The sequence below is a fragment of the Methanobrevibacter sp. genome (genome assembly GCF_015062935.1).
Lineage (GTDB): Archaea > Methanobacteriota > Methanobacteria > Methanobacteriales > Methanobacteriaceae > Methanocatella.
Map to the genome: position 1 here is coordinate 1 of NZ_SUTM01000009.1, position 57,671 is coordinate 57,671.

Annotated in this window: 64 protein-coding genes and 1 tRNA gene (1 of these 65 running past the window's edge); 23 read left to right on the forward strand and 42 right to left on the reverse strand. The window is 33.2% G+C overall.

Going from position 1 to position 57,671, the window contains the following annotated elements; translation table 11 throughout:
• Positions 1-94: 94 nt before the first annotated feature.
• Together E7Z81_RS05435 and E7Z81_RS05440 are read right to left on the reverse strand one after the other, a co-directional pair.
• Positions 95-454, reverse strand: a complete 360-nt coding sequence (locus tag E7Z81_RS05435; protein ID WP_292745115.1) for a hypothetical protein — start codon at positions 452-454, stop codon at positions 95-97.
• Positions 455-463: 9 nt separating this feature from the next.
• A complete protein-coding gene (locus E7Z81_RS05440; protein ID WP_292745116.1) occupies positions 464-1,273 on the reverse strand; it encodes a sulfite exporter TauE/SafE family protein in 810 nt (269 codons plus the stop codon).
• A gap of 40 nt (positions 1,274-1,313) precedes the next feature.
• On the opposite strand from E7Z81_RS05440, the gene E7Z81_RS05445 reads away from it, so the two are divergent.
• From E7Z81_RS05445 to E7Z81_RS05460, 4 genes are all read left to right on the forward strand, one after another.
• Positions 1,314-2,402: a hypothetical protein gene (locus E7Z81_RS05445; protein WP_292745117.1), complete on the forward strand. Its 1,089-nt coding sequence runs from the start codon at positions 1,314-1,316 to the stop codon at positions 2,400-2,402.
• Complete coding sequence (locus tag E7Z81_RS05450) at positions 2,399-3,274, forward strand: DMT family transporter (RefSeq protein WP_292745118.1); 876 nt, start codon at positions 2,399-2,401, stop codon at positions 3,272-3,274. Before E7Z81_RS05445 ends, E7Z81_RS05450 begins: the two co-directional genes overlap by 4 nt.
• A 3-nt stretch (positions 3,275-3,277) precedes the next feature.
• Positions 3,278-3,481 (forward strand): hypothetical protein, encoded by a 204-nt coding sequence (locus E7Z81_RS05455; RefSeq protein ID WP_292745119.1) that lies wholly within the window; start codon positions 3,278-3,280, stop codon positions 3,479-3,481.
• Between the two features lie 259 nt (positions 3,482-3,740).
• Entirely contained in the window at positions 3,741-5,642 is a 1,902-nt protein-coding gene (locus E7Z81_RS05460) for an MJ1255/VC2487 family glycosyltransferase (protein WP_292745120.1), read from the forward strand.
• Between the two features lie 22 nt (positions 5,643-5,664).
• Here the strand turns inward: E7Z81_RS05460 and E7Z81_RS05465 are convergent, their stop codons facing one another.
• From E7Z81_RS05465 to E7Z81_RS05475, 3 genes are all read right to left on the reverse strand, one after another.
• Positions 5,665-6,531 carry a transcription initiation factor IIB gene (locus tag E7Z81_RS05465; protein WP_231483690.1) on the reverse strand — a complete coding sequence of 289 codons (867 nt, stop codon included), beginning with the start codon at positions 6,529-6,531 and terminating at the stop codon, positions 5,665-5,667.
• Positions 6,532-6,641: 110 nt separating this feature from the next.
• Positions 6,642-6,929, reverse strand: a complete 288-nt coding sequence (locus E7Z81_RS05470) for a Gar1/Naf1 family protein (RefSeq protein WP_292745122.1) — start codon at positions 6,927-6,929, stop codon at positions 6,642-6,644.
• A gap of 110 nt (positions 6,930-7,039) precedes the next feature.
• Positions 7,040-7,777: an RraA family protein gene (locus E7Z81_RS05475; protein WP_292745124.1), complete on the reverse strand. Its 738-nt coding sequence runs from the start codon at positions 7,775-7,777 to the stop codon at positions 7,040-7,042.
• A 454-nt stretch (positions 7,778-8,231) separates the two neighbouring features.
• Here E7Z81_RS05475 and dnaG point away from each other — a divergent pair, with 454 nt between their 5' ends.
• From dnaG to E7Z81_RS05500, 5 genes are all read left to right on the forward strand, one after another.
• On the forward strand, positions 8,232-9,461 hold the full coding sequence (dnaG, locus tag E7Z81_RS05480) for a DNA primase DnaG (RefSeq protein WP_292745126.1): 1,230 nt from the start codon (positions 8,232-8,234) through the stop codon (positions 9,459-9,461).
• A gap of 86 nt (positions 9,462-9,547) precedes the next feature.
• Positions 9,548-10,150, forward strand: a complete 603-nt coding sequence (locus E7Z81_RS05485) for a biotin transporter BioY (RefSeq protein ID WP_292745327.1) — start codon at positions 9,548-9,550, stop codon at positions 10,148-10,150.
• Positions 10,151-10,195: 45 nt separating this feature from the next.
• Positions 10,196-10,582, forward strand: coding sequence for a DUF1284 domain-containing protein (locus tag E7Z81_RS05490; protein ID WP_292745128.1), 387 nt, complete (start codon positions 10,196-10,198; stop codon positions 10,580-10,582).
• A gap of 67 nt (positions 10,583-10,649) precedes the next feature.
• A tRNA-Gln gene (locus E7Z81_RS05495) sits at positions 10,650-10,721 on the forward strand.
• A gap of 31 nt (positions 10,722-10,752) precedes the next feature.
• Entirely contained in the window at positions 10,753-11,934 is a 1,182-nt protein-coding gene (locus E7Z81_RS05500; RefSeq protein WP_292745130.1) for an ATP-grasp domain-containing protein, read from the forward strand.
• Positions 11,935-12,205: 271 nt separating this feature from the next.
• Here E7Z81_RS05500 and E7Z81_RS05505 read toward each other — a convergent pair whose 3' ends face one another.
• The 10 genes from E7Z81_RS05505 to E7Z81_RS05550 all read right to left on the reverse strand — a co-directional run bounded on the left by E7Z81_RS05505 (position 12,206) and on the right by E7Z81_RS05550 (position 21,560).
• Positions 12,206-12,892: a V-type ATP synthase subunit D gene (locus tag E7Z81_RS05505; RefSeq protein ID WP_292745133.1), complete on the reverse strand. Its 687-nt coding sequence runs from the start codon at positions 12,890-12,892 to the stop codon at positions 12,206-12,208.
• A 27-nt stretch (positions 12,893-12,919) separates the two neighbouring features.
• Entirely contained in the window at positions 12,920-14,311 is a 1,392-nt protein-coding gene (locus E7Z81_RS05510) for a V-type ATP synthase subunit B (protein WP_292745135.1), read from the reverse strand.
• Between the two features lie 2 nt (positions 14,312-14,313).
• Positions 14,314-16,056, reverse strand: a complete 1,743-nt coding sequence (locus E7Z81_RS05515) for an ATP synthase subunit A (RefSeq protein ID WP_292745137.1) — start codon at positions 16,054-16,056, stop codon at positions 14,314-14,316.
• Positions 16,053-16,370 carry a V-type ATP synthase subunit F gene (locus E7Z81_RS05520; protein ID WP_292745139.1) on the reverse strand — a complete coding sequence of 106 codons (318 nt, stop codon included), beginning with the start codon at positions 16,368-16,370 and terminating at the stop codon, positions 16,053-16,055. Before E7Z81_RS05520 ends, E7Z81_RS05515 begins: the two co-directional genes overlap by 4 nt.
• Complete coding sequence (locus E7Z81_RS05525; protein ID WP_292745141.1) at positions 16,367-17,521, reverse strand: V-type ATP synthase subunit C; 1,155 nt, start codon at positions 17,519-17,521, stop codon at positions 16,367-16,369. The genes E7Z81_RS05520 and E7Z81_RS05525 overlap by 4 nt, the downstream gene beginning before the upstream one ends.
• A gap of 16 nt (positions 17,522-17,537) precedes the next feature.
• A complete protein-coding gene (locus E7Z81_RS05530; protein WP_292745143.1) occupies positions 17,538-18,149 on the reverse strand; it encodes a V-type ATP synthase subunit E in 612 nt (203 codons plus the stop codon).
• 13 nt (positions 18,150-18,162) lie between these two features.
• Positions 18,163-18,651, reverse strand: a complete 489-nt coding sequence (locus E7Z81_RS05535) for a V-type ATP synthase subunit K (RefSeq protein ID WP_292745145.1) — start codon at positions 18,649-18,651, stop codon at positions 18,163-18,165.
• A 63-nt stretch (positions 18,652-18,714) separates the two neighbouring features.
• The gene (locus tag E7Z81_RS05540; protein ID WP_292745147.1) at positions 18,715-20,718 is read right to left on the reverse strand and encodes a V-type ATP synthase subunit I; all 2,004 of its coding nucleotides are present in this window, start codon (positions 20,716-20,718) and stop codon (positions 18,715-18,717) included.
• A gap of 11 nt (positions 20,719-20,729) precedes the next feature.
• A complete protein-coding gene (locus E7Z81_RS05545; RefSeq protein ID WP_292745149.1) occupies positions 20,730-21,044 on the reverse strand; it encodes a V-type ATP synthase subunit H in 315 nt (104 codons plus the stop codon).
• Between the two features lie 165 nt (positions 21,045-21,209).
• Entirely contained in the window at positions 21,210-21,560 is a 351-nt protein-coding gene (locus tag E7Z81_RS05550; protein ID WP_292745151.1) for a hypothetical protein, read from the reverse strand.
• Positions 21,561-21,623: 63 nt separating this feature from the next.
• Between E7Z81_RS05550 and E7Z81_RS05555 the strand changes: the two genes are divergently transcribed.
• Positions 21,624-21,953 (forward strand): hypothetical protein, encoded by a 330-nt coding sequence (locus E7Z81_RS05555; RefSeq protein WP_292745153.1) that lies wholly within the window; start codon positions 21,624-21,626, stop codon positions 21,951-21,953.
• On the opposite strand, the gene E7Z81_RS05560 is transcribed toward E7Z81_RS05555, so the two are convergent.
• From E7Z81_RS05560 to E7Z81_RS05610, 11 genes are all read right to left on the reverse strand, one after another.
• Positions 21,943-22,281, reverse strand: coding sequence for a hypothetical protein (locus E7Z81_RS05560; RefSeq protein WP_292745155.1), 339 nt, complete (start codon positions 22,279-22,281; stop codon positions 21,943-21,945). The two genes, E7Z81_RS05555 and E7Z81_RS05560, sit on opposite strands and share 11 nt — an antisense overlap.
• A gap of 1 nt (position 22,282) precedes the next feature.
• Positions 22,283-22,792, reverse strand: a complete 510-nt coding sequence (locus tag E7Z81_RS05565; protein ID WP_292745157.1) for a nitroreductase family protein — start codon at positions 22,790-22,792, stop codon at positions 22,283-22,285.
• A gap of 1 nt (position 22,793) precedes the next feature.
• The gene (locus tag E7Z81_RS05570) at positions 22,794-23,594 is read right to left on the reverse strand and encodes a citryl-CoA lyase (protein ID WP_292745159.1); all 801 of its coding nucleotides are present in this window, start codon (positions 23,592-23,594) and stop codon (positions 22,794-22,796) included.
• Between the two features lie 42 nt (positions 23,595-23,636).
• Positions 23,637-24,509 (reverse strand): fumarate hydratase, encoded by an 873-nt coding sequence (locus E7Z81_RS05575; RefSeq protein ID WP_292745161.1) that lies wholly within the window; start codon positions 24,507-24,509, stop codon positions 23,637-23,639.
• 5 nt (positions 24,510-24,514) lie between these two features.
• A complete protein-coding gene (locus E7Z81_RS05580; RefSeq protein WP_292745164.1) occupies positions 24,515-25,417 on the reverse strand; it encodes a peptidase in 903 nt (300 codons plus the stop codon).
• A 5-nt stretch (positions 25,418-25,422) separates the two neighbouring features.
• Positions 25,423-26,829, reverse strand: coding sequence for an MmgE/PrpD family protein (locus E7Z81_RS05585; RefSeq protein ID WP_292745166.1), 1,407 nt, complete (start codon positions 26,827-26,829; stop codon positions 25,423-25,425).
• Positions 26,830-26,902: 73 nt separating this feature from the next.
• The gene (locus E7Z81_RS05590) at positions 26,903-27,394 is read right to left on the reverse strand and encodes a hypothetical protein (protein ID WP_292745168.1); all 492 of its coding nucleotides are present in this window, start codon (positions 27,392-27,394) and stop codon (positions 26,903-26,905) included.
• Positions 27,394-28,290: a DUF3100 domain-containing protein gene (locus E7Z81_RS05595; protein WP_367263009.1), complete on the reverse strand. Its 897-nt coding sequence runs from the start codon at positions 28,288-28,290 to the stop codon at positions 27,394-27,396. The genes E7Z81_RS05590 and E7Z81_RS05595 overlap by 1 nt, the downstream gene beginning before the upstream one ends.
• 158 nt (positions 28,291-28,448) lie before the next feature.
• Positions 28,449-28,940, reverse strand: a complete 492-nt coding sequence (locus E7Z81_RS05600; RefSeq protein WP_292745172.1) for a hypothetical protein — start codon at positions 28,938-28,940, stop codon at positions 28,449-28,451.
• Positions 28,940-29,857 carry a DUF3100 domain-containing protein gene (locus E7Z81_RS05605; protein WP_292745174.1) on the reverse strand — a complete coding sequence of 306 codons (918 nt, stop codon included), beginning with the start codon at positions 29,855-29,857 and terminating at the stop codon, positions 28,940-28,942. Before E7Z81_RS05605 ends, E7Z81_RS05600 begins: the two co-directional genes overlap by 1 nt.
• Positions 29,858-30,065: 208 nt before the next feature.
• Entirely contained in the window at positions 30,066-31,268 is a 1,203-nt protein-coding gene (locus E7Z81_RS05610; protein ID WP_292745176.1) for a tRNA(Ile)(2)-agmatinylcytidine synthase, read from the reverse strand.
• A gap of 118 nt (positions 31,269-31,386) precedes the next feature.
• Here E7Z81_RS05610 and E7Z81_RS05615 point away from each other — a divergent pair, with 118 nt between their 5' ends.
• Positions 31,387-32,319: a transcriptional regulator gene (locus E7Z81_RS05615; protein ID WP_292745178.1), complete on the forward strand. Its 933-nt coding sequence runs from the start codon at positions 31,387-31,389 to the stop codon at positions 32,317-32,319.
• A 10-nt stretch (positions 32,320-32,329) separates the two neighbouring features.
• Positions 32,330-32,716 carry a hypothetical protein gene (locus E7Z81_RS05620; RefSeq protein ID WP_292745180.1) on the forward strand — a complete coding sequence of 129 codons (387 nt, stop codon included), beginning with the start codon at positions 32,330-32,332 and terminating at the stop codon, positions 32,714-32,716.
• Here the strand turns inward: E7Z81_RS05620 and E7Z81_RS05625 are convergent.
• On the reverse strand, positions 32,713-33,438 hold the full coding sequence (locus E7Z81_RS05625; protein WP_292745182.1) for a hypothetical protein: 726 nt from the start codon (positions 33,436-33,438) through the stop codon (positions 32,713-32,715). The genes E7Z81_RS05620 and E7Z81_RS05625 overlap by 4 nt on opposite strands.
• A gap of 78 nt (positions 33,439-33,516) precedes the next feature.
• Positions 33,517-33,855, reverse strand: a complete 339-nt coding sequence (locus E7Z81_RS05630; RefSeq protein WP_292745184.1) for a heavy metal-binding domain-containing protein — start codon at positions 33,853-33,855, stop codon at positions 33,517-33,519.
• Between the two features lie 195 nt (positions 33,856-34,050).
• On the opposite strand from E7Z81_RS05630, the gene serA reads away from it, so the two are divergent.
• Positions 34,051-35,622 carry a phosphoglycerate dehydrogenase gene (serA, locus tag E7Z81_RS05635; RefSeq protein WP_292745186.1) on the forward strand — a complete coding sequence of 524 codons (1,572 nt, stop codon included), beginning with the start codon at positions 34,051-34,053 and terminating at the stop codon, positions 35,620-35,622.
• Positions 35,623-35,680: 58 nt separating this feature from the next.
• Here the strand turns inward: serA and E7Z81_RS05640 are convergent, their stop codons facing one another.
• The 4 genes from E7Z81_RS05640 to E7Z81_RS05655 form a co-directional block, all read right to left on the reverse strand.
• A complete protein-coding gene (locus E7Z81_RS05640; protein ID WP_292745188.1) occupies positions 35,681-36,379 on the reverse strand; it encodes a Mov34/MPN/PAD-1 family protein in 699 nt (232 codons plus the stop codon).
• A complete protein-coding gene (locus E7Z81_RS05645; protein ID WP_292745190.1) occupies positions 36,380-37,096 on the reverse strand; it encodes a tRNA(His) guanylyltransferase Thg1 family protein in 717 nt (238 codons plus the stop codon). It lies immediately after the preceding gene.
• Positions 37,097-37,098: 2 nt separating this feature from the next.
• Positions 37,099-37,863 (reverse strand): aspartate dehydrogenase, encoded by a 765-nt coding sequence (locus E7Z81_RS05650; RefSeq protein ID WP_292745192.1) that lies wholly within the window; start codon positions 37,861-37,863, stop codon positions 37,099-37,101.
• A 74-nt stretch (positions 37,864-37,937) separates the two neighbouring features.
• On the reverse strand, positions 37,938-38,330 hold the full coding sequence (locus E7Z81_RS05655) for a PRC-barrel domain-containing protein (protein ID WP_292745194.1): 393 nt from the start codon (positions 38,328-38,330) through the stop codon (positions 37,938-37,940).
• A gap of 157 nt (positions 38,331-38,487) precedes the next feature.
• Here E7Z81_RS05655 and E7Z81_RS05660 point away from each other — a divergent pair, with 157 nt between their 5' ends.
• On the forward strand, positions 38,488-39,210 hold the full coding sequence (locus E7Z81_RS05660; protein ID WP_292745196.1) for a tRNA-binding protein: 723 nt from the start codon (positions 38,488-38,490) through the stop codon (positions 39,208-39,210).
• A gap of 67 nt (positions 39,211-39,277) precedes the next feature.
• On the opposite strand, the gene E7Z81_RS05665 is transcribed toward E7Z81_RS05660, so the two are convergent.
• Positions 39,278-40,690, reverse strand: coding sequence for a lactaldehyde dehydrogenase (locus E7Z81_RS05665; protein WP_292745198.1), 1,413 nt, complete (start codon positions 40,688-40,690; stop codon positions 39,278-39,280).
• 49 nt (positions 40,691-40,739) lie between these two features.
• Between E7Z81_RS05665 and E7Z81_RS05670 the strand changes: the two genes are divergently transcribed.
• Together E7Z81_RS05670 and E7Z81_RS05675 are read left to right on the forward strand one after the other, a co-directional pair.
• Entirely contained in the window at positions 40,740-41,321 is a 582-nt protein-coding gene (locus E7Z81_RS05670) for a TMEM175 family protein (protein ID WP_292745200.1), read from the forward strand.
• Positions 41,311-41,874 (forward strand): TMEM175 family protein, encoded by a 564-nt coding sequence (locus E7Z81_RS05675; RefSeq protein WP_292745202.1) that lies wholly within the window; start codon positions 41,311-41,313, stop codon positions 41,872-41,874. The genes E7Z81_RS05670 and E7Z81_RS05675 overlap by 11 nt, the downstream gene beginning before the upstream one ends.
• A gap of 90 nt (positions 41,875-41,964) precedes the next feature.
• Here E7Z81_RS05675 and E7Z81_RS05680 read toward each other — a convergent pair whose 3' ends face one another.
• The 6 genes from E7Z81_RS05680 to E7Z81_RS05705 form a co-directional block, all read right to left on the reverse strand.
• Complete coding sequence (locus E7Z81_RS05680) at positions 41,965-42,144, reverse strand: class III signal peptide-containing protein (protein WP_292745204.1); 180 nt, start codon at positions 42,142-42,144, stop codon at positions 41,965-41,967.
• Complete coding sequence (locus tag E7Z81_RS05685) at positions 42,144-43,070, reverse strand: type II secretion system F family protein (protein WP_292745205.1); 927 nt, start codon at positions 43,068-43,070, stop codon at positions 42,144-42,146. Before E7Z81_RS05685 ends, E7Z81_RS05680 begins: the two co-directional genes overlap by 1 nt.
• Positions 43,071-43,207: 137 nt before the next feature.
• Entirely contained in the window at positions 43,208-44,641 is a 1,434-nt protein-coding gene (locus tag E7Z81_RS05690) for a TrkH family potassium uptake protein (protein WP_292745207.1), read from the reverse strand.
• A gap of 214 nt (positions 44,642-44,855) precedes the next feature.
• Positions 44,856-45,266 carry a hypothetical protein gene (locus E7Z81_RS05695; protein ID WP_292745209.1) on the reverse strand — a complete coding sequence of 137 codons (411 nt, stop codon included), beginning with the start codon at positions 45,264-45,266 and terminating at the stop codon, positions 44,856-44,858.
• A gap of 109 nt (positions 45,267-45,375) precedes the next feature.
• On the reverse strand, positions 45,376-46,779 hold the full coding sequence (gene pyk / locus E7Z81_RS05700; protein WP_292745211.1) for a pyruvate kinase: 1,404 nt from the start codon (positions 46,777-46,779) through the stop codon (positions 45,376-45,378).
• Between the two features lie 240 nt (positions 46,780-47,019).
• Positions 47,020-47,733 (reverse strand): DUF4013 domain-containing protein, encoded by a 714-nt coding sequence (locus E7Z81_RS05705; RefSeq protein WP_292745213.1) that lies wholly within the window; start codon positions 47,731-47,733, stop codon positions 47,020-47,022.
• A 443-nt stretch (positions 47,734-48,176) separates the two neighbouring features.
• On the opposite strand from E7Z81_RS05705, the gene E7Z81_RS05710 reads away from it, so the two are divergent.
• The 4 genes from E7Z81_RS05710 (at position 48,177) to E7Z81_RS05725 (ending at position 52,943) form a co-directional block, all read left to right on the forward strand.
• Entirely contained in the window at positions 48,177-48,476 is a 300-nt protein-coding gene (locus tag E7Z81_RS05710; RefSeq protein WP_292745215.1) for an STAS domain-containing protein, read from the forward strand.
• Positions 48,473-48,847: an ATP-binding protein gene (locus tag E7Z81_RS05715; RefSeq protein ID WP_292745217.1), complete on the forward strand. Its 375-nt coding sequence runs from the start codon at positions 48,473-48,475 to the stop codon at positions 48,845-48,847. The genes E7Z81_RS05710 and E7Z81_RS05715 overlap by 4 nt, the downstream gene beginning before the upstream one ends.
• A 405-nt stretch (positions 48,848-49,252) precedes the next feature.
• The gene (locus E7Z81_RS05720) at positions 49,253-51,088 is read left to right on the forward strand and encodes a PP2C family protein-serine/threonine phosphatase (RefSeq protein ID WP_292745219.1); all 1,836 of its coding nucleotides are present in this window, start codon (positions 49,253-49,255) and stop codon (positions 51,086-51,088) included.
• Positions 51,081-52,943 (forward strand): SpoIIE family protein phosphatase, encoded by a 1,863-nt coding sequence (locus E7Z81_RS05725; RefSeq protein ID WP_292745221.1) that lies wholly within the window; start codon positions 51,081-51,083, stop codon positions 52,941-52,943. The genes E7Z81_RS05720 and E7Z81_RS05725 overlap by 8 nt, the downstream gene beginning before the upstream one ends.
• Here E7Z81_RS05725 and E7Z81_RS05730 read toward each other — a convergent pair whose 3' ends face one another.
• Positions 52,944-53,960, reverse strand: a complete 1,017-nt coding sequence (locus E7Z81_RS05730; protein ID WP_292745223.1) for an aminopeptidase P family protein — start codon at positions 53,958-53,960, stop codon at positions 52,944-52,946.
• A 262-nt stretch (positions 53,961-54,222) separates the two neighbouring features.
• Here E7Z81_RS05730 and E7Z81_RS05735 point away from each other — a divergent pair, with 262 nt between their 5' ends.
• The 3 genes from E7Z81_RS05735 to E7Z81_RS05745 are packed head-to-tail and all read left to right on the forward strand — an operon-like array spanning position 54,223 to position 56,719.
• The gene (locus E7Z81_RS05735; RefSeq protein ID WP_292745232.1) at positions 54,223-54,864 is read left to right on the forward strand and encodes a site-2 protease family protein; all 642 of its coding nucleotides are present in this window, start codon (positions 54,223-54,225) and stop codon (positions 54,862-54,864) included.
• A gap of 2 nt (positions 54,865-54,866) precedes the next feature.
• Entirely contained in the window at positions 54,867-56,060 is a 1,194-nt protein-coding gene (locus tag E7Z81_RS05740; RefSeq protein ID WP_292745234.1) for a YcaO-related McrA-glycine thioamidation protein, read from the forward strand.
• A gap of 5 nt (positions 56,061-56,065) precedes the next feature.
• Positions 56,066-56,719 carry a TfuA-related McrA-glycine thioamidation protein gene (locus E7Z81_RS05745; RefSeq protein ID WP_292745235.1) on the forward strand — a complete coding sequence of 218 codons (654 nt, stop codon included), beginning with the start codon at positions 56,066-56,068 and terminating at the stop codon, positions 56,717-56,719.
• A 319-nt stretch (positions 56,720-57,038) separates the two neighbouring features.
• Here E7Z81_RS05745 and E7Z81_RS05750 read toward each other — a convergent pair whose 3' ends face one another.
• Entirely contained in the window at positions 57,039-57,497 is a 459-nt protein-coding gene (locus E7Z81_RS05750) for a hypothetical protein (RefSeq protein WP_292745237.1), read from the reverse strand.
• A gap of 10 nt (positions 57,498-57,507) precedes the next feature.
• Positions 57,508-57,671 carry the 3' portion of a CBS domain-containing protein gene (locus E7Z81_RS05755; protein WP_292745239.1) on the reverse strand. The gene runs 676 nt beyond the window's last position, so 164 of the gene's 840 nt are visible here — the last part of the coding sequence; its start codon lies off the right edge, out of view — the gene reads right to left on this strand; it ends in the stop codon at positions 57,508-57,510.

Genomic DNA, 57,671 nt, shown 5'->3' on the forward strand with positions numbered 1-57,671 from the left:
CGGCTCGAAAGTATTAACATTCCACTCAACAAAGAGTATGTTAAAAAATCGAGAATCCCCAACTTCTTAAAAGTTGGCGGAAGTTCAATTTTAACTAACTTAGTTCATTTAATCTCTTTTTAAACTCATCATTTCTTGAACAGTTACTTATAGCCTTTTTTAATAAGTCTTTTTCACTTTCAACATCACCTTGTTTTTGATAAATGCCTGCAAGAGCTTCATAAGCCTTTTGAGAATCAGGCAATGTGAAAATTACCTGTTTATACAATTCAATGGCTTTGTCCAAATTCCCCTTGTTTTCTTCATATTTGGCTTCGCTCATGAAATCTGTTATCTTTTTAAATTTACCGTCCTTTTTGGGTTTGGTTTTTCCTTCAACATTTTTTAACTTGTCAAAGATATCTGCTGCTGTTTTTTCGTCAAAATTTTCTCCGATTTTTCTTTCGTCTGCCATATAATCACCTTAAGGTAAAACTCCAAGCATCTTTAATGCCATGTATAATACCAATATTGAAAATACAATTTTCAGTTTCTTTTGAGGCACCTTATGAGCATATTTTGCACCAATTGACGCTAATGGGACTGAAAAACATGCTATTAATGCAAAGTTAATAATGCTCACATACCCTATCGAATATGGAAATGTGGAAACTCCCCATCCTGAAACGATGTAGGACAAGAATCCTCCGATTGCTGTTAAGCTTATGAATATGGAAGATGTTCCAATAGCTTCTATCATTGAAAAACCTAGAAGTGCGGTTAAAATGGCTATTAAGAATACGCCTCCACCAACGCCCAAAAGTCCTGATGAAAATCCCACTACCAGACCAATTATGCCTATTGAAATCATGTTGAAGGGAATTTTTGCATCTTCCCTTTCTTTATTGATATTGACTATATTGTTAACTGTTATAAACAGCAATAGGCATCCGAATATTATTTCCAAAATTCTTGACGGCAGCATTGATGCAACAAATCCTCCTAAAGCACTTCCAATTATTCCAAAAACTCCTAAACGAATTCCGGGTTGTATAATGTTATCCAATTTACGGGTGTGCCTGTAGGCTCCGCTAAGGGATGTTGGAATGATAATGGCCAAACTGGTACCCAATGAAATTAACATTGCCAAATCCGGTTCAACACCTATGTACTTTAATAAAAAGTATTGAAGTGGAACTATTAAAAATCCGCCTCCAACGCCTAAAAGTCCTGATGCGAACCCTGCACATATACCAATTAAGATTAATCCTATGAAATATTCTATTGGAAACATGACATCACTTATTTAAAGTATTAATATTAAAATATTGTTTATGAAAGTTAATAAAACTATCATAGTTGGATTAATATTTATTTTATTTGGAGGAATAATATTCCTAACCGATATTTTTAATCCAATTATTAGACCTTTAACATACACATTTTTAATGGGATCATCCAAAGGAAAAGACATCATGTTTTTTGGCCTTTTAGGATTGTTTTTAATACTTTCCCAATTATTTAAAAAGGATATCGATACCACAAAATACTTGAAAATATCAGTAGGTGTGGGTTCAGTTTTATTAATTTTGGGGATAGCTCTGGAAGTGATTTTTAGATTGCAAATGGGCATAAAGCTCAACACTGTTTTTTGCTCTATGACTAGCACAATGAGTTCCACAAGCATTTTACATACGCACCTGTTAAAGTCCATTTTAGGCGAAGCTTTAACTCAAATTATAGGACCTTTTATTCAAAGTGACATTAACACAGGTGTTGGCCTATATGCTTATGTTCCAAGTTTTGCATTTCTAATAATTTTGCTGATTCCGATATTGTTTATAACCATTGTTCTAGCTTCACAAAAACGCCCATGGCCAACAAACTTTTTGCTTGCATTCTTTTCAAGCTGTTTGATTATCGGAGCCATTGACGGAGGATTGTTTGGAACTCCTGCCATAGTTGGAATCCTGGGACTTTATTTGATTTACAGAGACGGTTATTATATTAACAATATAATCGGGAAACTCCTAAACGATGAAAATCTTTTAAAAGAAAATGAGCTAATACAACCTGTTTACAGAAACCGAGGATTTTCACAAAAAAGATTCCTATTCAATAGAGTTCTTATTGGGATTTTAATTTTTGCAGTAATATTTTTACGTCTCACCATAGCGTTTGCCGGTGCAGAACCTGATTATTACACAGTCAATGTCGCAAATCCTTCACAGGAAATTGATTTAGGAAACATCAACTCAGAAATAATCAAAATTGAAAACAGCACAGACAAGATTACTTATCACATTAACACTAGCTATAACGAAATGCAACTCATAAATGACTTGAAGGGTCCTCTGAATAACTCCTGCAAATATTACACAGTTTCATGGAATATTTACTCATATTTAGGGTTGTTTAAATGAAAAAGATATATCTAATTTTACCAATTCTTGCAGGACTGATGTTTGGATCAGGAGGAGTCTTTGTCAGAACATTGACACAAAACGGAATAGATTCATCCACACTTCTGTTTTTAAGATTTTCCATTGCAATCATTCCGCTTCTTCTGGCAATAATATTTACCGACAAGAAACTGTTTAAAATCCAATTAAAAGATATTCCATTGATTCTGGTATGTGCCATGTGTATTGTGGGACTTAACCTATGTTACAATGAATCAATGAATACAATTTCACTTTCACTTGCTGCAGTTCTACTATCCCTTGCACCGATTTATGTTTTGATTTTTGCATATGTTCTGTTTAGGGAAAAAATTACATCAAAAAAGATAATCTGCATTATATTTGCAATATTCGGATGTTTATTAATGACAGGAGTTCTGGAAAATGACATATCAAATATTCCTATACACGGCATTCTTTACGGTATTGGAGCCGGATTATTCTGGGCGGTTTATTTAATGGCCTCTAAAAAATCAATAGAACAAGGAAATCATACTTTCACAATACTGTTATACGCAATCATATTTATTTCAATAGCTTTAATACCATTCACACATTTTAACCAGATTTCAGGTTTCATATCCATTAATCCTACATTAACAATCATATTTTTAATTGTACATTCAACATTTTCATTTGCACTCCCATACATACTCTCAACAGTTAGCCTGAACTATTTGGATTCAGGAACATCCTCCATATTCATGTCAGGCTCAGAACCACTTGCGGCACTGATTTTTGGATTATTGATTTACAGTGAAATTCCAACAGTAATGATGTTATGCGGATTTGTTTTAACATTAATTGCAATGACCATCCTAAGCAAAAATTAAATCATGAAGTTGAAAGAGAGGTGCATTTCAACTGTAAACGGTTGTAAAATCAATATATTTGAAATAACCCCCAATAATAACTATTTATATGATTTAAAAATCCATACTTCTTCAATTAAAAAAATAAAAATTATAATGCAAATACTCAAAAAAACTGATAAAAATATTGAGTTACTCGGAAATACTTTTCATACAATAAATAACTAATATTGCTTAAAAATATAAAATGTAACTGATTATCAACATTTTATGAATAAACAATACATGATAATGCAAATATATGAAAATTATCAAAAATCCATTTGTCAAATAATTAAAAAAACATTTTTTAAAAAATCCAAAATTATATGAAAAATTTATTATTCTAGAAAAAAATTTTTTTCTAAACACTACCCCATTGAACTTAAAATTGAAAAAATAGCTTTTTTTACAAAAATTTATTACTTTAAAAAATAAATTTTAAAATATGATTATAAGCATTATCATACCTACCTACAATGAAGAGGAATACCTCCCTGTTTTATTGAACAGTATTGAAAAGCAAGATTTCACAGACTATGAAGTAATTGTAGCTGATGCCAACTCAACAGACAGAACCCGGGAGATTGCAAAAGAACACGGGTGCGTAGTCGTGGATGGAGGCCTTCCGGCAGTGGGTAGGAATAATGGTGCAAAGGTTGCAAAAGGGGACTATCTAATCTTCCTGGATTCCGATTTGGAACTCACTGAGGATTATTTAAGAGATGTTCTCTATGAATTCCGGATGGAAAGGCTTGGAATAGCAATTACACAGATGATTCCAATGTCAAATAAGATACAAGACAAAATATTTCACGATTTTGCCAATTATTTCATGATTAGCGTTGAAAAAATAAAACCTCATGGTGCAGGATGTTATGGAATCATTGCAAGAAAAGAATTACATGACAAATGCGGAGGTTTTGATGAATCTTTAACATTCGGTGAAGATACCGATTATATCGAAAGACTGGCCAAAGAGGAAAGGTTTAAAGTTTTAAGGAATGCTAAAATTGGAGTTTCAACCAGAAGACTTGAAGAAGAAGGAATCATGACATTAGCCAAACAATATGGAAAAAGTACTGTCAATGACTTTTTGGGAAAGAGAACTGATGCGGAAGATTTGAATTATAATTTCGGCCACAACCAGGAACAACTCACCACAACAGGATTCGAGAACCTTGAAAAACGTATGGATCAAGTAAATCAAATCAAAACAAGTTATGATAACTCCGTTGCAGCGTACAATAATACTAAAACCCGAATTAAATCAATGCATCGCAGAAGAACTAAAAAAGTTGTGTTTTACTGTGTCTGCGGTGAAGGAATGGGGCATGCAATAAGAACCGGAGTCATTGTTGACAGAATTAAAGACAAATATGACGTTTATCTATTTTCAAGTGACAGGGCTTATGAATATTTGAAATCAAAATTTGACAATGTTTATGAAATAGGCGGATTCAATACAGTTTACAGAAACAATAAGGTCAATAACCTTAAAACACTTTCAAATGCTTTGAAAAGAAACCCGACAAACATAAAAGTCGGATATGAAACTTTATATAAAAAAGCGGCACAGCTAAAACCTGATGTTATTGTAACTGATTTTGAAATATACGCAACAATGGTTTCAAAACTGAGAAACATTCCATTAATCAGCCTGGACAACATTCATATGATTACTCAAACCCAAATCGACTATCCCAAACATAAACTTGGTGAAATGCTTAAGGCAAAAGGAGTTATTAAAACTTATGTTGTTCGCCCAAAAATTCATATCCTGACCAGTTTCTTTTATCCAAAAGTAAGACCCGGAAAGAACGCCGTGATTTATCCTCCAATCATACGTGAAGATATCTTAAAATTAGAACCTAAAAACGGCGACCACATTATTGTATATCAAACAAGCAGAGAAAGTGAAAAATTGGTTAAACGACTTAAAAAGCTTAAAGATGAAAAATTTATTGTTTACGGATTTAACAGAAATGAAACTGATGGAAATTTAACTTTCAAACAGTTCAATGAAGATGAGTTCTATGATGATTTAGCATCTTCAAAAGCGGTTATATGTAACGGAGGATTTACTTTCATTTCCGAAGCAATACATCTTAAAAAACCTATTTATTCCGTTCCTGCAATTGGAAACTTTGAACAGATATTGAACGGATTTTATGTTCAAAAATTAGGTTATGGAGAATATCATGAAGTTATGAATGCTAAAAGAGTAGCTAACTTCTTAAAAAGACTTCCAGAATATGAAAAAAGGCTTGCAAAAGTTAAAAAGACAAACAATGATGGAATTGTTAATGAATTGATTTATAGAATTGAAAAATACTCAAAATTAAATTAAAAAAAGAAAATAAAAAGAGTGTTTATAAAGTTACACCCATTTCTAATTGTTCAGTTAATTCTTTGTATCTGTTACGAATAGTTACTTCAGTTACACCTGCAATATCTGCAACATCTCTTTGTGTTTTTCTCTCACCGAGTAAAACTGATGCAATGTATAATGCCGCTGCAGCAACACCAGTAGGACCTCTACCTGAAGTCAATCCTTTTTCCATTGCTTTTTCAATGATTTCAATAGCTTTAGATTGAGCTTCACCTGAAAGACCTAGTTCAGAAGCAAATCTTGGAACATAATCCACTGGTGAAGTTGGAGGTAATTTAATATTCAATTCACGAGTTAAGAATCTGTAAGTACGACCTACCTCTTTTTTAGTAACTCTTGACACTTCAGCGATTTCATCTAAAGTACGTGGCACATTACAACGTCTACATGCTGCATACAGTGATGCTGCAACTACTCCTTCAATACTTCTTCCTCTGATTAATTTATTATCAACTGCACTTCTGTAAACTACAGATGCAGCTTCCCTAACACTTCTTGGAAGACCTAATCTTGAGGAGTCACGGTCAAGTTCACTTAATGCAAACGCTAAGTTTCTTTCAGTTGCGCCGGAAATCCTGATTTTTCTTTGCCATTTCCTTAATCTGTACCATTGAGCCCTGTTTCTTGCAGGAATATCACGACCATAGATATCTTTATTTCTCCAATCAATCATTGTGGATAAACCTTTATCGTGAATGGTGTATGTAATTGGAGCTCCTACCCTTGTACGTTTATCTCTTTGTTCATGGTCAAATGCTCTCCATTCAGGACCCATATCAACAAGATTTTCATCAATAACTAATCCGCATCTTGCACATACTACTTCTGCCCTTTCATAGTCACCAATTAATTCAGTAGAACCACATTCAGGACATACGGTTTGTTTGTCTTGAGCATATTTATCATCTTGTGCATCAGCTGTTCTTGTTCTTCTGCGTCCTCTTTTTGGTATTTCATCTACTTTTTGTGTCGTGGTCTCATCCTCCTTTTTCTAGATTTTTTGGATTTTGGTTTCGATACAAATAGCTTTTCGCCACTATTCTTATTCAGTTCATTTCTATTTACTGATTTAAATAAGCGAATAGAAATATAGGGCTTTTTTGTTGGCCCGAATACATAGCCGACCTTACCAATTTTATTCTTTTTACTATCATAAACAATGGCACCTGGTGAAGGTGTTTTATCAGATCGTGCTATTAATTTTCCAGAGTTTGCCACGTGCAAACTATTTCCTAAAAATTTCATAAAATCAAACTTAAATTCAAATCTGTATCATTTATATAATTAGAAATAGGTTATATATAAACCTATCGATATATTTATATATAAATTTTAATATCTATATAAAGCTTTTTCTATTTGAGTCCAACGATTTCGGCTAATGTTTTACCACGATTTATATCCTCGATAATACCAGTTTCCTTAATTTTAACAAGCAGTACCTGAGCCATGACCTTTGAAAATAGTTCCTTTGGAATAATCACAATACCTGACTCATCACCGAAGAAAAAATCTCCGGGATTGATTTTTACGCCTTCAACATCAATTGGTTCATTTAAAGACCCCAAACCTAAAGCTGACCCTGCATTAGGACAGAAATTACTTGCAAAAATCGGATAATCCATATATAATAGAGCATCCAAATCCCTAGCAGATCCATAAATGACTGTAGCTTTAATTCCATTATCCCTAGCACAGCTGGATGCCAATTCTCCCCAAATAGCTTTTTCTTCACTATCTACTTTAAAAAATAAGATATCTCCATCTTGAGCGGAATCAATAGCTAATGCTGAAGTTCCCCAATCATCACATGCAGTCTCTGCAGTGAATATTTTTCCCCAAACCTTCTGATTGTTTATCGGTTTGATTTTTTGAATGGTACCTGGCCTTCTGTAGATGGCATTATATGCATCAGAAATCTGGCATGCAGATATATTTTCAAGTAATGACTGTAAATTTATAAATTCATCATAATTTTTTCCATTAAATTTTAAATCATCAATAGTCACATTTTCCAAGTTAATTTTTTCTACTTCAACACGTTTGTTTAAATTTTTATTTTTATTCAATATATCTTTTGGACTTATTGACATGAACTCACCAAATTTTTTCTAAATTGTATACTATTTTTAAACCTATAAATCATAGATAGATTTTCAATACAACATATTTTATATATTAGTTTATTCTAATTATTAATTGTAGTATTGAAAAATATACTTAAATTATTATATACTCATAGAGTTTATTACATACATCATTATTATAATTATCTATTAATTTAATCAAAAGACAGGAGAAAATCAATTATTAAGGCAAAATCAAGTTAAAAAATTTATAAATAAATATATAATACAATTAAATCGAAAAATTAGAAACCTTAATAGTAACACTCTCTTATGTATGAACTCTTTTTTAGTGTATAAAAGGTCTTAGACCAGTTGAACAAATTTATCGTATAATTTATGCAATTTTATTGCTAAAAATCATATTAATTTTTAGAAATACATAAATTATCCCGATTGAATTAAGCTTGGAGGCTTAAAAATGGGAAAAGGTGAAGAATTAACAACAACAAAATATTTAATCCATGCTCAAATTACAGCTAATGGAATTGTTGAAAAACCTGATGTTGTTGGTGCAGTATTCGGACAAACTGAAGGTTTGCTCAGCAATGATTTAGATTTAAGAGAGCTTCAACGTACTGGAAGAATTGGTAGAATTCAAGTTAATATCCATTCCAATAGTGGAAGAGCAAAAGGTGAAATTGTAATTCCATCCAGTTTAGATAGAGTTGAAACCGCCATTCTCGCAGCATCTTTAGAAACCATCAATCGTGTTGGACCTTGTGAAGCTGAAATCCAAACCTTAAAGGTTGAGGATGTAAGAGCTGTCAAAAGAGAACAAGTTGTCAACCGTGCAAAAGAAATTTACAAAAATATGGTTGAAAGCGTTGGTCCTGCAAGTATGAAAATGATTGAGGAAGTAAGAGAAGCAATGCGCGTTCATGAAATTTCTGAATATGGAGATGATCGCTTACCAGCAGGCCCTAGCATCCACACATCAGATGCAATCATTGTAGTAGAAGGCCGTAGCGATGTATTAAACTTACTCAAATACGGAATTAAAAATACTGTAGCTGTTGAAGGAGTTAGTGTGCCTCAATCCATTGGAGAACTAAGTAAAAAAAGAACAACCACCGCATTTGTTGACGGAGACAGAGGTGGAGAACTCATCTTAAAAGAACTTTTACAGATTGGAGAAGTTGATTACATCACAAGAGCTCCAAAAGGAAAAGAAGTTGAAGACCTGGAAAAAGATGAAGTTTTAGTTGCTCTAAGAGATAAAGTTCCAACAGCACAATTTTTAGCAAATCACAATATCCTTAACGAAAACAACAAAAGAGATAACAGAAGACAAGACAGACGCAACAAAAAACATCAGAAATATTCCCGCCAACAGCCACCTGTCGAAGAGCCTGTCATTGAAGATGATGAAATCACATTAATGAAAGACATGCTAAAAGAATTCGAAGGTACAGGAAGCGGAGCAATATTAGATGAAGCATTGAATATGACTAAAGAAGTTGAAGTAGAAGAAATCTATGAAGAAATCAAAAACATAGAAGGAAATGCTGATACTGTAATTTTTGATGGTGTAATCAGCCAAAGATTAGTGGACGTTGCATCACAAAAAGGAATTAAAAAATTAGTCGCATTTAACTCTGTCAACATTGTTAAAAAACCACAAAACATTCAACTAATTACTATTGATTAACTGAACTGTTTAGGTATAACAAAAAACTAAATAGTATTACGAACAAAGGAAAAATAGGATTCGGAAATTGGAGGTAGAAAATGAATATCAATATGGAAAATTATTACAGTACTAGAAAAAATGTATTTGAAAGAATACAGGATGCAAGTACTGCAACTAAATTACTCATGTCATTGATGATGGCATGTTTCACAGGTTTAATGGCTCAAATCATTATACCGCTCCCATGGACTCCAGTTCCTATAACTGCTCAAACATTTGCAGTATTATGTTCTGGTTTATTCTTAGGTAAAAAATACGGATGTTTAAGTCAAATCTTATATGTCGTTTTAGGTATTGCATTTGTTCCTTGGTTTGGAGGAATGACCGGAGGACTTGAAGTATTCTTAGGATCCACCGGAGGATTCCTTATAGGATTCATAATTGCATCATACTTTATAGGATATATAACTGAAAGATATGCAAAAGCACGTAACTTTACAAGAATGGCTGTTGTTATTGGAATTGCAAACTTTGCTCTCATCTACATACCAGGATTAGCTGGTCTCGCATTATGGATGAGCTACCAAGGCATGGCATTTAGTGTATTTGACCTATTGATGATGGGTCTTGTTCCATTCATTGTAGGGGACATTGTAAAAATATTAGGTGCTGCATCAGTATCTAAAGTATTTTTACCAAAAGACTAAAAAAAGGTTTTTTTAACCTTTTCTTTTTTTTATTTTTAGATTTTTATGAAACTTGTTTTAAGAGGACATCACCTGTTATGCCTCAAGGGCTTTCAAGGATACGGATACAGTGAAGATTTTGTTAAAAACATGATTGAAGTCAATGCTAAAAGAAAATCTGAAAACACAATTATATCCCTTACAGATTCACCTGATGACATCTGCAAAGCCTGTCCTAATTTGAATAACGATCTTTGCGAAAACCAAACCCAAAATAAACGAATTGTTGAAATGGACAGAAAAGTGTTAAAAAAATTAAACTCATCAGAAGATTTTAATGCTCTGGAATTATTTGAAAAAATTGACACTATTTTTAATACGAAAGAAAGCGTTTCTAAAATCTGTTTTAATTGTTCATGGCATGATAAATGCTTATTTTATCAAAATTTATGATTTAACCGATAGCTTTAAATACTATATAATTAATACATTATATTGTTGTATATCTACAACAAAATATAGTCCCGTAGGGTAGTGGTAATCCTTCTAGGCTTTGGACCCGGAGACGGCGGTTCGACTCCGCTCGGGACTATTTTTAAATTAACTATTTTTACTGATTTTTTATGGAAAAGCTTTTACTTATTGGTATTGATACAAGAAGTATGCTTAACAGTGCATTACAATTAAATTATGATGTTTATTCAAGCAGCTATTTTTCAACTTCAGACACACCACAAATCAAAAATCAAAAGATTATTCTTAATGAAAGTGAAAATGAAAGTTGTGGAAATTTCGATGATCAGTTTGACGGAAAAACATTAATTGACATCTCAAGAGATTTTATTGATGAAGTGGATTATATCATACCTATATCAGGAGTTTCACCCAGTGATTTCAAAAAGTCAGATTCCAGAAAGATTTTAGGAAACCGTGATGTTAAAGACATCGAAAACAAGTTCCGGTTTTATGAAAAAATTAAAGATGATTTTTTAACTCCTAAGACTTTTAGTATAAATGATATAGATGAAGCTATTGAAATAAGTAAAAATTATGATGAAAGTCGATTTATTTTAAAACCCGCACAAGGAAGTGGAGGGTATGACATAAATCTTTTAAATAATAATACTGATATTCAAATAAACAAAGGCGAATTTATTTTACAGGAATACGTTGAAGGAATAAGTCTAAGTTCATCAGTACTTTCAACAAATATGAACGTGAAAACAGCAGTCAACACAAGATTACTGACTGAAAACGATTTTGGAATAAAAAACAGTTTCATATATATTGGAAACATCCTGCCATTGACTTGCAAGTCCATAATGGCTGACGTTAATGACGTGGACAGTATAAACAATACAATGAACAAAACTTCCGAAAATCTGATACGTAAATTCAATTTAATAGGATCCAATGGTGTTGACTATATTCATAATGAAAACGGGTTATATGTAATTGAAATCAACCCAAGACTGCAGGGCACTTTTGAATGTGTTGAAATGTCACTTGGAATAAACATGCTATATGCACACATCAGGGCATGTCAGGGCGAACTTATTGAAATTCCAGAGCCTAAATTATATTCATATAAAAAAATTATTTATTCCCCAACACGAATGAAATATCAAAAAATAGATTTGGACAACATATATGACCTTCCCCACATAGGATCAATTACCGAAAAATCAGAACCATTGCTTACAATAATTGACTGTGATGAAGATTTTGAAAAATTATATGAAAAAGTAGAATCATCCAGTAAAAAAGTAAATAGAGAGTCTATAAGATACCAACTAGATGCATAATAAACAATATTACTCCAATTGTTATCATAATAGTAGTTAAAATCATTGCACGAGTAATCCAGATAAATACTTTCGCCTTATTATCAGGGTCTTTCATATATTGGTCAATTGGATTTCTTTTCATTTTTACACCATTTTCTGTAAATTTCTAGAAAATAAAATTTTTACAGTAACTCAATATTAAAAACTTTTTTTAAAAATAAACACTTAAAAATTTCTTGATTAAAAAAATAATAAAAAATAGAAGAAAATGAGAAGAATTAAGAAAAATTTAAGCTTCATCATTTTCAGCTGCAGCAGCAGCCGCAGCAGCTTTTTCATTTTTCTCAATAGTAGATCTAATCATTTTCAATCTAACGAAGTTTTCCCTTTCCATTTCTTGGAGTCTCATATCAATATACTTTTCAGTATTTTGGAATCTTGGAATCATAATATGTTCCAAAGCATTTACTCTACGTTTAGTAGCTTCGATTTCTTCAGCGAGGAGGAAAATAGTTTTTTCCACTTCACCCAGTTCGATTAAGTACTTAATAGATTCCTCATATTTCTTTGCAGCTTCGTCTAATTGAATGGTAGTGTCAGCGAAACCGTAACCCCTATCAATAATGGATCTTTTTTCCATTTTGACATCAGTTACAGGTACTGCTACTCCCATAACACTTCTTGAAGTAATATCAACATCAATGGATTCTTTAACAGATAATGCTGCTTTTCTAACAGCCAAATCACCCATTGCGATTTGAGCTTCAATTAATGCATCGTTTGCTTCTTTTAGACTTTTTTCTGCGTTTTCACGAATACCTTTGACACGATCCAAGATATCAAAAAACTCTTTAATTAATGCATCCCTTTTTTCTTTGAGTAAACCATGCCCTTTTACAGCAAGTTTAGTCCTGTTTTTAAGGGATAATAATTCCATACGAGTTGGATTAATTCCATCTATAATATCTTGTGCCATTTAATCACCTACATTACTGTAATGAGATTAGTCATCTTTTGGAAGGTATTGTTCAACAAATTCTTCTTTAACCCTTTTGAGTTCGGATTTAGGTAAGATTTTAAGTAAACTCCAACCAAGGTCTAATGTTTCGAAGATTGTTCTGTCTTCATCTTTACTTTGGGTAATGAATTGGTCTTCAAATGCTTGAGCAAATTCTAAGAATTTTTGATCCCTTTCAGTAAGTGCTTCTTCCCCTACAACCGCAACGAGGTCTCTTAATTCACGACCTTCAGCATATGCGGAATAAAGCTGGTCAGATACACCACTGTGGTCATCCCTAGTTTTGTCTCCACCGATACCACCACTCATCAAACGAGAAAGTGAAGGAAGTACGTCTACAGGAGGGTAAATACCTTTACGGGAAATTTCCCTACTTAATACAATTTGTCCTTCAGTAATATAACCGGTTAAGTCCGGAATTGGGTGAGTAATATCGTCTTGAGGCATAACTAAGATAGGCATTTGAGTAATAGAACCTTCTTTACCGTCGATACGTCCTGCTCTTTCATAGATACCTGCAAGGTCAGTGTACATGTAACCAGGGTAACCTCTTCTTCCAGGTACTTCTTCTCTTGCTGCGGAAATTTCCCTTAAAGCTTCACAGTAGTTAGTCATATCTGTTAAGATAACTAATACTTGCATACCTAAGGTAAATGCATAATATTCAGCAGTAGTCAAAGCCATTTTTGGAGTTAAGATTCTTTCAATAGCAGGGTCATCTGCTAAGTTCATGAATACTGTTAATTTTTCTAATGCTCCAGTACGTTCGAAGTCTCTCATAAAGAAGTTTGCTTCTTCGTTGGTAATACCCATAGCTGCGAAAATTACTGCGAACTCGTCGTCAGCACCCAATACTTTAGCTTGTCTTGCAATTTGTACAGCTAAATCGTTGTGAGGTAAACCTGATCCTGAGAAAATAGGAAGTTTTTGTCCTCTTACTAATGTGTTCATTCCGTCAATGGTAGAGATACCAGTTTGAATAAATTCTTCTGGGAATTCACGGGATGCAGGGTTCATTGGTGCCCCGTTAATATCTAATTCTTCATCAGGAATAATTTCAGGTCCGCCGTCAATAGGTTTACCGATACCGTTAAAGATACGTCCCATCATGTCTCTGGATACACCGATTTTTGCGGTTTGACCAGTGAATCTGGTTTTTGTATCTTTAGTGTTTAAATCATTAGTTCCTTCGAAAACTTGAATAACAGCAACATCTTTAGTTACTTCTAGAACTTGTCCACTTCTTTTTTCACCAGTAGGTGTTTCAATATCTACAATTTCATTGTAACCAACGCCTTCTACTCCTTCAACAACCATTAAAGGACCTGAGACTTCAGATACAGTAGTATATTCTCTAGTTTTAATATTTGTATTCATTTTTAAGCCTCACTGCATTGTTTAGTAATTGCTGCTTGAATATCTGCAATTTTTGCATCAAATTCTTCTTGTGGTATGTATTTCATTTTACCGATTTCTTCTTTAACAGGTAATGCTACAATGTTTGCAATTGGAGCTCCTCTGTTAACAGCTGCAAGAGATTCTTTGTAGAATAATAAAATGGTTTTTAACATTTTGTACTGTTTATCAGGTGCACAGTATGTATCTACATCGTCAAATGCATTTTGTTGTAAGAAATCTTCTCTTAACATACGAGTAGTTTCTAAAGTAGCTTGGTCAGTTTCAGGTAATGCATCAGGACCAACTAATTGTACAATTTCTTGTAACTCAGATTCTTTTTGTAATAAACTCATAGCTTGGTCACGAGTTGCTCTCCAATCTGCTGCTACGTTTTCAGCCCACCAGCCTTCAATACTGTCTACGTATAAGGAATAACTTTGTAACCAGTCAATTGAAGGGAAGTGACGTTTATCCGCAAGGGATGCATCTAATGCCCAGAACACTTTACAGATACGTAATGTGTTTTGAGTAACAGGTTCGGACAAGTCCCCACCAGGAGGGGATACTGCACCAACTACAGAAATGGATGCAATGTGTGGTTCTGAACCAATAGTTTCTACTCTTCCTGCTCTTTCATAGAATTGAGCTAATCTGGATGCTAAGTATGCTGGGTAACCTTCTTCCCCAGGCATTTCTTCTAATCTTCCAGAAATTTCCCTCATAGCTTCAGCCCATCTTGAGGTTGAATCTGCCATAAGTGCAACGTCGTAACCTTGGTCACGGTAATATTCTGCAATAGTAATTCCAGTATATACACATGCTTCACGAGCCGCTACCGGCATGTTTGAGGTGTTTGCAATAAGAACTGTCCTGTCCATCAATGGGTTACCAGTTTTAGGGTCGTCAAGGAATGGGAATTCAGTAAGTACTTCAGTCATTTCGTTACCACGTTCTCCACATCCAATATATACAACGATGTCTGCGTCTGCCCATTTAGCTAATTGTTGTTGTGTAACAGTTTTACCTGATCCGAATGGTCCAGGGATAGCTGCTGCCCCACCTTTAGCTACAGAGAAGAAAGTATCTTGTGCTCTTTGACCAGTTACTAAAGGTACATCAGGGTCTAATTTTCTAACATAAGGACGGCTTCTTTTTACAGGCCATTTTTGGAGCATTTGAACTTTTTCGCCACCAACAGTAGCAATGTCTTCTAATACAGTGTAATCTCCTTCAGCTGCAATTTCGGTAACTTCACCTTCAAGAGCTGGAGGAACCATAATTTTGTGTAAAACTGCGGTAGTTTCTTGTACTTCACCAAGTACGTCTCCACCTTTTAAAACATCACCGACTTTAGCTACAGGTTTGAAAGTCCATTTTTTCTCTTTGTTAACTGAGTCTACATCAATACCTCTTGCAATGAAATCACCAGATTCTTCTCTGATGATTCTTAAAGGTCTTTGAATACCGTCAAAAATAGAACTCATTACACCAGGACCGAGTTCTACGGATAATGCTCCACCAGTACATTCAACTACTTCACCCGGTTGGATACCGGCTGTTTCTTCATATACTTGGATAGTTGCGGTGTCACCTTCAAGCTCAATGATTTCCCCGATAAGCTTCTCGTCACCTACCCTAACCATCTCAAGCATCTGAGCCCCTCTCATACCATCTGCGACAATAACAGGCCCAGCAATCTTAATAATATTTCCTTCAATAATCATTTAACCATCTCTACCCCGATAACTCTTTTAATAAGGTCATTTATTTGATCAGAGGATCCTTCAGAGGAGCCATCTTTATCAGGTATTTCAATTATCATAGGTAAAACATCAGAACCAATTTTTCTGTTCATATATTCCCTAATTTCATTTGCCATTACTTGAGTAATAATGATAATTGAAACTTCGTCTTGTAAAAATTTATCAAAAGCTGCAATAGCTTCTTCAGAAGTGTTAGCAACTTCTGCTTTTTTGACACCACCTAACCTAAATCCTGAAACAGTGTCAATATCACCAATAACTGCTACTGAACTCATATTAACATCTCCATGATTTTATCATTAGGGAAGTCAGCTTCTCTTTTAGCTCTTGCAATAATTTTTAAATTTTTAATTTCATTTTCTTTTTGACTTAAATAACCAATAATTGGACCAATTCCTAATGGTTTTTTAGATGCTAAAGATTTTGAATAATCTGAAGTGTACATGTCCAATGCTTTTTCAAATACAGCAACTGAACCAGTTTCATTGTAAACTGGCATTACTTCAGTTAATGCACCAGCATATTTTGTTCCTTCAAGTCCAGACACTACATTTGTAACATCAGGAGATTCCATTAAATCTTTAAGTTTCCATTCACGTAATTGGTATCCTTCTTCTAATATATAAGGAGAGATTGCGTCATAATCAAGGCCATCTTCTTTTGCCCTTATAATTAGTTTAAGATTAGCTACATCAACTTGAGTTCCAACATAAGAATATAAAATTTGTTTATTTTCATCAGAAGGAACATCTGTAGAACGTAATAATTTGCCCAAATAATATTTATCTAACGCAGATTCTAAAGGAAGAATCATGTTAGTAGATTCATACTGTGGAAGAGCATCTTCTAAAGCTGCAGCATATTCAGTGCCGTCTAAACTTGTGATTACATCAGTTACACTACCAGCATCAGCTAAAGATTCTAAATCTCCATATAATGATCCGCAAGGAATTAATAATTCTTTTGTTTCCTCTGCTGAGAGGCCAACTTCTTTAGCGGTTAAAAGACTTTTAATGTTGTCGATGTCTGCTTTTTTAGACATTACAACAAATGGATCTTTGATATCTTTAGGAGCTAATCTTGCAACGAAGTCATAAGTGTTAGCACGTTCTACGTCTAATGCTTTATCAAGTGGATAGTCATCCAAAACATCAGCGTATTCAGGCATACCTTTAAGATAATTTTCAACTTCTTCAACATTGTTGGTTTCAACAAGTTCAGAAATTTGTTTATCATTAAATAATCTTCCTTTTCTAGCTCTTACTCTTGCACTTGGGTTAAGATAAGGATAAATGTCCAAAATTGGTCTGGATGTAATGATTACAACTACTGCACCAACAACAAGTATTGCGATTACACAGAATACCAAAAAGGTTTCTGTTGTAAGGCCTAATGAACTTATTACGGTAGCAATTCCATCTGCCATATATTTATCCTCCTAATTATTTAAATAAAACTTCAGCAACTTCACTACGTAAGATACTTTTAAATCTTTCTAATCTAGCTTCTATAGTATTGTTAACTTCGATATCTCCATTACTGGTTTTTAAAATTGCACCACCAATAGCTTTGATAGGTTCACCTAAAGTGAATTTTATACCATCTAATTCAAAACTATCAGATGAAGATAAATCTTGTTTAAACTTGTTTGTATCGGCTTCGTTTAAATGGATAATTAAATCATTTGTTCCAATTTCATCAGCAGCTTCTTTAATCATTTTTGATAATGCAATTTCATAATTGTCATCACCAGAAGCAGCAATAGCTTTTAATTCTCCAGTTGCTTGATTGAAAGCCGCATCAATTACTTCTTCTTTAGCGCCTAATTTTGCTCTACGAGCATTCATCTTAGCTTCAGAGATAATTTGCTGATATCTCATATCAGATTGTTTTTTACCATTTTCTAAAATTTTAACTTTTTCTGCTTCAGCAGTTTTTGCAGCTTTTTCGCTAATAGCTGAAGCGTCAGCGTTTGCATCTTGAATGATTACATCAGCTTTCTCTTGGGCTTCAGACATAATGCTTGAAACAATTTTATCTGTGCCTGAGCTCATATAAATTGCCTCCTTAACCTAAGATTCCACCGAATACCATAAGTAAAATAGCAATCAAGAAACCGTAAATAGCTTGTGTCTCTGGTAATGCAGAGAAAATAATACCACGTGCAAACATATCATTATCTTCTACAATTGCACCAACAGATGATGCTGCAGCCATACCTTGACCCATACCGGAACCTAAACCAGCGAAACCAATGGATGCACCTACACCTATTGCAACAATACCTGCTTCAAGGGTTAATTTAGTTGCGTCTCCACCTAATAATCCTGAAAATACAAGTAATAAAATTGCAACCAAGAAACCGTAAATAGCCTGAGTTTCTGGTAATGCAGAGAAAATAATACCTCTTGCAAACATGTCATTGTCTTCTGCAACTGCTCCTACAGAACCAGCAGCTGCCATACCTTGACCTAAACCGGAACCTAATCCAGCAAAACCGATTGCTACTCCAGCACCAATTGCGGCTAAAGCAGCTCCTAAACCCATTTCTACCATATTTATTCACCTTTGAAATAATATTGATTTTTAAATTTAATTTAAGATATAAATGAAAAATTTTTAATTTTTAATTTTAGTAAATGTTCTTTTTGCTTTGAAAGCCTCGAATTTACCTCTACCTTCCATGAAGAATTGAGAGAAGAATTCTACATAGTTAAGACGTAAAGCGTTAATAAATGCACCTAATACTTGGAAGAGGAAGTTTGCAATATGACCAAATATGAATATGAATATAGCAAGCACTATACCTACAAATGGAACCATTTGATCAATCATTTGAGCTAAAATGTTAACTGTCATAGCGATACCACCAGTAGCTAAACATAATGCTAAAAGACGAGCGTAGGATAAAACATCTCCCATGTAACCGAAAATATCCATTACACCGTATGCACCATTAGCCCATACTAACATTCCAATAGTAGCAATTATTAATATTCCACCTAAAACCATGCCTATCATACCGATTGCAGGCATGATAACTCCTAAAGCAAGTAAGATAATACCCGCTTCAAATACAAACCAACAAATTTGAGAACCTATAGCATCTTTTTTATTTCCATATCTAAGGTTGTTAATAGCTCCTAATATGAATCCGATATTGGTGTAAACAAGACCAACTGCGATAGCTATAATCAAAATAGTGTCTGGATGTACAAATGCTTCAACTGAAGAAACTACAGTTGGAAGACGGAAACCAACAATCCTTTCCGGGAAGTCTCCCAGGAAACCATTGGTAATCAGACCCAGTATAATGGCCCACAGACCAGACCAGATTAAAATCCAACCAAAGGAATGCATAGATTTTTTAACTTTACCCATTCCTTTTAATAATACTACACCAATAAGAGATACAAATAAACCATAAACTGCATCGGTTAAACAGAAACCGAAGAAGAATGGAAATGTGATTGCAACAAAAATAGTTGGATCCATTGCATTGTAACGTACTGGAGAGTACATATCAACAAGGTATTCGAAAGGTTTTGCATACCATCCATTTTGTTGTAGGATAGGAACATTTTCATCATCTGTACCTTCAACCTCTATTGTTTCAAAGGCACAATGTCCATCAGAACTTTTTTCAACCAATTGTTCTACTTTTTCAGTGTCTTTAACAGGCACCCATGCTTCAAGGATATAAGCATCTTTAGTTTGAACAAATGAAGAAAGGATTTCGTTCTTTTCTTTTTCATTTTCTATTTGTTCTTTGAGAGATAATATCTCATCATCCCATTGTTCTGCAACGGCCCTTAATTCTGATTTAACAGAAGCACGTTCAGATTCAATGGTTAATAATCTGGAATCAGCATTTGAAATAATATGTTGAGGAGTTCCTTCAACGTCACCTATTTCAATTCTCTCAAAGTCGAATTTACGAAGTGTTGAATAAACATCATCACTAAATTCTTTTAATGTTACTACAGTGATAATTTCTCCTTCTTTATCATCCATAGGAACAGTAAATACTTCTAATTCGTCTGTCAATTTACTTAATTCATTTTTGATTTCTGAAGCAGACCCAGCATTAATCCTACCAACAGTAGTAGAAGTGTACTTTGAATCTTTTAAAAGAGCTAAATCCATGTCAAAATTAGATAAGCGATTAGCCATGCTTTTATTAGACTTTAGTTCACTTGTTTCAGCGTCGAGTGCGGACAGTTTCCCTTCAATAACACTGGTTTTTGACTCTACCTGAGCCAATGTTTCTTCCGCTTTTTTAATGAAAGCTTCAGTATCCAATTTTTCAACTTCTTTTTGAACTGGCATGTCTGGACTAATAAAAGACATTAAAGTGTCTTTTAACCCATGGCCTTCTGATAAAGAATTTCCTAATAGTTCAGATATACCATTTGTTTTCATAAGAAGAGAAGATAATTTACCAGTGTACGGAGTTACTTTTGCAGGAGTAACCAATTCCGCTAATTCAGGATCTTGCTGAATGCTTTCAGAAATATCACTGACTTGTACTAGCCCTGATTCGTGGAGAGCGTCCACTGTAGGAGCTACATACTTTTCCAGTGTAACAATTCTAATTTTTCGCATTCTAGCTGTCTTGAACATATAATCTCACACTACAAAATATTTTTGACAATAATTGAAGCAGCTTCATCAACATTTGCCATAGCTTTGTCTTTTAAGGCTTTGACGTCCCCTGCGGACTGCTCAGCAATTGTTTGTGCTTCTTTTTTAGCCTTATCTTCTGCATCAAAAACAGTATTTTTCGCTTCTTCTTCTGCTGCAATTTTAGCTTCTGAAATAATTTCTTCAGCTTTTAATCTTGATTCAGCAATCAAATCTTTTGATTGAGACTCTGAATCAACAATAAGTTGTTCAGCATCAGATTCAGCTTTTTTTATCATTGCGATTGCGTCTGATATCTCTGCCATAATTAATCACCATGGTGTATTTATTTTTATTGTGCAATATATATATCTTTTACTATTTAATATTGATAAGAATTCGTAAAATTTAAAATAAATTAAAAAAAAGTATTTAAAAAATAATTATTGCATGAAAAAAATCAGTAAAAAAAGAAATAAAAAATAAATAAGTTATCTATAAAACCATTTCAATATACCCGGAGGTAATTTCCGTAAATAAGCTAAAATTGCTATAATTATAATAATTAAACCCACTACAGCGAATTCAATATTATACGGATAACCCAGTAACATGTAACCGCTTACACCAATGACAATACCTTCAAAAAAGAAAACTGCCTTTGTCCAACCAGGGTTAAACAGTATAATGAAATATGCAATAGCAATTAAAATCAGTATTATTGCAGTGGCCATGACATCATTTGTTATAGGCTGGTGTCTTATAAATGGAGCTACGGCCCAAACAATTAACATTACCGCCAACATTACCCCTAATAATTTAAACATTTTTACATTTGCCATAATAACACTTACTTTTCTATTATAACTTTATAATATTTATATCATTATAGTTAATGAATATATATGGAAAGGGCAGTATGGATAATACTTAACAAGAATTTTTCAATAACATTGGACAGTGAAATAAAAGACAATAAAATTACCGATAAAAAATTTTCACCGGGTCAAGACATCTGGACAAATGAACTTCCCCGTTTAGGATTTAGTGATGAAACAGTTCAGAGAGATTATGATGATTTTTTAACAGACATCATGACCTTATTTACAGAACCTAGTGTCGATGAAGTATTCATTGAAGCAAAATTAGGTGAAGAATCAGAATATCTGAATTGCAAAAACCCTTTGATAATTAGAAAAATAGAAGAATATAGTGTAGATGAAATTATAGAATAGCATTAGCCTTGTTTAACACGTCATCCATACTATTAAATTCCAATGGCTCACCTTCATCCGAAACATTTTCCGTTGTTATCAAAACAGTGGGTGACGCCCATATATATGAATACATGAAATAAACCACATTAACAAAAATAAGTATTGAAAAAACAGACAATGCCAAAATTAAACATATTACATGTATCAATGGGTTACCGAATCTCTTTCGCCTCATCAAGATAAAGTTAGACTCTTTCTCAACAAGCTTGAATTTTTTTTGAGACAACTCTTCGGAAATTTTTTCCATTTCTTTTGAATCATCTGCCTTAAGTATTAATAACTTCATTTTAATCTATATAAACTACAAATTCATCTAATTCTTTTCTAGGAGTTTCACGAGGTTCTGCATTGCCGTATCCTAATGGAGTGAACAATACAGGTTCTTCATTTTCATCCAAGTTTAAGAATTTATGAGCTTCATATTTTTTAAATGCGCCAATGTAACATGTTCCGAGACCTACATCCTGTGCTGCCAGAATCATATGATCCATCACAATTGTCGCATCAATATCTGCAATGTTTTTTTGATCCCATGGTCTGGTCCAAGCTTTATTCCTTATTGCCACAACGCACAGTACATAAGGTGCTTCAACGAACCATTTTGCGCCGTAAATCTTGGATAATGCTTCCTTATGTTTTTTGGTATCAATAACATAAACTTTAAAAGGCTGAGCATTAACACCTGTCGGAGCTATGGTGGCTGCCTTAAGAACATATTCAAGTTTTTCGTCTTCAACTTCTTTATCCAAGTATCCTCTTACACTATATCTTTGATTTATTACATCTATGAATTCCATTTTATCTACCTGCCTCATATATTATATCATCAAGGTCACAAAAACGTCTAAATTCTTCCTCATCCATATTTTCCTCATGAATATGTGCTATAATGCCCGGAATTCTTCCAATAATGAAAACTCCAAGACCCAAGTCCGGAGTAAAACCCAAATCAGATAGAATTGCGGCATTTGCGCCGTCAACATTAAGTCTAATTTTCTTTTTTTCATACACCAAATCTTCAAGTGCCAAAGCCAGTTTAATATGAGGTCCCACAAAACCCTGCTTAATGACAATATTCATCAGTTCATCGGCTCTTGGATCAATATTATGATATCTGTGGCCAAAGCCAGGTATTTTTTTCCCTTTCAGGATATAGTCACTATATATTTCAATGGCAGAACTTGCAATTTGCTTATTGTCAATGCCTGAATCCCCGGTGGCATAGGTTGAACCTATTTTTGATTGATATAACTCCATTGTTTTTTCAATAGCTCCTGCGTGCTTATGTCCGAAAGACAATAATGCACCTGCAACAGCTGAGTTTAACGGTGAACCTGATGAAGCTACAAGCCTGGCAGTTTGGGTACTTGGCGGAGTAGCTCCGTGGTCACAAAATGAAACCAGAACATGATTGAAAATCTTTCCTTCCTGAAGGGAAGGCAATCTCCCCCTTAAAAGCAGGAAAACCATGTCACTATATCTAATTTTATCAATTAAATCTCTTTGATTATATCCCCGAGTTACAATCTTATCAGTTTCTACACGGGATATGGCGGTTTTTAATGAATGAGGATTAACCCTAAAATTATTTTCTTGCATTTTCATGTACCTTTAAATTTGTTAATATTAAGTTTATTTTAATTATAATTTTAATGTTGCTACTCTCGGCTCAACAAAACAAGATGGTCGGACTGCAACAATTCTCACACCACTCGCCCTTTGATTACCTATATTAACATATGAACCTAAAACAGTAGCATTTCCTCCAAAACCCATTGGACCAATGCCAGTTTTATTCAACTCGCAAGCAACATACTTTTCAACATCACTCTGGTTGTCCAAATTTCCATATGCAATTGACTTTAAAAGCAGTGCATTTGCTTCATAATGTGTTCTTCCAATACCAATTGAAGGAATGGAAGGTGTGCAACCAAGCATTTTCAACGATTCTTTTAACCATTCCACAGCAGTATCTATAACATTGGAAAATGATCTCTTGTGATATACCCTGTATGTCTTTGCCCGGATTTCAGGACCTCCCCCTTCAAGAATAAAATGAATATTTAATGTATCCGGGGAAACATCCCTTTTGTAAGTGGATTCATCATTAACTGTATCAATTAAAATGGAAGATGGCTTTAACATTCCCGGTTGTTCATATAATCCTTTACTTTGTTCAATTCTTTCAATCTCACTGCCTTTAACCGCCATAGGTCTGGCAGGAAGATTATTCAATCCCAAAGCAATTCCCTCATGTATCTGGTTCAGCAATTCACCGGAAATCTCTCTTTGAGATCCCACTTCGATAATGACATGAGGAATTCCAGTATCGTCACACAAGGGAAACCTGGTTTTTTGTGCAACTTTATAGTTTTCTAAAATCTGTGATAACGCCCATTTGGCATTTTTATTTTCTTCATTTTCAATTGCATTATTCAATGCTTTTAATTTATCATCGCTAAGTGTGGTTGATGCATCGATGATTGAATTTGAAATAGCTTCAACTATATCCATGAAAATCACTCTGGAACTGACAGGTCATCTGATTTAGACGGAGAAACTATTGCTTGAGGACAATAATTATCAATAACTCTTTTAACCAGCATTACCTGTTTTATGCGCGCAACAGCTTCTTTTTCAGTGGTATCCCAGTTATGGTTGGCTGCAACTGAACCTCCTGTTTTTAAATAGACTGGAGATGCAACATCAATGAATTTAGGAACTTCATAATGCCTAATAAAGCCTCCGGTGGATTTGGGATTTTCAGTGTGCAAATCAATCGCAATATCGCATGCGTTTCTAATTGCTGCAATCATTGGAATCTGTAAGTCACGAACCGGATTCAATGAATCAAGTCCATTTTCCTGAAGCAATTTTGCAGATGCGGGATTGGAGTGGCCTGCATGTGCGGACAATTTAAAATGAACATTTTCAGGTATTTCACCTTCTTTTCTCATTTTGTTTAAAACCCAAAGAAGTCCTTCATCATATAACAATATACCTCTTACACCTAATTTGCAGGCTCTTTTTACATCTTCAATTGCATAAACCAGATTATCATAACCTCTGAGCCTGTAACCAATTCGGCTACCCTCTTTGGTGTGGACAGTGGCTGAAGTATCATATGTTGCTCTAGGACCCACTGATAAAAACAGTTCACATCCATAATCTTTAGCCAAATCAACCATTTTTAAGATTTCATCATCACTTAAAAGCATTATTCCTTTTGTTTGAGTAACCCTATGGATAAAAATATCCTTATTAAGGGATTCTTGTAGTAATGCCTCCATAGTATTTGGGGATTGAATGCCCGGAACTTCAAAACGATATTGTCCTCCATCATTAAACCTTTTGTATGATTTAAATTCATCAAAAGTTTCTTTAATACCTATTTTTTTTAAGAATTCCTTTGTTTCATCCATATTATCTACTCATTTAATTTTTGAACAACATATTTCATAGAATATTCTTCGAGTGAGTCAATAACCGTGAGATTGCGTACATCATAAAGTGGATTGTTAGCTTTGAATTTGTCAATCAGCTCAGTTAATTGATATGGATTTTCAAAATCCCCTTTTGGAAGTAAAGTAATATTTTGGAATACACCATTCCTAAATGCCTTATCCAATTTGATAATTACATTTGACGGCCTCTTATCAGGGTATAGTTCATTAAGTTGGTCATCTGAAAGGATAATCATTCTGCTTACAAGATTTTTAATACTGTTTACAGTATCAACAGTAGAATAATTATCTAAAAGTCCATATTCAATTAATTGATCTATGTCGTCAACAGTTACCTCACCAACTACCAGAGATATTGCAACAGCATACGGAAGTGATTGTTTTAGCTCTTCCGCATTTTTAGGATTGAAATTATCATGTTCTGCAGCTACAGAATATGTTTTAACTGCAACATTTTGAATATGGTCATATTCATCACCAATACTTGCCTTTAACTTTAATGCAGTGTCAATTGATGAGTGGATATGTCTACAGAAAGGATATTTTTTAAAGTAGATATCCCTGATTCTCACCTTGCCTATATCTTTTAGAACACTTTCCAGTGAGAAATTTTCAGCGGAGTAATCATCACCATAAACCATTGTTTTTAAAAATCCTTCATTACCTTCAAAAATAGTTCCACTACCTGTAAAACCATTCCTTGCAAGAATAGCAGATAAAATTCCGTTATAAACTGCCTTACCTGCATGTAACGATTTACCCATTGACCCACCATGATCTGATTCCAAAAGTCCGGCAGCCTGAGTTCCACATAATCCAAGCGCATTCAAAATTTGTTCATCATCAAGTTTAAGTAATTTTGAAGCAACAGCACCGGCAACAAAGGCACCTATTGTACCCGTAGTGTGAAATCCCTTATTCCGGTGGTCTGGATTGACCATCTTTCCAAGCAATATTCCCACTTCATATCCGACCAGCACGCCCTCAATAAACTCTTTTCCACTTAAATCATAAGCTTCTGAAATTGCCAGGGCAGTTGGAAATATTACTGCACCTAAATGAATCTGAGCCCCTCTATGACCATCATCCAACTCCAATACATGAGCAGAAACACCATTTAAAAAAGCGGCACTTAAAACATTGGTTTTTAGATTTCTTCCTATGACTGAAGCCTTTAAGTTAATATTAACATTTCCAGAAAATATTTCATCAACTGTATTAAAAGCTATTTTTGAAGCGTTTTCCATTGATCCCCTATAGGTTACTCCAAAAAAATCTAAAAAAGCAGCTTTTACAGTGGTGATGGATTCCACAGTTGCCTGTTCATAACGATAGTTTGAAATAAATTTAGAAATATTTTTTAAAAACATAAAACACCTAAGACAATATATGTTTAAACTAGATTAAAAATTTAACTTTATATAAAAATAAATAAAAAAGAATTTAAACTGCAGGAACGCCAGTTAAAACCAGTACAATATGTGCCACAATAGCTGCACCATAATAAGTTGCTGCAATGACTAAAACTGTAATAACAATAGCTCTCCAACCTAAAGCTTTAAATTCATCCCAACTTTTACCCATTCCGATACCTACATAAGCTAAAAATACAGTAACAATGGATAAAAGTTCCACTTTAGATACATAATACAGGACAAAATCTGAAGTAGGCATGCCAGGAAATGCCAAAACAATACCGAATATACTGATGTACAAGATTGAAGAAATATTTAACGGCAAATACCTTTCCAGCCAAACACCTGCAAGAGTGATTAAAGACAAAATGCCCATACCTATTAGAGAATCAGTCATAGGATGTTTATATCCAAGATAATTACCAATAACTGTGATAATTGAAAATATTACCAGCAATAAAATCCAATTAAAAATTCCGTGGACAGTTACATTCTCAGATCCGTCAATTATATCAGGCATTATTCATCATCCTCCTTTTCAGGTATTATGGATTTCCTTCCAATTTTTGGTTCCAACCAGTTATAAATTTTTTCAGTTAAAGGAAGGGCTATAAATATTACTATGTATATACCTACACAAAATGAAAGCAAGTTACTGAATCCCGCAAAGGCCTGAATTTGGGTTTCCATGCCCGGAAATGCTGCAAGAGTCGGTCCAATAGCAGCAGCGTTCATACTCGCACTGCCAACACCGCTGGCCATAGCAAACGCATAAGGATGCAGCGGCAGGAATGACAATGATAAAGTAACAAGGAAACTGATAAATATTGTTCCGATTACAGTTCCAATAATGAATATTGCAAATACTCCTCTTGATTCAGGAGAGTTAAAACCATATTTATCTACAACAACAGCCACGTTAGGTTCCCTACCAATTGAATTGGTCATACCAATTGATTCTTTTTTAAATCCTAAAATCAATGCAATTGGAAGCACCAATATTGTAGCCAAGTGTCCTAATTCCTGCAGTATTAAAGCAGGACCCATTTCAAAAATCAGATGAATGGATTGACCACTGGCAACAGCCAATTTTGCAATTAAAACCCCGATAAAAAGCATCATGGCCCCTTCGGCAATACGAGCTTGTTTCCTTTGAATCCATTTAATAGGTTTTGCAAGATAAAAGACCAGACCCAAGATAATTGTATAAATTAACGGCATTATAGTAATGGCAACATCTTTAGTGAGTGGAATTTTGATTGTGCCTATCAACTCAGCAATAACAACTAAAATAAGAACAGTAATGTGTAATCTGTAATCTCTCCAAGGATTTTTCTTTAAAATCCTTTTATCCGTTTTTTCACGGTATATATGCTCCACTTGCCCATCTTTATCTGGAATAAAAATCCACCCCAACAAGAAAAAATATTATAAAATTTACAATATTAAATCATATATAATTTACTTTTTTAAATCTGATATTTAAATTAATAAGATTCAAATTTTAAAATTTCACAAAATAAGAATAAAAATATAAAAAAAATAATTAAAATTTCACAAAATAAGAAAAAATATTATGCTATTGGAACGCCAGTTAAAACCAGCACAATATGAGCCACAATAGCAGAACCGAAATAAGTGGAAGCGATAACCAGAACTGTAATAACAACAGCTTTCCATCCCAGAGCCTTGAATTCATTCCAGCTTTTACCCATTCCAATACCAACATATGCCAAAAATACAGTAACAATAGATAAAAGTTCCACATTTGACACATAATAGAGAACAGTATCAGATGTAGGCATTCCAGGAAATGCCAGAATTATTCCCATTAGGCTAATGTAAATAATTGATGATATGTTTAACGGAAGTTTCCTTTCCATCCACACTCCAATTAAAGTTATTAATGACAGTATACCCATTCCAATTAGAGAATCAGCTATAGGATGTTTATAGCCAATGTAATTTCCAATTACAGTTATGATTGAAAAAATTACTAAAAGCAGAATCCAATTAAAAATTCCCTCAACAGAGACATTTTCAGATCCGTCAATTAATTCATGCATTATTTACCACCTTCCTGATTAGCATCAGCAGATCCATCATTAGGAACATTCCTACCAATCTTAGGTTCTAAAAACTCATATAACTTTTCGGTCAATGGCAATGCAAGGAATATCACAATGTAAATTCCAATTGAGAATGAAAGCAAATTACTGAATCCTGCGAAAGCTTCAATCTGAGTTTCCAAAGCAGGAAATGCTGCAAGAGTAGGGCCTAGAGAAGCCGCATTCATACTTGCACTACCAACACCACTTGCCATAGCGAAAGCATATGGGTGGAGGGGTAAAACTGAAACACTTATACTTGTTAAAAAACTAATGAAAACAGTACCTATAATGGTTCCAACAATAAATAATGCGAATATTCCACGAGATTCAGCAGAATTAAAACCATATTTATCTACAACGACCGCAACTTCCGGTTCACGACCAATAGAATTAGTCATTCCAATAGCTTCACGTTTAAAACCTAAAAGCAATGCAACAGGAAGTGCTATAAGAATTGTTGCCAAATGCCCTAATTCCTGCAACATTAATGCTGGACCCATTTCAAAAATTAAATGAATTGAACTACCACTGGAAACAGCCAATTTTGCAATTAAAATGCCTATAAATAGCATCATTGCCCCTTCAGCAACCCTAGATTGTTTTCTTTGAATCCATTTAATAGGTTTTGCCAAATAAAATACTAACCCCAGGACCATTGTATACAATAAAGGCATTATAGAAACTTCAATACCCTGAGAAATCCTTATTTCTCTCGGACCGATTAACATTGCTATTACCACTAAAAGCAATACTGTTAAATGCAGCCCATAATCTTTCCAAGGATTTTTCTTTAAAATACGTTTATCAGTCTTTTCACGATATATGTGTTGAACTTCTGTCGTCTCTACATCATTTTTTGAAATAATACCCACTCCCACCCAACATGCAAAAACATGTTAATTAATTTATTTTTTCAAAAAAGGAGTATATAAATACATATGATTTAGTTCTCAAAAGTTCTAAAAAAAGGCATAAAAATAATGATAAAATATTAATTAATTCACTAAAAGTGAACAATTAAAAATTGATAAAAATTAGTTATTATAAAAATAAAAAAATAAAAAAAGTGTTTTTATAAAATCACATTCTACAAAGTGGTTTTGCCAGATGACGCCTAGCAGAAACAGGTGTTTCGTAAAACTGAGAATTTTTTAAATTACGAGTGATAATAATAGGAACTTTTTTATCAGAATCTAATTTTTTCCCACATCGTTTACATTTAAATCCCTTGTTTTTACCTGCAGAAGTCATTCTTTTTCCACATTCGCAAATTGGATTTTTATATTCCACATCATTCAAACTTATGACCTGAAACTTTTCGATGTTGAAAGTGTTCTGCTCACCGATTCCACCGAATACACGGATAACATCACCAGGACATAAATCTGAAACAACGTTTCTGAATGATTTTGTAGGTTCATAAGCGCCGCATTCTATTTCACCGGAATCGTCTTCAATAAAAAAGAACATGTGCCCACCATCAATTATTTTAGGTTTATTTTTTACTTCCCCAATAACTTCATAACAACCGAATTGCTTCATATCAGATATCTTGTCTGCTTTTTGGATATGCATATCAGTGTGCTGATTAGTTTTAAATATGCACCAGTCAACAATTGGTTCTGAAACTTTAACAATACCTTGAGCTTTTTTTAAGGCATCAACAGTGTTTGAACGTATCCCATATAAGACAGGACATGGAGTTTTAGGTTCGATGGCAATGTAGTTTTCACCATAATCTATATTTTCAAAAGTATCCGGAAATGTTTGCTCATCCATTTCATAAACTGAATCATAATCTATTTGACGTTTTGTTCCATAATTCTCACTTGATCTGTAAGCAAGCAACTCATAAGTGTAATCGGACAGAGGCAGACTAATGGCTGCAATAGAACCTATTATCCCCCTTCCCTTTTTGAATTTATGAATTTCACATCCTATAGACTTTCCAAAGTTTTCAGCCTCATCAATGGTGATGAACTCATAAATTGCCCTAAATGCATATTCTTCCATCTGAGAAGTTATTTCACCCTCATAAAATATTACCCCCGGATTGGTATTGTCACAGTCAAACATGGAGAGTTTTTCAACTTCCTCCAATACAATCCTTCGAGCAAGATCTGCTTTGTCATCATTTTTGATTTTGAAACTGACACCGCCATTGCCTCTGGTTTTAAATCTGGCAAATGGATTTAATCTAATCAATCTAGGATGGTCAAGAAGTTCAATTCCATTGTCTTTGAGTTTGTTTATTATCTGACTAGCTAGAAAAGTAGTGCACATTCCATCCGGAGAGTCTGTGTCATCTATTCCAATATGTAAAACATTAATTTAAATCACCTTAAATATATAAAATATTATAGTTATAACAATATATAGTTTAATTTAAAGAGGCCATTCAATGTTTACTCGTGGAAACTTGTTACAGCAGATAGAGCAATTACTAAAATCTCAGGGTTATAAAACCTCAGACACCTATGAACAGGGATCATTCGACATCGTAGCAAGAAAAAATTTGTTGATATTACTTTTAAAAACTTTCATAAACATTGACAGCATTAATGAGCATAATGCCCATGAAATGAAGCAATTAGCCAATATTTTCTTAGCATCCCCAATAATAATAGGAGAAAAATCCAGAAACGGACTTCTTGAAGAGGGAGTCATATACGAAAGATACGATATTCCCACCATTACATTTGAGACTTTTAAAAACATGATTGTTTATAATGAATATCCTGAAATTTTAGCTGACCGTGGAGGATATTTTGTAAAAATCGACGGCAATGTCATAAAACAATACCGTGAAGAATATTCAATGTCTTTAAAGGATTTGGCGAATTTGGCTCATGTTTCACGTGCTACAATGTATAAATATGAAAACGGAATTGTCCGTGCAAATACGGAAACCGCAATGATTCTGGAGGAAATCCTGAACACTAAAGTAACTCTCGACATTGATTTGCTGAAACAGCCTCAAAAAGATGATGTTGAATATACCAATGACGTTAATGATCTGTCCAAATTGGGCTATGGAGTACTGTCCACCAATAAAAGCCCATTTGATGCGGTTGCAAAAATGAAAAGTTCAGATAAACAATCCCCATTATTAACAAATGTCGAGAAAAATAGAAGCGAAAAAACTTTAAAAAGAATGGCAATACCTCTAAAAGATTTATCAATGGTTACCACATCAGAGCCTGTTTTTATCATAAATAACGAAAAGATTAAAGAATCAATTGGTACCATCCCCGTGATTAAATCATGGGAACTGAAAGAATTTGAAAACTCAAAAGAATTATTGAAAATGATTAGGGAGAGAAAAGAAAACTAGAGTGATTAATATGGAAAATTTACAAATTACAGATATGGAAAATCATCCTATAAAATGGGTTTGCAATTATAAAGGACAAAGAGCAATTGGAATTTGTGGAAAAACACAAAAAATAGCTATGTTTGCATCAGATGAAAGAGTATCAAGAATTCTTGATGACATCGTAATAGGAACCGACGAAGCCCAAGAGGGATACGGCTGTGAAGAAAAAAACAGATGCTGCAATTTTGAATGCGAACTCTGTGAAATATCACCAAGGCAATATTTACAGATTACAGGTAAAAAACCGTCAAATAAAAATATAAAAGATTTAATAAATGGATTGGCGGATTTAAACAAAACCCTTAAAGAAGACGGATTCGTACCCTTTGAAGAATACGAAATCGTTAAACTTTAATATTTTTTCAAAAGACTAAAATCATCACTAGCTTCTTCTATTTTTGCAACACCCAATGTAATTAAATCTACGTAATCTATATTTTTTAAAAATTCAAATGCTTCTTTAGGCTGCAGCACTCCTGCGGCCAATATTCTGGAAGCAATAACTTTCTTATTTAAACTTAACAGTCTCTGTTTAAAATCTTCTCTTTGAGAAGCATTAAAAGCACTGATATCCATCATATAAGAAATTGAATTAAATGGAATCATGTAAAAGTCAAACAAATCCATATCTAAATTTTCAGGAATCAAATCAGTAGTCTTAGAAGGAAATGCTGTAATCAAACCTGATAGGGCACCTGTGCTGTTAATTTCAGACAGGATTTTTGCAGTTAATTTCCAGTCATAGCCGTCAACGATGAATTCATCAACCATCATTAACGGACAATCATAAGTTGAGAATAGCTCTATATCCTCATCCCAGTCCACTTCCTTAGCAACATCATAATTCGGATTTAGATAATCAACATCAGACCTGCCGACAGTAGCAATGACATTCATTTTACAGTCCTGTTCAACTGCAAGATCATATGCTTCAAGCAGATTGGCATCATTTACCAAATTAATAGCCCTTACTCCCTGATTATATGATTCGACAATGACATCTGCAATATTTTGAGGACTGTCATATAAATCCAGCTGATAAAGTCTGGCTCTATGTCCAAAATAAGGCTCTGCCATGAACGGTCCGAAACCTAAAATTGTTTGCGGAATTGATTTGTCTTTATATTTTAAGTCCTCAAAATAAATAATATCACCTCATTCTTTTTCAACTACAACGGCAGTTCCATAAACTAAAATCTCCTGCATTACATCAGAGATTTCATTTGAATCAAATCTTATGGCTACAATACCGTTTGCACCTAATTCTTTTGCATGGTCGATTGCTCTTTTTAAAGCTTCGTCCCTTGATTCTTCCATCATGGTTACATATTGGCCGATTTCTCCACCAAAAATGGATTTTATACCTGCACCAATTTGTCCTCCGACACCTCTACTTCTTACAGTTAAACCGTAAATAAATCCTTTTGTTTCCAATATTTTAAATCCAGGAATATCATTTGCAGTTGATATTGCAAATTCGTCTACTGATACCATAATAGTTTCTCCTTAATTTTTTAAGTATAGATACCGAAAGATATCCTACTCGCTACTTAAATATTTAAAATTATTATATAAAAATATGTTATTTTTTGCAAATAATTTTAAATTATAAATATAATAAAAAACAAATTTTTAAGTAATATTTATTATTAAATATTCAATTTAAATTTACAATATTATGGTGAAAATATGAAAGTACTCGTAGCTGATTCAATTAATGAAAAGGGTATTGAAAATCTAAAGGAAGTGGCTGAAGTCGTTGTAGACACCAGCATCACTCCTGAAGAGTTAGCAAATACCATTCATGAATACAATGGAATTATCGTAAGAAGTCGGACAAAACTTACTGCAGACATTATTAAAAAAGCAGACAACATGAAAATTATTGCTAGAGCCGGTGTAGGTGTAGATAACATCGATTTAGATGCTGCAACCGAAAAAGGTATTATGGTTGTAAATTCACCTGAATCCACTTCCGTTACTGTAGCTGAACACACCATGGGATTGATCTTAAGCATGGCCCGTAAAATTTCCATTGCAGACAAATCCGTTAAAGAGGGCAAATGGGAAAAGAAAAACTTTATGGGTGTTGAACTTAGAAACAAGACTTTAGGTGTAATCGGTATGGGAAGAATCGGTTCACAAGTAGTAAACAGATGTAAAGCATTTGGTATGGATGCAATGGCATACGACCCATATTTACCTGAAGAAGTTGCAAAACAAATGGGTGTAGATTTAACTGATTTGGATACTGTGCTTAAAAATTCTGACTTTATTACAATCCACGTACCACTTACCCCTGAAACCAAACATTCCATCTCAACGGAACAATTTGAAATCATGAAAGATGGAGCATACATCGTAAACTGTGCACGTGGAGGAATCATTGACGAAGAAGCATTATACGATGCTTTAGTAAACAACAAAATCGGCGGAGCCGCTTTAGACGTTTACGAAGAAGAACCACCAAAAGATTCAAAATTATTCGAACTTGACAATATCGTATTAACTCCTCACATTGCAGCATCAACCAAAGAAGCTCAAAGAGATGCCGCAATCATTGTTGCTGATGAAATTATCGACTTGGCTAACGGCAAAAACCCAAGAAATGTCTTGAACATGCCTCGTATCGATAACAATACTTACCAAGAAGTAGCTCCATACATAGAATTATGTGAAAAATTAGGTAGTTTCATCTCCCAAGGAGTAAACGGTAAAATTAAAGAAATTGAAATTATTTACAGTGGAGAATTAGCTGAAATCGATAACCTTGAAATCTTAACAAGAACAGTTATCCAAGGAGCAGTTAATCCGTTCTTAAGTTCTCCTGTAAATGCAGTTAATGCAGCCCTCGTTGCAAAAGACAGAGGAATCAGCATTACTGAAGGTAGAAAAAATAAAGCAAAAGGCTATGAATCATTAATTAAAGTTATTGCTAAAAGTGCAGATGATGTATTCTCCGCTGAAGGAACACACTTACACGAAGCAAGAATCTTAAAAGTAAATGATTACTGGGTCGATGTTATTCCGGAAGGACATATGTTCATTGCAAAATACGAAGATGTTCCTGGAAGTATCGGTAAAATCGGTACAAAATTAGGAGAACATAACGTTAACATTGGAATTATGCAAGTTGGAAGAGATGAAAAAGGCGGAAGAGCCATCATGGTTCTAACTTTAGATAAAGAAATTCCAAAAGATGTTATAAAAGAAATCCAAGCTTTAGACAATGTATATGAAGCTAACGGATTAGAATTATAAAAAACAATTTTCACCAATATTGTTTTTTATTTTTTTATTTTTTTTCAACCATTAAAAACTAGTCTTTAAAATCCCTAGTTACTCTTTTTACAGAACCGTCAGGGTTAAGTTCTATTCTTATCATATTACCCGGTAATTGAGTATTGGAAACAATGTTTATTTGGTTTCTTTTTTCAAATTCTTCATAATTATTAACTGGTTCCTCTTCATCATCAATATGTTTAAAGAATTCGTCATCATCCTCATCAAAAAATCCCGGTTTAAACACATCATCATCAGTTACAACATCACTTTCATCAAAAAAGTCCTCAAGATCATTATTATTTAGATAACTGTAATCACCGATAGTGTATTCTGCAGGCTGACCATATCTGTCATAAGCCTTAAATGTCTCCAATGAGTATGGAAGACATACAATCATGTGAAAATATCCGTGTTTTGAAAATGTTTTTAAATCGGCACCTGAGGGTCTTGCGCTTGGCCCCGGATGAGAGTGAACGGAACCAAAATATTTGGTATTCATTGGAATCAATTCAGTGTGAATCACAGCACCGGTTTCGCAGGTTTCTCCAGGCATGAATATTAAACTGGTGATATAAAGTATCTTATCTTTTATTTCACCGTCAAAAAAAGCTAAAAATTCATTTGGATATGATTTTTTGGCATAGTAAATTACAGACTCTAAAACTTCCCTGTCCACTCTAACTTCATTGAATTCCTCATCATTGCTTCCAAATAATTTTGACATGAAACCCATTTAATCACCGAACCCATTGAAGAATTTTTCGCTAAATATTGGAAGTTCCCAATCCTGATAAATATAACTTCTATAAGATGTTTGGTTTTTATTTTCTTTTTTGTTGAAACCAACTATTTTTTTATTTTTCCTGTATATTCCAATTCCTCTTTTTTTATAAGTTTCAATATCATTCAAGTTAATGCCATTTTTAAACAATAATTCGTTAATGTCACTAAGGTTCATGCCATTTATTATATCGTTTGCTTCAGTATTTGAATACTTGGATTTGAGGTATGAAATTCCATGTGAGTTTACACAGTTTCTCCAGCATTCATCCTGCCTCCACCTGAAATATTTAAGAACATCACTGCCATTGATTGGAATGATTCTTGAATCAAAAGCAGGAGGCTTTTTAAATTGAACATTATAATGCATGACAAAAGAACTTGCAGTGAAACTGGCAATGACTGAGTTAAGTTTTTCAATTCTGCCGTCAAATGGCATTTTATCAAAAAGCAAGCTTATTTCATCAGAAAAAGTGTAGATAAAAACTGGTGAAAATTCTTCAAACAAATCCCTGCAAACTTCAGAGATTACCCTATAAAAATTTTCATCATACGGCTTTACCAGCTCCAAGTCACGGGCTAGTGAATGGAAACTTCTGCCATCCAGTCTCATGATAATTTTAGAGTTTTTGGGAACTCTTAAAGATGAATAAACTTCAAATTCTTTCATTTTTACATTCCAACACTGATTGTTTCATTGAAACTTTTAAGTAATCTTATTGCTGAAAGGGCAGCCAACATACTTGTTTTTGGATTGGCGGCACAAGGATAATTCATAGTTGTTGTCTTGAATTCACCGAAATCACCTTTTGCAGTAATCTCATGAACATTACGGTCAACTTTCGGATCGACAATTATCTTAACGTCAATGTCCCTGTTACATGCCATACTAATTGTTGCAGCAACGTTAATGTTTAACGGGAACTCTTTTACAGCTTCAGATGCTTTTCCTTCAAACAACACTTCCTCTTTATCAATATCTTTTCCAAGGGATTTTGGAGATTTACGGGTAACCAGATTAACTTCCTTAAGACCGAATTTGGCCACTGCTTTAATTCCATCCAAACCTACAACAGCCCCGGACGGCAAATGAATTTTAGCATTATTTTCCTTAGCAATGCTTAAGACATTATTATAAAATTCAGTATCCATAAATGCACCAATACTCATTACAATCATGTCTTTACCTTTTTCCAATACCTTAGGAGCCAATTCCTTAACTGAAGCAGGTGAAGCACATTCCAAAACTAAATCAACATTGTCAAGCAGGTCATTAAAATCAAGTGCCGCAACACCTCCTGCAAGACTTGCTAAATTTTCAGCTCTCTCAATATCCTTATCATAAAAATATGCTATTTCTATTCCATTATTTTCGGGAACTATGCTTGTTGTTATAATATTAGCAATAGCACCGCATCCTATAATACCTACTTTCATAGTATCACTTAAAATAAGCTTTTTAAATAAAATAAAAATTAAAAAAAAGAATTTAAAAGATTTATATAAATCTTTTAGTCGAATTGAACTTGAGTTTCATTTTGTGGTTGAGTTTCAGGTTGTCTTTGAACCGGAGGTTCAGGGATTTGTGGCTCAGGATTTATTTTTTTCATATCCCTTGGGTTAATTAACATAATGTCCCCAATAGCTTGAACTTTATCAAAATCAACTGTTAATAAATCATTTTGGAAAGATCTCATATCATTATCTTCCGGAGACTCACCACGAATACTTCCTAAGAATTGATTAACAAAACCGGTAGGTCTTCTTTCTTGTTCAATAGCTCTAACTTGTAATTTTGAAATAGTTCCTAATCTAATGTTAAGAATAACGTCTTCTACACGACCAACATAATGTCCAGTGTTGGTATAAATATCTAAACTGCGTAATTTTGAAACTTCTACCATTTTTACACCACAAATAAAATAATAAATTTAATAAATATGTATTATTTTATTTAATTGTTAATATAAATACTTTATGTTTTTTTAAAAAGCTTCATATTACAAAAAATTTATTAAATTATAAAAATAAAATATAATTAGATTAAAAGGAGACTTTAAATTGTGGGATACAACAAAAGATTATAGAATTTTAGTAGCAAGTAAGGCAAGAGAAAATTACCTGAATCTTATTCCAACAGCATCATTTAGAGGAAGCTGGAACAAAAAACAAGCGGTTGATTTAGGAAAACAAATGAACAGTGATTTTCAGTCATTGACCTATTCTTATCTTGAAGGAGATGAATTGGTAAATTCGCCAGATGTTGCTGCATTAAAAGAAAAAGCATTGAAAATTATTGAATATTTGGGCGGAGAAGACTGGAATAAAAAGTTTTTAAATAACGCTCCAAAAGAAGACAGAGAAAAAACCCAAGAAAACATTGCCAAAGTAAGATTTTTCCTAGACACAATTATCGGCCTTAAAGACCGCCTTGCATTAGGACCAATTAATGATCCAATAATGGGCGTGGACATTAAAGTTGGAGAAGTCATGAGCGTTACAAAACATCCTAAAAATGAAAACCTGATGTTGTGCAATGTTAATTTAGGAAAACGTGCTATTACTGTTGTTACCAACGATTTAAATGTTAAAGACGACAATAAGGTTGGAGTCTCCTTACTTCCTCCACAAGCATTCAGCGATATTGTCAGCGAAGGAATGTTTTTAGGAATGAACGGAAGCATTCTAAAAGATGTTGAAGGCGAACTTGGACAAATGCCTAAAGGAATTCCAATGGAATCCCTTAACGAAACACGTAACCTTGTTGAAAATTATTTAAAATAAGTTTTTTAAACTTATTTACTTTTTTTATATCGGACACCCCAATAAATATTGTGAAGAAATTAATTCACTACCGTAAATTCAATCCTATTAATTTTGTTTTTGTCATTTCTTCTACAGCATATTTAATACCTTCTTTTCCAACACCACTATTTTTAAATCCTCCAAATGGCATGTTATCTGTTCTAAATGTGGATTGCTTATTTACAAAAACAGTACCCGCTTCAATTTCCTGAGCACATCTCATTGCATTAAAGTAATCATTTGTAAATACTCCTGCTTGAAGACCATAATCTGTATCATTTGCCACTTTGATTGCTTCATCAACAGAATTTACATGAATAATCGGTGCTACGGGACCGAATGTTTCATTGACAACCAAATCCATGTCTGTTGTCACATCATCAATAACTGTCGCTTCATAAAATGCACCGTCCCGATGTCCTCCGGATAAAATTTTAGCTCCTTTTTGAACAGCATTATTGACTGTTTCCTCAACTTGTATTGCTGCTTTTTCAGATATCAAGGTTCCTAAAGTTGTGGATTTGTCCAAAGGATTGCCCATAATAATTTTTTCAGTTTCCTCAACTAGCTTTTCAGCAAATTCCTTTGAAATATCATCTTCGACAATTATCCTTTTGACACCCATGCAGACCTGACCAGCATTTAAAAATGCTCCGTTAATTACTCCTCGAACCGCTTTTTCAATGTCTGCATCTTTTAAAACAACCATAGGATCATTTCCGCCAAGTTCCAATGTGACTTTTTTCATGCCTGCTTTTTGAGAAATCATCAAACCGGTGGTAACGCTGCCAGTAAATGAAATCTTATTGACATCTGCAGAGGTTACAAGATAATCACCAACTTCGGAGCCGTAACCTGTTACAGTATTTACTATCCCATCCGGAAACTCTTCATTTAAAAGTTCTGCAAATTTCATTACAGTTAACGGAGCCTGTGTAGGTGGCTTTATGATGACTGCATTTTTGCATGCAATAGCAGGGGCTATTTTATGAATTGTTAAATTTAAAGGGTAGTTGAATGGAGTTATTGCTGCAACAACACCTAAAGGCAAGCGTTGAGTAAATGCAAAAAATCCTTTGCCGTTCAAACCGGCATCCAAAGGTACACTTTCACCATAAATCCTTTTTGATTCTTCTGCTGCAAGCTTTAATGTTTCAATTGATCTGTCAAGTTCCACCAAAGATTCATTTATAGGCTTTCCAACTTCCAGAGTCAGCAATCTTGCAAAATCTTCACGATTTTCCTTTAATTTTTCAACAACATTGAATAACTTGTTTGATACCTTAAATGCAGACATTTCAAATAAATCATATTTTGCATTATTAGCTTCCTGAATCGCCAAATCTGCAGTCTGTCTGTGAGCAATAGGTACGGCATCTATCACTGTACCATCATACGGATTTGTCACATCTTCCAAATCATCACTTGAAATGTGCTTTCCACCAATCAGCATGTCCATCTTATCACCTGTTAAATATTTTTATAACTTAAAATTAAAATAGTATACTATGCAGACTAATAGATTTGAAACATTTATCGATGCAATTATTGCGATTATCATAACTGTTTTAGTATTGAAAATTCCTCAACCGGCAACACCAACATTAGCCGGAGTTATGGAACTAAATTACATCTATATTGCATATTTAATCAGTTTTTTAATATTATTCAATATCTGGTATGCAAACCACAACCTGTTTCAGGCAGTGGACAACATCAGCAATAGAGCAGTTTGGATTTATGGAATAATGACATTCATCATTTCCCTGCTCCCTTACTTTACAATATGGCTTGCAAATCACATTTATTCAATTCCGGCTGAGACAATGTTCGGACTGATTTTCATTGCAACACACATATTGAATACATTCGCTACACGGGAAATATATGCCAGCAACCCTTATAATGAAGAGTTAAAAGCCATGAATAACGACAGTCATTATCTGAGTCTGCCGATGATTGTCCTGATTATAGGATTCATATTAACCTACACAGTCTATGTTCCGGGAATATACATTTCATGTCTGATTTCAATCATCATGTGGATTGTACTAGGCAGAATTGTTAGGAGTGATAATAATGGAAACTGAACGATTTGAAGCTTTAATTGATGCAATTCTAGCAATTATCATTACAATTATTGTTTTGGAAATTCCATTGGCATCTACCGGAAGTTGGGAATCATTATTTGAGCTTAAATATGAATTTGCAATTTATGCAATTAGTTTTATAGTATGCTTTAACTTCTGGAACTTTAACAACAACATATACAGTATCGTCAATAGAATCGACTATAAAGTCATTTGGACAACAGGAATTTCATTATTTGTATTTTCATTATTGCCTTACCTGACAACTTTTGTTGCTGAAAATTTCTATTTATTTTTCCCGCAATTTTTATACGGCCTGGATTTCATTGTTACAGCAATATTGTCCTTGTTAATAGGAAAATTCCTCATACAAGCAGATCCTGGAAATATTGCACTGCAAATTGCAATGAAACCTCAGCCAATGTACGGTACAATAATTATCGTCATAATAGGTATGATAATTGGTTATTTTGCATATCCACCAGCAATAATTATCTGTTGTCTTCTCTCAATTATTGGAGTTTGGACAATTCCAAAATTAATTAATGTTTAATTAGGGCATTGACAACCCTAATACCATTTATTTTTTTAAATTTAATAAACTGGATGCTATTGAGACAAATACAAAAAAACCTGAATCAAATCAAAAATATTTTTCCAAAATTTCAAGTTCCCTGTTAAATTCTTTAACCTCCTTTGATGCAATTTCATCACTTAAATCACTGACATAATTATTGTACATATAGATTGCCAGCAATACTACAACAATTATGCCTCCGAAGAGCAAAATGAATTCTGCGGAAGCCTGACCTTTGTTATCCATTAAAATCCCCCCATAAGAATTTCTGCACCGAATGTGGAAATGATATAAAAAATTCCAAATGATGCTGCAAGCAATGGCAGAGAGAACTTGAATCCCTTTTTAATATCACCATACATTATAATACTGATTATGAAACCAACTAAAAGGGAATGAATAATCAGATAAATTTCCCCCGCTATCGGAGCAGTTAGAATAATTTCCGAATCCATCCCATAGTTCTGCATGAAATCAGAATAGACACCAACCATACCAATCGCAAATGGAGTTGCAATAATTGCTGAGATAATCAGAAACATTACCGACATCATTACAGCAGACTTTCTCTCCCTTTTAAGTGCCATCAAATCCCTTAAGTCGTCAGAAACATCCAGCAATACTGTTGAAATACTTGATCCGCTTTTACGACCATCCAAAATAATTGCAAAAATTCTCTCCAATTCCTTGGATTTCAATCTTTTGCTCATTGCACGCCATGCCTCATCAAAATTGCGACCCATTCTAATTTCAATGATTGTTCTACGCATTTCATCGTACAATGGCCCACTTCCGTACTGCGACATATCCTCCATTGCGTTTTCGAAACTCAATCCAACCTGGAGCATGCTTGAAAGCTGCCTTAAAAAGTCAGGTGCTGTTTTTTCAATTTCCTGCGCTCGTCTTTCCTGCTGGACAATAACATATGTTAAAAGTCCCGGAATAATGAAAAAGGGCAATATCAACACGGATAACGGCAAGTTGAAAATCATTATTGTTAATGCCAAAGCAATTTCCAGTGTTAAAATGAAAATCATAATTATTGCCAAAACATTACTTGCTTCAGTAAAAATAGCCCCACTCAGCAAAAATTCCTGTAATTTTGATAAATATTTTTCTGGAACATTATTGTCTAAAAATACTGATAAATCATTGATTAATTTGAATTTCATAGAATAATATTATTTTTTAATGAATATAAAGTATTGGTTATTTGTTAAATCAATTTTATGGAGTTAAAACAATGATTATATCAATCTAAAGCCAAATGTAATATCCGAAATATTGCTTTTAAATCAAAATGCAAAAATTATCTCTTAAATATTTCGAAAAATGCCCTCATTGTAATCAGTACTGGATAAATTTCAAGCCTTCCGATCCACATGTTAAAAATGCCTATGACTTTAAGTGGAAGTTCCAGTGCCTGTGACATCTGCCCAATTTCCAAACCTACATTACCCTGCATGGAAATGGTGAAAAATAACGAATCAAAAGGGTCATGCCCATATAAACATAGCAATGCCCAGGTAATCAGTATGCACAGGAAATACAAAGTCATGAAGTTTCCGCTTTGTGCTGCCAAATCGTCAGTGAGTTTTTTATTGGAAACTTTAACCGAAACGATACTACCCTCAGGAGACCATATCTCACGTGAATTTTTATAGATTCCCTTAAAAAATGTGATAACCCTCATCAATTTAAGTGCACCCACAGTAGATCCAGTAGAACCACCAATAAGCATCAGACTAATTATGATAAATATTGCAAATGGCGGCCAACCGCCCATAACAATTGAGCTTTCTATACTTGCCCCAGTTGTCGTGATGGCAGATACTACAACAAACAAAATATCCATAGAGACAATCTGAGATGTGAAATATATTAATAATGTTGAAATTGCTATTAAACTGATCATAACCTGAAATTGCCTATCATAAATTAATGACTTTCCACGAGTCTTGATAATATTATAATGAACTACAAAGCTTGTTGCACCCAATATCATTAAAATAATTGTGATAAAATAAATTATTTCATCATTGTAAAATCCAATGTTTGCATTCTTTACGCTCATACCTCCTGTTGAGATGATACTAAATGTATTGCAAACTGAATCAAAAATAGGCATTCCTGCCAGAGAATATAGAGTTATTCCAAAAACAGTGTAAATTACATAAATTTTAAGAAACTGCTTTATTGTAGCTTTTGTAGATGGCTTAATGTAATCGTCACGAGCTTCTGACCTGTATAATTTCGAGGACACCCTTCCAGGCTTGGTTAAAACAGATATTATCATGACAATAATTCCTAACCCGCCAATCCACTGTTGAAATCCCCTAAAAAACAGTATACTGTGAGGCAGAGCCTCCACATCAGGATAAATTGTAATTCCACTGCCTGTTAAAGCGGACATACTTTCAAAAAGACCATCAACAATATTTAAACCGGTAACCAATTGAAATATTACTCCCCCAACGATTCCAGCCCATAACCATGAAAGAGAAGAAACAATCATCGCATGTTTCAGGCGCATTTCATTAATTGCATATTTATTTAACACATTTACGCAAATCAATCCCAGAAAAACAGATACTGATGAAGGCACTAAAAAACTTACTGCATTAAATTCAAGATATATCAAATCAACAATAATCGGAACCAAACACATAACGCCAATCCCAATCATTAAAAGACCCATATTCCTAGCGATAATCAACAAGTCATTCTTATTAATATATCTCATACAATACCCTCACCAATTAACATATTATTATTGAAAAATATACTATATAAATATTAAAGTAATATACATTTTACAATAAAGTCTAAAAATATCTCACCATATAAAAAAAAGTTTTTAATTATAAGTTTACAATAATATAATCTTATTTTTACTAAAAATAAGCCCATATTACTAAATAAAAATTAACAATATTTATTAAAATGAACACTGACCATTAACTCATTACATCATACAATGGCCCACTTCCGTACTGCGACATGTCCTCCATTGCGTTTTCGAAACTGAGTCCCACCTGCAGCATGCTTGACAATTGCCTTAAAAAGTCCGGAGCAGTTTTTTCAATTTCCTGCGCTCTTTTTTCCTGCTGAACAACAACATATGTGAAAAGACCCGGAATTATGAAAAAGGGCAATATTAATACAGATAATGGCAAGTTAAAAACAGTTATTGTTAATGTCAAAGCAATTTCGAATATTACAATAACAATTATGAGAATAGCTAAAACTTTACTTGCATCTGTAAAAATAGCTCCACTCAGCAAAAATTCCTGTAATTTAGATAAATATTTTTCAGGAATATTATTGTCTAAAAATACTATTAAATTATCAAATAATTTGAATTTCATAAACAAATATTAGAAATTAAAGCATATAAAGTGTGGGTTGTATTCAAAATCAATTTTACAATATGAAAACAAGATTTATGTTCCTATTGATTGCAGGATATAATATAGATTATATCGCTACAATTTTCAAATAATTAGTTTTTTTAGATTCACCCAATGGCAATCCTCCAGTAATAACAATCAAATCCCCCTTATTTAAGTTGAACTCCTCCTGAGCAATCCTTCTGGCATTTTCAACCATTTCATCAGTATTTTCATAAATGTGTGTTTTTACTGGTTTGACTCCAAAATTTAAAATAACTTTATCAGCAATGCGATAAGACGGACAACAAGCCAATATTGTTGAGTTTGGCCTTAAATTACTGATTTTACGAGCAGTAAAACCTGTCAGAGTAGGAGTAACAATCAGTTTAATGTCTGAATATTCAACTGCTTCAACAACAAGTTTTGCAATTGTATCGCTTATGCCAATAGACCCCTTGTAGGCAGTATGCTCCGTATAGTCGATTGTGGATTCCACATATTCACAGATTCTGCTCATTATTTCAACTGACTGGACAGGATATTTACCGATAGTTGTTTCACCTGACAGCATGACACAGTCCGTTCCATCCAATACTGCATTTGCCACATCCGAAACCTCTGCTCTTGAAGGTCGTGGATTTTCATACATAGAAGCCAGCATTTCAGTAGCAACTATTGCAAACTTGCCTTTTTCACGGCATTTTTTAATGATGCTCTTTTGAAGCATCGGTAATTTCTCCATCGCAACTTCAACACCCAAATCGCCACGGGCAACCATAATCCCATCGGATTCATCAATTATCTCATCAATATTTTCAATACCCATACGGCTTTCAATTTTGGAAATAATTAGCGCATCTCCGCCAGAAGCATCAATAATTTTTCGAGCTGCAATGACATCTTCCCTTGTATTTACAAAGGACAATGCGAGATAGTCGCACGCATGTTTTGCTGCAAAGGCAATGTCTGTCCTATCCACTTCACTGATGAAATCCAGTTTCAAATCAACACCCGGAACATTAATGGTTTTGTGATTCTGAATTTTACCCTTGCCTAATGCCTCCAATACAACAAAATCATCGCCCCTGTCAATGACTTCAAGCTCAAGCAATGCATTGTCCACAAGCACTTTGTCCCCCACATTTATGAAATCAATTGCATCACTGTGGTTAACTCCAAATTCATTTTCATTGCCTAAAATGCAAGTCTTGCTCATTCGAATAGTGTCCCCTTTTTGAAGGCTTACACCATCACCCTCAAATTCCAGAGTTCTGAACTCAGGTCCTTTGGTGTCATACATGATGGCAATAGGCACATCACATACCCTACGCACTTGACGGACAACATCTATTGTATTCAGTATGTCCTCTTGTGTGGCATGGCTAAGATTGATACGTGCACAGTCCATGCCATTATTAACCATTTCACTCATAACCTCAACGGAATTGCAAGCAGGACCCACACTGCAAATAATTTTTGTTTTTTTCATACAGAAATCACCAAATAGATTTTAATTAATTAAATATTAGAAAATTATTGAATTTAAAACTAATTATTTAGTTTTTTGTTAAAAATCTGCTTAAATCCATACCCCATAGAAATTCCAAATAGAAAATGATATATTAATGTAAGAATATTCTATGAGAATGCTTTGAAAAAGAAAAAAAGATGGTGAAATAATATTCACCTAATTATTTGTTATACGTCAGTATCTCTTTAAAAAATAGGTTTAATTTACATCAGAGTATAATAAACCGGTTGCCCTACCGTTGAAGAAAACAAGATAAACACCTAAGATACCCATCAATATTCCTCCAACAATATTATTCCATTGACCGATTAAACCTACAACGAATAATAAAATAAATGATATGACAACGACAAGGATTACGAATACAATTACTTTTAAAATTCCTACTTTTGAAAGGTCTCCAACTGCTTCACCAATGGATAATGCATATCCTAAATCTTCGGTTTTAGCTAATCTGCATTGACCCATCATTAATGCAAATGAGAAAATTATTGATAAAATAATAGAAATTAATCCAGATAACCAGTGCTGGAAGATTACTGCTAAAATTGCACCAATGATGATTGGGATAATCATATAAACAATATTTACAACAAAATATTTTACCCCATTGATAAATTGTCTCATGAAGTCAATGCCAGGAGCATCATTTCTTTTTTCAATACCGTATTTAATAATGTCCAATTCATAACCAGTGATAACGAATCCAATGATTAAAGCTATTATGATTCCTATAGTACCAGAACCGATAACTGCAAATACATTTTTAGCCATATTTCCAAACATGATACCGCTAACAGTACCTGCAATAGCTATTCCTAAAATAATACCTAAAATAATATATATTACCAATGCTTTAATGTTATGAAGTGGATAAACTAAAGCATCGCTAATTATTTCACCTAATTCCATTTTAATTCACCTTTTAATTTGATAAACTCCATAACTTTGAGTTATAATTAGTTATATTCAGAAGAATATTTAAATGTTTTTAAAAATAGAACTTTTATATCTCAAATTTATTTAAAATTAACAAAAATTAATGAAAAAACAAGGTTTTATTCAATGAATTTTAAAAAAAAATATATAATTTTTTATCATAAGCACATCCATAACTTTTAATTTGATGAACATACAAATAATGCTGATTGTTTGAATTCAAGTTTTTAATCACAAAAACACCATTATACATATTATACTCCTATTTTCCAAATTAATCCCTTAAAAATGAAAAAGATTTTTAAGATAAGTTGAACAAAATAATAAAATAACAATAGAAGATAAATTTTAATCAAATAACATATAACAAAAATATTTAAAAAAATAAAAATACAATATAAAAATTAGTGATTCAAATGGACATTACAAAAAATTATAATGGAAAAGAATTGACAATTAAAGTTGGAGATCGTATTGATACTGTAACCGCACCAGATTTTGAAAATGAAATACTTGACGAAATGGGTAAATTCGATTCATTGATTATTGATTTTTCCAACCTAGAATACATTTCAAGTGCAGGATTGCGTGTTTTAATTGCAACACAAAAGAAATTAAAACCTGAAAACATTCCAATGACTATCAAAAAGGTTAATGACACAATTAATGAAATATTTAAAATGTCCGGGTTTGATAAAATATTAGAGATAGAATGAACTCCATTTCATTAAAACCAGAATTAAAAGAGTTATACACTTTAAATGAGTTTATTTCAAATGAACTCGAAGAAGAAAATTTTCAAGTCAGTCTAATTGTTGAAGAGATATTCGTCAATATTGTCAAATACTCAAAAACTGATTTCATCAAAGTTAATGTTGAATTTAAAAAACCAACATTAACAATGGAATTTATTGACAATGGAATTGAATTTAATCCTCTTTTAAAAGAAAATCCACAACTCCCCGAAAACATTGATGAAGCAGAAATTGGAGGGTTAGGGATTATGTTAACAAAAGAAATCTCAGATGAATTAAACTACAAATACGTGAATAACGAAAATCATTTGAAAATTGTTAAAAATGTATAATAATTCATAAGATTCACAATTACATTTTAAATCCCCAAACAATACTCCAAATCACTCAAACAAAGAGTACCTGCCCCCAAATATTAGGTATTGTATCGCCTAATACTAAAATCACCATTAAAAACAGATAACCATAATAATCTATTTTTTAACTAAAATAACAGACATAAATAAAACAAACTAATTAAAATGAAATTCCAAACAATATTAAATTTATCTAATATCTGAATCAATACACCTTGTAAAAATTAGCTAAAAATGTTAAATTTAATATAACAATAAATTAAATAAATAACCATAATGTTCAAAGATAGAAATATTAAAAGATTGTTTACTAATAAAAAATTCATTTTTATATTCTCATTTTGCGTGGAACTTATATTCTTTTATTTTTTCGAACATCAAATGATAACAGGCGAATATTTATTAGGAGATTTATGGATTTCACCTATCTTTGGACTGATGTTCGGACCATATGGGGCATTAGGTCAGGCATTAGCCACATTGGTTGGAGAACTTTACCAGGGCCTGCCGCCTATAGAAAGTTTTATTGATTTTTCAATAATGTTTTTCATTTCCATTTTTACATACAAACTATGGTACACTACATTTAAAAGACACAAAATAACTACACCTAGATTTGACTCCATTTACAATGTCTTAAAATTCATAGCCATAATTGGAATAATGGCTATTGTATATTGGATTCTGATAAATATTTCATTATTGGCAACACCATATATGAAACTGGCGTATCCTCTATCCGGAAACATAACAAGAATCGCTTACATAGTCAATATATTTACATTCTCCATAATATTTGGACTTATACTCATCAGCAGTTTTAATATCCTTAAAATTCCATTACAGGCCCCGAAAAAATTTGATTCACCAATAAATATTCCATATAAATACTATGTAATAATCGCTTTAATTTCAGGAACCTATTTGCTTCTTGACAGATTATCAATTATACACAATACATATCTAAACAACATTTTTTTCATGATATGTATAATTTTTATAATATTATTCTGTTTAAACCGACGAGATGAAACTATTGAGGTAGTAACCCTCAATTATTCAATTATTGAAGAAATAATATTAATATTTATGTTAATTTTGAGTATTACTCTGATTTTTAATTACAGTAATTTTAAAAACATCATAAATTTTATTTTCCCATATGTAAATTCTGACTTTTTGCTAATGATTATCCTTGCAATCTCAAGCATTGTCGTCATATTACTTTCAATTCTCCATATTTACTATGTTGACCGAAGCATTACACACCCTATTTATCAATTGATTGATTCAACAAAAGAATATCAGGAACATGAAAAAGAAAATAAGAAGGATTTTAAACTCGACAAATATATAAAACCTGACGATGACATTGGAATGCTTGTTAAATCATTCATGAAATTGAAAACACTTATAAACGAAAATCTGAATGATCTTGAAACCACAACCGCAGAAAAAGAGAGAATTGAAACCGAACTGAATATTGCAAGCAATATTCAAACCAGCATGCTTCCAAAAGATTTTAATGAATTTTCCAATAACAAGCCATTTGAAATACATGGATTCATGAGCGCCGCAAAAGAAGTTGGCGGAGACTTCTATGACTTTTTTAATACTGATAAAAATTGCATCAATTTTGTTATCGGAGACGTAAGCGGTAAAGGAATGCCCGCAACATTATTTATGGTAAAAACTATGCATTTAATCAGAAACAAATCTGAATTTAGGGACAAACTCTCACAAGTATATGAAGACGTTAATAATGCTGCATGTGAAAGAAATGAAGAAAACCTATTCATCACATCATGGATTGGAAAATTAGATCTAGATAAAGGGAAACTAACCTATGTCAATGCAGGACATAACCCTCCATTAATAAAACAGAACAATGAAGAATTTGAATATCTGAATTCCTCTGCAAATTTAGTTCTTGGATTGATGGAAGGAATGCCCTATGAAGAATATGAATTGAATTTAAATTATGGCGACATGATATTCTTATATACTGATGGATTGACTGAAGCTAATGACAATTATAAAGAATTTTATGGAGAAGAACGTTTAAAAGCAATACTTAATAAACATAAAGATGAAAAGTTAAGTGAAATCATTAATGAAATAATTAAGGATTTAAGTAAGTTCTGTAATAACCAAGAGCAGTTTGATGATATTACAATGCTTCTTTTAAGGTATACCGGAGGTGAAGGTGATGATTAATAGGATTTTCAAATCCCGAAAAGGAATCTTTTTATTTTCCATGGTTCTGACCATTATTGGGATATCAATCGTGAATGCATTTAATTATCCCATTCCCATAGAATATACTTTTATTCCAGTGTTAAGCATATTCCTTGGCCCATATGCTGTTTTAGGATTTACATTAACAGAAATCGCATTTGAGATTATTTATTTCCAAACAACAGACATCCCAATTATACTATTCAATGCGGCAATGACATTTATTTTTGGAATACTGCCTTGGAAACTTTGGTATTCCATCCTAAATAATAATGGGCATGATGTCCCTAACATAAATCGAGCAATTAATTTTATCAAGTTATTAATTATAACTGTTATAGTCTATTTATTTTCATTTGGAGTTTTATACAATGAATTGACAATCAATGAGAGCATAATTTCAGTCTATTTCACAATTATTCTTTCATTCATATTAACAATCTTTGCAATACCTCTTCTCCACTACGCCAAAATACCTTGTTATTCACCAAAAAAACAAATTAAAAGATTAATGCCCGATAAAGCATATTACATATTTTTATTGGTCCCAGTGATTATCTTCGCATATTCATATATATTCTATGAACCCATTAATTTGACTTTAACAATACTATCCACATTATTTTTAGCCATATTTTTAATTAAACCTTATGACGAAGAGGTTTTTGCAATATCCAATACTGTAAAACCAAACACATTTTATAAGATATGCGTTTCAATATTCATAGTCATTTTAATTTTAACCCTACTTATCACAACTTCACTGAATCATATTACTTATATTGAAAGCAACGTGGAAATCGACCCTTTTATAAGTTACCTATTCGATTTAGGAAATATACTCCTCCCATTTTTAATTCCAATGATTATTTATATATTATTTTTAGAAAAAAGAGTATTAAATCCTATTAAAAAATTTTCAGAATTTTTATCTGCAGATATAGAAGATTATGATGATATTGAGAAGTTAAAAAAGAATTTGAATACAATAACCGTTAATAATGAAATAAAAATATTATCAGATTCATTGATAAAAATGGAAGGAGATTTGATTAGCTACAGTGAAAATTTAGTCAAAGTCACAAGTGAAAAAGAAAAATATGAAACAGAACTCAAATTAGCCAGGGAAATTCAATATTCAATGATTCCAACTGATTTTGAAGAATTCTGTGAAAATGAGAATTTTTCCGTTTGGGGGATGATGAAAGCCGCCCGTGAAGTGGGAGGAGATTTCTATGATTACTTTAAAATCGATGATGAAAACATCGGATTTGTCATTGGAGACGTGAGCGGAAAAGGAATAACTGCAGCATTGATTATGGCTAAAGCCATGACTCTGATTCAGGATTATGTAACCCATTACAAAGATCTCTCAAAAGCAGTTTATGATGTAAATAATAAACTTTGCGAAGGTAATGAAGAGTATCTTTTTGTCACAAGCTGGCTTGGAAAACTCAATATCAAAACAGGAAAACTGACATTTATCAATGCAGGACATAACCCTCCATTAATTAAACAAAATAATGGAAACTTCGAGTATTTGAAAACAGAACCTGAATTGGTTCTAGCATGCATGGAAGAAATGCCCTATAAAACTGAAACAATACAAATAAATCCCGGAGATGCACTATTCTTATACACAGACGGAGTGACAGAAGCTAATGATGACTATAATGGATTTTATGGTGATGAAAGACTCCAAAATATATTGAATAAACATAAAGATGACGATTTAAAAACCATTATAGAATCAATTGATGATGATATTGGCGAATTCTGCAGTCATCATGCTCAATTCGACGATACCACCATGTTCATTATTAAAAGAAAATGATTAATCAATTACCAATGGTAAATCACCAATCACATTACCTTTTCTTGATATCTCAATGGTATCTTCCAGACGCACTCCAAATTCACCTTCCAAATAGATTCCTGGCTCTACTGTAATAACCATCCCTTCTTCTATTACTGTATCATCACGAAGAGAGAATCCTGGAGTTTCATGAATATCAAGTCCCAAACTATGGCCTGTGGAATGTATGAATTTATCACCATAACCATATTCTGAAATAACATCACGTGCAACTTTATCTATTTCACAACATTTAAGACCCGGTTTTATTGCTTTTATTGCCTTGTCATGTGCTTCGGCAACAATATCCCATATTTCCTGCTGGCGTTCAGTATAAACCATTGTACGGGTATTGTCAGAACAGTACCCTTCAAAAATAGCTCCCCAATCAATCAATATCGGTTGGTCCAGTTTTTTAGCTTCAGGAATTGCATGAGGCAAACTTGAGGAAGCGCCACTTGTAACTATTGTGTCAAATGATTCCTTTGAAGCTCCATTTTCAATCATATACCTGACCAAATCAAAAGCAACTTCCTTTTCGGTGTTAGGGTTGTTCAAGATATCCAACTGCAAGAATGATTTTTGAGCAATTTCAGTTGCTTTAGCAATCTTTTCAATTTCATCGGGAGTTTTAATCATACGCTGCTTGTCAATGTATGTTTTAGCATCTATTTTAAAGTCATCTCTGAAACGAACAAAAGTACTGAAAGGAAGTGTCGGCTCGATAGCTAAACTTTTTATTCCATCCTCTTTCAGCTCTTTAATCATAATGTCATATGATTCATACTCTTTTACTTCAATTGAAGATGTGTTTTTGGCCAATTCCATATCCATTCCTGAAGCATAGATAATTGGATTGTCCTTAATCACGCAAAATGCAAAACTGGTTGGTTTATATCCTGATATATATTCCACATTTGTAAATCCGGTCAATAAATAAGCTTGAAAATCATCTTTTTTTAAATCTTTTAAAATGTTATCAATATGTAAGTCCATGTTAAATAATTTAGAAAAAGCATTATAAAAAAATTAGTATGAAAAAGAAAAAGACAAATAACTTCACGGATTACATTAACAGTTGTTTTTATAGTATCTTTAATATACGTCACTTTAAAATAGGATTTAAGTTTATTAATGATTTTTTAGCTAAATCAAATATTTATTTAACCTGACTTAATGGAAATTAAAACTATTGATTTTTAATTTATACCCCTTAAAAAGATAATTATATTAAACTCAAAATAGATATTTTAACATTATGTTTAAATTTACAAGTAGTGAAATACGAGATTTGATAATTGCATTTATCATCATTTCCCTTTGTTTTTCAATTGCTAACGCTGGAAGAGATGCAAATGCAGTCTTATCCATATTGCCAATAGTCATGGTAGGTGTAGGTGCCGGTTTCATTCTACACGAACTTGGACATAAATTCGTGTCCATGAAATATGGATACTGGGCAGAATTCAAATTATGGCCACAGGGATTAATATTTGCACTTATCACATCATTTTTCGGATTTGTATTTGCTGCACCTGGTGCAGTTTACACATATGCAAATTATATGACTGATGAAATCAACGGTAAAATATCAATTGCAGGACCTATTGTCAACATTATACTAGCATTGGTCTTTTTAGGAATATCTACAGCTATTTATCCTTCTGCATTTTATTCCGGAACTTCAGCATTAATATTTATTATCTGCTCCGTAGGATATTCAATCAACAGTTTCCTTGCTGTTTTCAATTTATTGCCTATCGGAAACCTGGACGGATCAAAAGTATTGGCCTGGAATTTTGGAATCTGGATTGTTACAATCGCAATTGCGGCAATATTAACATTTATGTCAATGACAATGGGTGTTGAAAATATAGTTAGAATGATTTTAGGATTTTAAAAATGAGCGAAAAAATAACATACTTCAAGGGAACTCACAGAGTAATAGCTCCAAAAAGGACTATTGAGATTAACGAAGACAAACTTAAAACAGCAGGAATAACCCGTATTGCGGACATTACCGATTTGGATAGAATTGGCCTTCCTATTTATACTGCCATCAGACCTACCGCTGAAGAGAGTGGAGTCAGTATTTATGGTGGAAAAGGAATAACAAAAGACCATGCAAAGGCATCTGCAATGATGGAAGGTTTTGAAAGGTATTCTGCTGAAAGGCAAAGCAGTGATGAAAGCATCATCTCAAATCTAAATGATATTGACAACAATATCGACCCAAAATCTCTGAATTTACCGAAAGACCTTGAAAGAGTTGACATTAACGATTGGGATTTGGAGTGGAGCATTGCACGTGACATTATTTCCGAAAAAGATTATTATATTCCAACAAATGCCGTTTATCATCCATACAATCCCAAAGATAATGCAAAAACCCTATTCAAATCAAATACCAATGGACTTGCTTCCGGAAACATTTTGGAAGAAGCTATATTGCACGGAATGTTTGAAGTTATAGAAAGGGATGCATGGAGCATTTTTGAGTTAACCCATAAAAATTACTCACAAATCGATTTGGATTCCATTGAAAGTGATGTTATTAATGAAATTATAGAGAAATTTGAAAGTGAAGGAATCAAAATAAAATTAATGGATTTTACAGCAGACATTAACATTCCAACAATAGCTGCTTCCGCAGACGATACAGTTACAAAGGATGCTGGATTGCTGACATTAGGTATGGGAACACACCTGGACCCTGAAGTTGCAATCCTAAGAGCACTGACTGAAGTGGCTCAGAGCAGAGCAACACAAATAAACGGTGCCCGGGAAGATACTGTCAGAGCAGATTTCGCCCGTGAAGCCGGTTACGAACGTATGAAAAGAATCAATAAATACTACTTTAAACAGGAAGATGAGCAAATTTCACTTTCAGACATTGAAAACAAAAGTACCCATTCCATTACAGAGGATATTGAAATCGTTAAGAATGAATTAATGGCCAATGACATTGAAAAAATATTATATGTGGACTTAACAAGACCTGAAATTGATGTTAGTGTTGTTCGTGTAATTATCCCTGAAATGGAAATGTATGCAATTGATCAAAGCCGTGCAGGCTATAGATTCTTAAAAGTCTGATTAATATGGTTAAAATTATAATATATACTGGATTATCACTCCCATTTGATGAAGCAAAAGAAATTTTGGACAGTGCAGATGGCATTGAAGTAATTTATAAAAGGCCAATCAAAAGAGGAGATTTGTCCATAGCTCTAAAAGAAAATCCAGATATTATCGGAATAATTGATGGAGTATTCCACCAAAACTCTGCAGTAGGACATAAAGAAATTCTCAATGTCATCAAGAATGGAGTTAAAGTCTACGGGGCTTCAAGCATGGGTGCACTTAGGGCATCTGAGCTCGACACATTAGGAATGACTGGAATAGGATATGTTTACAATCAGTATGCAAGCGGTGAAGTTGATTCTGATGATGACGTTGCAGTGATGCTTGACTCAGAAACCCTGGAAGCACTTTCCGAGCCTTTAATTAACATGAAATATGTTTTTACAAATGCTGTTAAAGAGAATATAATAACCAACGATGAAAAAGACGAGCTTCTAAGCATTGCTAAAAAAACATTCTATCCTAAAAGAAATTATGCTCAGACATTAGCACAATCAAGTTTAGACAATGATACAAAAGGAATTTTGATTAATTTTATTCGTGAATCAGTTGATATTAAAAAGGAAGATGCAAAAGAGCTTCTTAAAACCATAAAACAAGATTTGCAATAATCAACCACACCCCAACCCATTCTATGAAGATACATCACCACATTACCATCGACACAAAATAATTGAAATTATAAATTCTGAAGAAATTGAGATACCGTAAATCAGATAAACTTGATAAAATTTATACCATCAATAAATTTAAACAAAATAATGATGAATTAAAATAGATGAATTTTAAAAAAACCCTCTTTAAATTTATCGTCCAACGAATATGAGGGTATGAAAATTTTTAACCGGAATCTCAACAATTATGAAAAGACAAAATAATCAAAAATCAGAAAGATGCATTAAAAAAAAGAATAAAAAAATCTATCAAAACTCATTTTTTCATTTCATGATATTTCTTTAAGACAATATCAGGAGTTTCAATAGTTTTTTCGATAGTTTTTACAAATTCATTAGATTCATGATCCCCGCTAGATTTTGCCAAACCATTAAGAACCAATTGTTTGCCGTCAATTTTAAAACCGGTTTCATCCGCTTCTATTTCAATAAGATTGATTTCAATAGAAGATGCTTTTTCCAGCTCATCATCTGCCTTAATGTTATATTTGATTTTTAAATCTTTATGAGGTATCAACTCGTTGATAGTTCTTTTAATAACTGATTCAAAAAGTTCCAAGAATTTTACAACTGGAGGTAAATTATTAGCCCACCAATAAGCAAGAACAGAGTTGAGAACTATTTCATGTTCGGAAAAATCATCATATAATCTTGCCCGAACACCAACAGCACTATCATCAACGACTTTAATTACTAAAACTGGACTAACTGCCATTATACCACAGTTATTCCACTAATGCTTTAATTAAATCACTAGCTCTTACAAGACCAACTAAATCTCCTTCAACACCAATGACAGGAATTTGTTCAATGTTTAAGGATTTCATTTTTTTAGCACAGTCGGATACTTTAGTTTTAGAGTTAGCTACTTCAACATTACCTACTGCAA

Excerpts from the sequence above, each read along its gene's own strand:
- E7Z81_RS05645 (WP_292745190.1), bottom strand. The coding sequence starts at position 37,096 with ATGAAAGAATTTGAAGTTTATTCATCTTTAAGAGTTCCCAAAAACTCT.
- dnaG (WP_292745126.1), top strand. The coding sequence starts at position 8,232 with ATGGGAAAAGGTGAAGAATTAACAACAACAAAATATTTAATCCATGCT.
- E7Z81_RS05655 (WP_292745194.1), bottom strand. The coding sequence starts at position 38,330 with ATGGTAGAAGTTTCAAAATTACGCAGTTTAGATATTTATACCAACACT.
- E7Z81_RS05525 (WP_292745141.1), bottom strand. The coding sequence starts at position 17,521 with ATGGCAGATGGAATTGCTACCGTAATAAGTTCATTAGGCCTTACAACA.
- E7Z81_RS05650 (WP_292745192.1), bottom strand. The coding sequence starts at position 37,863 with ATGAAAGTAGGTATTATAGGATGCGGTGCTATTGCTAATATTATAACA.
- E7Z81_RS05690 (WP_292745207.1), bottom strand. The coding sequence starts at position 44,641 with ATGAGATATATTAATAAGAATGACTTGTTGATTATCGCTAGGAATATG.
- pyk (WP_292745211.1), bottom strand. The coding sequence starts at position 46,779 with ATGAAAAAAACAAAAATTATTTGCAGTGTGGGTCCTGCTTGCAATTCC.
- E7Z81_RS05530 (WP_292745143.1), bottom strand. The coding sequence starts at position 18,149 with ATGAGCTCAGGCACAGATAAAATTGTTTCAAGCATTATGTCTGAAGCC.
- E7Z81_RS05555 (WP_292745153.1), top strand. The coding sequence starts at position 21,624 with ATGGAAAGGGCAGTATGGATAATACTTAACAAGAATTTTTCAATAACA.
- E7Z81_RS05570 (WP_292745159.1), bottom strand. The coding sequence starts at position 23,594 with ATGCAAGAAAATAATTTTAGGGTTAATCCTCATTCATTAAAAACCGCC.
- E7Z81_RS05680 (WP_292745204.1), bottom strand. The coding sequence starts at position 42,144 with ATGGATAACAAAGGTCAGGCTTCCGCAGAATTCATTTTGCTCTTCGGA.
- E7Z81_RS05560 (WP_292745155.1), bottom strand. The coding sequence starts at position 22,281 with ATGAAGTTATTAATACTTAAGGCAGATGATTCAAAAGAAATGGAAAAA.
- E7Z81_RS05685 (WP_292745205.1), bottom strand. The coding sequence starts at position 43,070 with ATGAAATTCAAATTAATCAATGATTTATCAGTATTTTTAGACAATAAT.
- E7Z81_RS05505 (WP_292745133.1), bottom strand. The coding sequence starts at position 12,892 with ATGGCACAAGATATTATAGATGGAATTAATCCAACTCGTATGGAATTA.
- E7Z81_RS05575 (WP_292745161.1), bottom strand. The coding sequence starts at position 24,509 with ATGGATATAGTTGAAGCTATTTCAAATTCAATCATCGATGCATCAACC.
- E7Z81_RS05625 (WP_292745182.1), bottom strand. The coding sequence starts at position 33,438 with ATGGCAGAGCCTTATTTTGGACATAGAGCCAGACTTTATCAGCTGGAT.
- E7Z81_RS05545 (WP_292745149.1), bottom strand. The coding sequence starts at position 21,044 with ATGGCAGAGATATCAGACGCAATCGCAATGATAAAAAAAGCTGAATCT.
- E7Z81_RS05725 (WP_292745221.1), top strand. The coding sequence starts at position 51,081 with ATGATTAATAGGATTTTCAAATCCCGAAAAGGAATCTTTTTATTTTCC.
- E7Z81_RS05515 (WP_292745137.1), bottom strand. The coding sequence starts at position 16,056 with ATGATTATTGAAGGAAATATTATTAAGATTGCTGGGCCTGTTATTGTC.
- E7Z81_RS05510 (WP_292745135.1), bottom strand. The coding sequence starts at position 14,311 with ATGAATACAAATATTAAAACTAGAGAATATACTACTGTATCTGAAGTC.
- E7Z81_RS05435 (WP_292745115.1), bottom strand. The coding sequence starts at position 454 with ATGGCAGACGAAAGAAAAATCGGAGAAAATTTTGACGAAAAAACAGCA.
- E7Z81_RS05710 (WP_292745215.1), top strand. The coding sequence starts at position 48,177 with ATGGACATTACAAAAAATTATAATGGAAAAGAATTGACAATTAAAGTT.
- E7Z81_RS05455 (WP_292745119.1), top strand. The coding sequence starts at position 3,278 with ATGAAGTTGAAAGAGAGGTGCATTTCAACTGTAAACGGTTGTAAAATC.
- E7Z81_RS05665 (WP_292745198.1), bottom strand. The coding sequence starts at position 40,690 with ATGGACATGCTGATTGGTGGAAAGCACATTTCAAGTGATGATTTGGAA.
- E7Z81_RS05615 (WP_292745178.1), top strand. The coding sequence starts at position 31,387 with ATGTTTACTCGTGGAAACTTGTTACAGCAGATAGAGCAATTACTAAAA.
- E7Z81_RS05490 (WP_292745128.1), top strand. The coding sequence starts at position 10,196 with ATGAAACTTGTTTTAAGAGGACATCACCTGTTATGCCTCAAGGGCTTT.
- E7Z81_RS05695 (WP_292745209.1), bottom strand. The coding sequence starts at position 45,266 with ATGAAATTCAAATTATTTGATAATTTAATAGTATTTTTAGACAATAAT.
- E7Z81_RS05620 (WP_292745180.1), top strand. The coding sequence starts at position 32,330 with ATGGAAAATTTACAAATTACAGATATGGAAAATCATCCTATAAAATGG.
- E7Z81_RS05715 (WP_292745217.1), top strand. The coding sequence starts at position 48,473 with ATGAACTCCATTTCATTAAAACCAGAATTAAAAGAGTTATACACTTTA.
- E7Z81_RS05520 (WP_292745139.1), bottom strand. The coding sequence starts at position 16,370 with ATGAGTTCAGTAGCAGTTATTGGTGATATTGACACTGTTTCAGGATTT.
- E7Z81_RS05735 (WP_292745232.1), top strand. The coding sequence starts at position 54,223 with ATGTTTAAATTTACAAGTAGTGAAATACGAGATTTGATAATTGCATTT.
- E7Z81_RS05540 (WP_292745147.1), bottom strand. The coding sequence starts at position 20,718 with ATGTTCAAGACAGCTAGAATGCGAAAAATTAGAATTGTTACACTGGAA.
- E7Z81_RS05610 (WP_292745176.1), bottom strand. The coding sequence starts at position 31,268 with ATGTGCACTACTTTTCTAGCTAGTCAGATAATAAACAAACTCAAAGAC.
- E7Z81_RS05740 (WP_292745234.1), top strand. The coding sequence starts at position 54,867 with ATGAGCGAAAAAATAACATACTTCAAGGGAACTCACAGAGTAATAGCT.
- E7Z81_RS05590 (WP_292745168.1), bottom strand. The coding sequence starts at position 27,394 with ATGCCTGATATAATTGACGGATCTGAGAATGTAACTGTCCACGGAATT.
- E7Z81_RS05470 (WP_292745122.1), bottom strand. The coding sequence starts at position 6,929 with ATGAAATTTTTAGGAAATAGTTTGCACGTGGCAAACTCTGGAAAATTA.
- E7Z81_RS05600 (WP_292745172.1), bottom strand. The coding sequence starts at position 28,940 with ATGCATGAATTAATTGACGGATCTGAAAATGTCTCTGTTGAGGGAATT.
- E7Z81_RS05730 (WP_292745223.1), bottom strand. The coding sequence starts at position 53,960 with ATGGACTTACATATTGATAACATTTTAAAAGATTTAAAAAAAGATGAT.
- E7Z81_RS05475 (WP_292745124.1), bottom strand. The coding sequence starts at position 7,777 with ATGTCAATAAGTCCAAAAGATATATTGAATAAAAATAAAAATTTAAAC.
- E7Z81_RS05670 (WP_292745200.1), top strand. The coding sequence starts at position 40,740 with ATGCAGACTAATAGATTTGAAACATTTATCGATGCAATTATTGCGATT.
- E7Z81_RS05450 (WP_292745118.1), top strand. The coding sequence starts at position 2,399 with ATGAAAAAGATATATCTAATTTTACCAATTCTTGCAGGACTGATGTTT.
- E7Z81_RS05745 (WP_292745235.1), top strand. The coding sequence starts at position 56,066 with ATGGTTAAAATTATAATATATACTGGATTATCACTCCCATTTGATGAA.
- E7Z81_RS05580 (WP_292745164.1), bottom strand. The coding sequence starts at position 25,417 with ATGGATGAAACAAAGGAATTCTTAAAAAAAATAGGTATTAAAGAAACT.
- E7Z81_RS05445 (WP_292745117.1), top strand. The coding sequence starts at position 1,314 with ATGAAAGTTAATAAAACTATCATAGTTGGATTAATATTTATTTTATTT.
- E7Z81_RS05675 (WP_292745202.1), top strand. The coding sequence starts at position 41,311 with ATGGAAACTGAACGATTTGAAGCTTTAATTGATGCAATTCTAGCAATT.
- E7Z81_RS05535 (WP_292745145.1), bottom strand. The coding sequence starts at position 18,651 with ATGGTAGAAATGGGTTTAGGAGCTGCTTTAGCCGCAATTGGTGCTGGA.
- E7Z81_RS05750 (WP_292745237.1), bottom strand. The coding sequence starts at position 57,497 with ATGGCAGTTAGTCCAGTTTTAGTAATTAAAGTCGTTGATGATAGTGCT.
- E7Z81_RS05720 (WP_292745219.1), top strand. The coding sequence starts at position 49,253 with ATGATAACAGGCGAATATTTATTAGGAGATTTATGGATTTCACCTATC.
- E7Z81_RS05640 (WP_292745188.1), bottom strand. The coding sequence starts at position 36,379 with ATGGGTTTCATGTCAAAATTATTTGGAAGCAATGATGAGGAATTCAAT.
- E7Z81_RS05705 (WP_292745213.1), bottom strand. The coding sequence starts at position 47,733 with ATGGAATTAGGTGAAATAATTAGCGATGCTTTAGTTTATCCACTTCAT.
- E7Z81_RS05500 (WP_292745130.1), top strand. The coding sequence starts at position 10,753 with ATGGAAAAGCTTTTACTTATTGGTATTGATACAAGAAGTATGCTTAAC.
- E7Z81_RS05440 (WP_292745116.1), bottom strand. The coding sequence starts at position 1,273 with ATGTTTCCAATAGAATATTTCATAGGATTAATCTTAATTGGTATATGT.
- E7Z81_RS05460 (WP_292745120.1), top strand. The coding sequence starts at position 3,741 with ATGATTATAAGCATTATCATACCTACCTACAATGAAGAGGAATACCTC.
- serA (WP_292745186.1), top strand. The coding sequence starts at position 34,051 with ATGAAAGTACTCGTAGCTGATTCAATTAATGAAAAGGGTATTGAAAAT.
- E7Z81_RS05585 (WP_292745166.1), bottom strand. The coding sequence starts at position 26,829 with ATGTTTTTAAAAAATATTTCTAAATTTATTTCAAACTATCGTTATGAA.
- E7Z81_RS05550 (WP_292745151.1), bottom strand. The coding sequence starts at position 21,560 with ATGGCAAATGTAAAAATGTTTAAATTATTAGGGGTAATGTTGGCGGTA.
- E7Z81_RS05565 (WP_292745157.1), bottom strand. The coding sequence starts at position 22,792 with ATGGAATTCATAGATGTAATAAATCAAAGATATAGTGTAAGAGGATAC.
- E7Z81_RS05630 (WP_292745184.1), bottom strand. The coding sequence starts at position 33,855 with ATGGTATCAGTAGACGAATTTGCAATATCAACTGCAAATGATATTCCT.